This window comes from Flavobacterium resistens, assembly GCF_900182645.1.
GTDB lineage: Bacteria > Bacteroidota > Bacteroidia > Flavobacteriales > Flavobacteriaceae > Flavobacterium > Flavobacterium resistens.
This window is the reverse complement of sequence record NZ_FXTA01000001.1, coordinates 1,095,761-1,153,431: the sequence shown is the minus strand read 5'-3', so window position 1 is coordinate 1,153,431 and position 57,671 is coordinate 1,095,761. Positions and strand designations below refer to the sequence as shown.

The 57,671-nt window shown below is 33.3% G+C and carries 54 protein-coding genes (2 of these 54 running past the window's edge); 25 read left to right on the top strand and 29 right to left on the bottom strand.

Annotation, left to right across the window (positions count from 1 at the left end):
* The 4 genes from FN795_RS04985 to FN795_RS04970 all read left to right on the top strand — a co-directional run.
* Positions 1-3,176, top strand: partial view of a methylmalonyl-CoA mutase family protein gene (locus FN795_RS04985; protein ID WP_142449639.1) — the 3' portion only. 265 nt of this gene lie to the left of the window's left edge; the window shows 3,176 of its 3,441 coding nt (coding positions 266-3,441); its start codon lies off the left edge, out of view; the stop codon is at positions 3,174-3,176.
* A gap of 181 nt (positions 3,177-3,357) precedes the next feature.
* A complete protein-coding gene (locus tag FN795_RS04980) occupies positions 3,358-3,738 on the top strand; it encodes a hypothetical protein (protein WP_142449638.1) in 381 nt (126 codons plus the stop codon).
* A gap of 66 nt (positions 3,739-3,804) precedes the next feature.
* The gene (locus tag FN795_RS04975; protein ID WP_142449637.1) at positions 3,805-4,299 is read left to right on the top strand and encodes a carboxypeptidase-like regulatory domain-containing protein; all 495 of its coding nucleotides are present in this window, start codon (positions 3,805-3,807) and stop codon (positions 4,297-4,299) included.
* A gap of 145 nt (positions 4,300-4,444) precedes the next feature.
* Positions 4,445-5,647, top strand: a complete 1,203-nt coding sequence (locus FN795_RS04970) for a hypothetical protein (RefSeq protein WP_142449636.1) — start codon at positions 4,445-4,447, stop codon at positions 5,645-5,647.
* Between the two features lie 59 nt (positions 5,648-5,706).
* Here FN795_RS04970 and FN795_RS04965 read toward each other — a convergent pair whose 3' ends face one another.
* A complete protein-coding gene (locus tag FN795_RS04965) occupies positions 5,707-6,090 on the bottom strand; it encodes a flagellar motor protein MotB (RefSeq protein WP_142449635.1) in 384 nt (127 codons plus the stop codon).
* Positions 6,091-6,095: 5 nt separating this feature from the next.
* Entirely contained in the window at positions 6,096-6,224 is a 129-nt protein-coding gene (locus FN795_RS21605; RefSeq protein WP_262711381.1) for a hypothetical protein, read from the bottom strand.
* 139 nt (positions 6,225-6,363) lie between these two features.
* Here FN795_RS21605 and FN795_RS04960 point away from each other — a divergent pair, with 139 nt between their 5' ends.
* On the top strand, positions 6,364-6,813 hold the full coding sequence (locus FN795_RS04960) for a hypothetical protein (protein ID WP_142449634.1): 450 nt from the start codon (positions 6,364-6,366) through the stop codon (positions 6,811-6,813).
* Positions 6,814-6,867: 54 nt separating this feature from the next.
* Here the strand turns inward: FN795_RS04960 and FN795_RS04955 are convergent, their stop codons facing one another.
* The 4 genes from FN795_RS04955 to FN795_RS04940 all read right to left on the bottom strand — a co-directional run bounded on the left by FN795_RS04955 (position 6,868) and on the right by FN795_RS04940 (position 9,669).
* Positions 6,868-7,254, bottom strand: a complete 387-nt coding sequence (locus tag FN795_RS04955) for a secretion protein (RefSeq protein WP_142449633.1) — start codon at positions 7,252-7,254, stop codon at positions 6,868-6,870.
* A gap of 374 nt (positions 7,255-7,628) precedes the next feature.
* Complete coding sequence (locus FN795_RS04950; RefSeq protein WP_142449632.1) at positions 7,629-8,036, bottom strand: DUF3244 domain-containing protein; 408 nt, start codon at positions 8,034-8,036, stop codon at positions 7,629-7,631.
* 368 nt (positions 8,037-8,404) lie between these two features.
* Entirely contained in the window at positions 8,405-8,806 is a 402-nt protein-coding gene (locus FN795_RS04945; protein ID WP_035648955.1) for a T9SS type A sorting domain-containing protein, read from the bottom strand.
* Positions 8,807-9,267: 461 nt separating this feature from the next.
* Positions 9,268-9,669 carry a T9SS type A sorting domain-containing protein gene (locus tag FN795_RS04940; RefSeq protein WP_142449631.1) on the bottom strand — a complete coding sequence of 134 codons (402 nt, stop codon included), beginning with the start codon at positions 9,667-9,669 and terminating at the stop codon, positions 9,268-9,270.
* 450 nt (positions 9,670-10,119) lie between these two features.
* Between FN795_RS04940 and FN795_RS04935 the strand changes: the two genes are divergently transcribed.
* From FN795_RS04935 to FN795_RS04925, 3 genes are all read left to right on the top strand, one after another.
* The gene (locus FN795_RS04935) at positions 10,120-10,992 is read left to right on the top strand and encodes an AraC family transcriptional regulator (RefSeq protein WP_142449630.1); all 873 of its coding nucleotides are present in this window, start codon (positions 10,120-10,122) and stop codon (positions 10,990-10,992) included.
* 184 nt (positions 10,993-11,176) lie between these two features.
* Positions 11,177-12,046, top strand: coding sequence for an alpha/beta hydrolase (locus tag FN795_RS04930; protein ID WP_142449629.1), 870 nt, complete (start codon positions 11,177-11,179; stop codon positions 12,044-12,046).
* A gap of 85 nt (positions 12,047-12,131) precedes the next feature.
* Positions 12,132-12,644, top strand: coding sequence for a hypothetical protein (locus FN795_RS04925; RefSeq protein ID WP_142449628.1), 513 nt, complete (start codon positions 12,132-12,134; stop codon positions 12,642-12,644).
* Between the two features lie 70 nt (positions 12,645-12,714).
* Here FN795_RS04925 and FN795_RS04920 read toward each other — a convergent pair whose 3' ends face one another.
* Both FN795_RS04920 and FN795_RS04915 read right to left on the bottom strand, forming a co-directional pair.
* Positions 12,715-13,689, bottom strand: a complete 975-nt coding sequence (locus tag FN795_RS04920; protein ID WP_142449627.1) for a TerC family protein — start codon at positions 13,687-13,689, stop codon at positions 12,715-12,717.
* A gap of 285 nt (positions 13,690-13,974) precedes the next feature.
* Entirely contained in the window at positions 13,975-14,991 is a 1,017-nt protein-coding gene (locus tag FN795_RS04915) for a glutamine synthetase beta-grasp domain-containing protein (RefSeq protein ID WP_035648945.1), read from the bottom strand.
* Positions 14,992-15,417: 426 nt separating this feature from the next.
* On the opposite strand from FN795_RS04915, the gene FN795_RS04910 reads away from it, so the two are divergent.
* From FN795_RS04910 to FN795_RS04855, 12 genes are all read left to right on the top strand, one after another.
* The gene (locus tag FN795_RS04910) at positions 15,418-17,607 is read left to right on the top strand and encodes a glutamine synthetase III family protein (protein WP_035648943.1); all 2,190 of its coding nucleotides are present in this window, start codon (positions 15,418-15,420) and stop codon (positions 17,605-17,607) included.
* A gap of 392 nt (positions 17,608-17,999) precedes the next feature.
* A complete protein-coding gene (locus FN795_RS04905) occupies positions 18,000-18,617 on the top strand; it encodes a hypothetical protein (RefSeq protein ID WP_142449626.1) in 618 nt (205 codons plus the stop codon).
* A gap of 63 nt (positions 18,618-18,680) precedes the next feature.
* Positions 18,681-19,169: a hypothetical protein gene (locus FN795_RS04900; RefSeq protein WP_142449625.1), complete on the top strand. Its 489-nt coding sequence runs from the start codon at positions 18,681-18,683 to the stop codon at positions 19,167-19,169.
* A 4-nt stretch (positions 19,170-19,173) separates the two neighbouring features.
* A complete protein-coding gene (locus FN795_RS04895) occupies positions 19,174-19,911 on the top strand; it encodes a CsgE family curli-type amyloid fiber assembly protein (RefSeq protein WP_142449624.1) in 738 nt (245 codons plus the stop codon).
* 68 nt (positions 19,912-19,979) lie between these two features.
* Positions 19,980-20,441, top strand: coding sequence for a curli assembly protein CsgF (locus FN795_RS04890; protein ID WP_142449623.1), 462 nt, complete (start codon positions 19,980-19,982; stop codon positions 20,439-20,441).
* Positions 20,442-20,496: 55 nt separating this feature from the next.
* On the top strand, positions 20,497-21,873 hold the full coding sequence (locus FN795_RS04885) for a CsgG/HfaB family protein (RefSeq protein WP_142449622.1): 1,377 nt from the start codon (positions 20,497-20,499) through the stop codon (positions 21,871-21,873).
* Between the two features lie 74 nt (positions 21,874-21,947).
* Positions 21,948-23,426: a carboxypeptidase regulatory-like domain-containing protein gene (locus tag FN795_RS04880; RefSeq protein WP_142449621.1), complete on the top strand. Its 1,479-nt coding sequence runs from the start codon at positions 21,948-21,950 to the stop codon at positions 23,424-23,426.
* A 191-nt stretch (positions 23,427-23,617) separates the two neighbouring features.
* Positions 23,618-24,796, top strand: coding sequence for an AIR synthase related protein (locus FN795_RS04875; protein WP_142449620.1), 1,179 nt, complete (start codon positions 23,618-23,620; stop codon positions 24,794-24,796).
* A 99-nt stretch (positions 24,797-24,895) separates the two neighbouring features.
* Entirely contained in the window at positions 24,896-25,252 is a 357-nt protein-coding gene (locus FN795_RS04870; protein ID WP_142449619.1) for a hypothetical protein, read from the top strand.
* Positions 25,253-25,408: 156 nt separating this feature from the next.
* A complete protein-coding gene (locus FN795_RS04865) occupies positions 25,409-26,017 on the top strand; it encodes a GNAT family N-acetyltransferase (RefSeq protein ID WP_142449618.1) in 609 nt (202 codons plus the stop codon).
* 264 nt (positions 26,018-26,281) lie between these two features.
* On the top strand, positions 26,282-28,615 hold the full coding sequence (locus FN795_RS04860) for a GH92 family glycosyl hydrolase (RefSeq protein ID WP_142449617.1): 2,334 nt from the start codon (positions 26,282-26,284) through the stop codon (positions 28,613-28,615).
* 193 nt (positions 28,616-28,808) lie between these two features.
* Positions 28,809-29,252, top strand: a complete 444-nt coding sequence (locus FN795_RS04855; RefSeq protein WP_142449616.1) for a hypothetical protein — start codon at positions 28,809-28,811, stop codon at positions 29,250-29,252.
* Between the two features lie 57 nt (positions 29,253-29,309).
* On the opposite strand, the gene FN795_RS04850 is transcribed toward FN795_RS04855, so the two are convergent.
* The 15 genes from FN795_RS04850 to FN795_RS04780 form a co-directional block, all read right to left on the bottom strand.
* Positions 29,310-31,169 carry a M61 family metallopeptidase gene (locus FN795_RS04850; protein WP_142449615.1) on the bottom strand — a complete coding sequence of 620 codons (1,860 nt, stop codon included), beginning with the start codon at positions 31,167-31,169 and terminating at the stop codon, positions 29,310-29,312.
* Between the two features lie 100 nt (positions 31,170-31,269).
* Positions 31,270-31,548, bottom strand: coding sequence for a DUF2805 domain-containing protein (locus FN795_RS04845; protein WP_035648923.1), 279 nt, complete (start codon positions 31,546-31,548; stop codon positions 31,270-31,272).
* 119 nt (positions 31,549-31,667) lie between these two features.
* On the bottom strand, positions 31,668-32,495 hold the full coding sequence (locus FN795_RS04840) for a sterol desaturase family protein (protein WP_142449614.1): 828 nt from the start codon (positions 32,493-32,495) through the stop codon (positions 31,668-31,670).
* A gap of 191 nt (positions 32,496-32,686) precedes the next feature.
* On the bottom strand, positions 32,687-32,929 hold the full coding sequence (locus tag FN795_RS04835; RefSeq protein WP_142449613.1) for a GlsB/YeaQ/YmgE family stress response membrane protein: 243 nt from the start codon (positions 32,927-32,929) through the stop codon (positions 32,687-32,689).
* Positions 32,930-32,969: 40 nt separating this feature from the next.
* The gene (gene aqpZ / locus FN795_RS04830) at positions 32,970-33,677 is read right to left on the bottom strand and encodes an aquaporin Z (protein WP_142449612.1); all 708 of its coding nucleotides are present in this window, start codon (positions 33,675-33,677) and stop codon (positions 32,970-32,972) included.
* 34 nt (positions 33,678-33,711) lie between these two features.
* Complete coding sequence (locus tag FN795_RS04825) at positions 33,712-34,068, bottom strand: DoxX family protein (RefSeq protein WP_142449611.1); 357 nt, start codon at positions 34,066-34,068, stop codon at positions 33,712-33,714.
* 87 nt (positions 34,069-34,155) lie between these two features.
* Positions 34,156-35,052 (bottom strand): EamA family transporter, encoded by an 897-nt coding sequence (locus FN795_RS04820; RefSeq protein WP_142449610.1) that lies wholly within the window; start codon positions 35,050-35,052, stop codon positions 34,156-34,158.
* A 220-nt stretch (positions 35,053-35,272) separates the two neighbouring features.
* Complete coding sequence (locus FN795_RS04815) at positions 35,273-36,463, bottom strand: peptidylprolyl isomerase (protein WP_142449609.1); 1,191 nt, start codon at positions 36,461-36,463, stop codon at positions 35,273-35,275.
* A gap of 33 nt (positions 36,464-36,496) precedes the next feature.
* A complete protein-coding gene (locus FN795_RS04810; RefSeq protein ID WP_142449608.1) occupies positions 36,497-37,573 on the bottom strand; it encodes a peptidylprolyl isomerase in 1,077 nt (358 codons plus the stop codon).
* Positions 37,574-37,590: 17 nt separating this feature from the next.
* A complete protein-coding gene (gene gldI / locus FN795_RS04805; RefSeq protein ID WP_142449607.1) occupies positions 37,591-38,280 on the bottom strand; it encodes a gliding motility-associated peptidyl-prolyl isomerase GldI in 690 nt (229 codons plus the stop codon).
* Between the two features lie 6 nt (positions 38,281-38,286).
* The gene (locus FN795_RS04800; protein ID WP_142449606.1) at positions 38,287-39,291 is read right to left on the bottom strand and encodes a DHH family phosphoesterase; all 1,005 of its coding nucleotides are present in this window, start codon (positions 39,289-39,291) and stop codon (positions 38,287-38,289) included.
* Between the two features lie 128 nt (positions 39,292-39,419).
* The gene (locus FN795_RS04795) at positions 39,420-40,676 is read right to left on the bottom strand and encodes a voltage-gated chloride channel family protein (RefSeq protein ID WP_142449605.1); all 1,257 of its coding nucleotides are present in this window, start codon (positions 40,674-40,676) and stop codon (positions 39,420-39,422) included.
* 96 nt (positions 40,677-40,772) lie between these two features.
* A complete protein-coding gene (locus FN795_RS04790) occupies positions 40,773-41,156 on the bottom strand; it encodes a RidA family protein (RefSeq protein ID WP_035648901.1) in 384 nt (127 codons plus the stop codon).
* Between the two features lie 160 nt (positions 41,157-41,316).
* Entirely contained in the window at positions 41,317-41,625 is a 309-nt protein-coding gene (locus FN795_RS04785) for a chaperone modulator CbpM (protein ID WP_051951509.1), read from the bottom strand.
* Entirely contained in the window at positions 41,615-42,535 is a 921-nt protein-coding gene (locus FN795_RS04780) for a DnaJ C-terminal domain-containing protein (RefSeq protein ID WP_142449604.1), read from the bottom strand. The genes FN795_RS04785 and FN795_RS04780 overlap by 11 nt, the downstream gene beginning before the upstream one ends.
* 303 nt (positions 42,536-42,838) lie before the next feature.
* Between FN795_RS04780 and FN795_RS04775 the strand changes: the two genes are divergently transcribed.
* Positions 42,839-43,588: a hypothetical protein gene (locus tag FN795_RS04775; protein ID WP_142449603.1), complete on the top strand. Its 750-nt coding sequence runs from the start codon at positions 42,839-42,841 to the stop codon at positions 43,586-43,588.
* A gap of 130 nt (positions 43,589-43,718) precedes the next feature.
* Here FN795_RS04775 and FN795_RS04770 read toward each other — a convergent pair whose 3' ends face one another.
* Positions 43,719-44,246: a hypothetical protein gene (locus tag FN795_RS04770; RefSeq protein ID WP_142449602.1), complete on the bottom strand. Its 528-nt coding sequence runs from the start codon at positions 44,244-44,246 to the stop codon at positions 43,719-43,721.
* Between the two features lie 233 nt (positions 44,247-44,479).
* Here FN795_RS04770 and guaA point away from each other — a divergent pair, with 233 nt between their 5' ends.
* From guaA to FN795_RS04750, 4 genes are all read left to right on the top strand, one after another.
* Positions 44,480-46,009 (top strand): glutamine-hydrolyzing GMP synthase, encoded by a 1,530-nt coding sequence (guaA, locus tag FN795_RS04765; RefSeq protein ID WP_142449601.1) that lies wholly within the window; start codon positions 44,480-44,482, stop codon positions 46,007-46,009.
* 61 nt (positions 46,010-46,070) lie between these two features.
* Complete coding sequence (locus FN795_RS04760; RefSeq protein WP_142449600.1) at positions 46,071-47,987, top strand: LysM peptidoglycan-binding domain-containing protein; 1,917 nt, start codon at positions 46,071-46,073, stop codon at positions 47,985-47,987.
* Positions 47,988-48,082: 95 nt separating this feature from the next.
* The gene (locus FN795_RS04755; RefSeq protein ID WP_142449599.1) at positions 48,083-50,179 is read left to right on the top strand and encodes a PBP1 and LysM peptidoglycan-binding domain-containing protein; all 2,097 of its coding nucleotides are present in this window, start codon (positions 48,083-48,085) and stop codon (positions 50,177-50,179) included.
* Positions 50,179-50,580, top strand: coding sequence for an OsmC family protein (locus FN795_RS04750; RefSeq protein WP_142449598.1), 402 nt, complete (start codon positions 50,179-50,181; stop codon positions 50,578-50,580). The genes FN795_RS04755 and FN795_RS04750 overlap by 1 nt, the downstream gene beginning before the upstream one ends.
* 53 nt (positions 50,581-50,633) lie before the next feature.
* On the opposite strand, the gene FN795_RS04745 is transcribed toward FN795_RS04750, so the two are convergent.
* The 5 genes from FN795_RS04745 to FN795_RS04725 form a co-directional block, all read right to left on the bottom strand.
* Complete coding sequence (locus tag FN795_RS04745) at positions 50,634-52,490, bottom strand: glycoside hydrolase family 35 protein (RefSeq protein ID WP_142449597.1); 1,857 nt, start codon at positions 52,488-52,490, stop codon at positions 50,634-50,636.
* Between the two features lie 92 nt (positions 52,491-52,582).
* Positions 52,583-53,962, bottom strand: coding sequence for a Gfo/Idh/MocA family protein (locus FN795_RS04740; RefSeq protein ID WP_142449596.1), 1,380 nt, complete (start codon positions 53,960-53,962; stop codon positions 52,583-52,585).
* A gap of 41 nt (positions 53,963-54,003) precedes the next feature.
* Positions 54,004-55,293, bottom strand: coding sequence for a DUF3472 domain-containing protein (locus tag FN795_RS04735; RefSeq protein ID WP_142449595.1), 1,290 nt, complete (start codon positions 55,291-55,293; stop codon positions 54,004-54,006).
* A 97-nt stretch (positions 55,294-55,390) separates the two neighbouring features.
* Positions 55,391-57,574 (bottom strand): M1 family metallopeptidase, encoded by a 2,184-nt coding sequence (locus FN795_RS04730; RefSeq protein WP_142449594.1) that lies wholly within the window; start codon positions 57,572-57,574, stop codon positions 55,391-55,393.
* A 71-nt stretch (positions 57,575-57,645) separates the two neighbouring features.
* Positions 57,646-57,671, bottom strand: the end of a protein-coding gene (locus tag FN795_RS04725; RefSeq protein WP_142449593.1) for a DUF5107 domain-containing protein. The gene runs 3,070 nt beyond the window's last position; only the last 26 of its 3,096 coding nucleotides appear in the window; its start codon lies off the right edge, out of view — the gene reads right to left on this strand; the stop codon is at positions 57,646-57,648.

The window sequence follows — 57,671 nt, the reverse complement described above, 5'->3', positions numbered from 1 at the left end:
AAAAAGGAGCAGGACATATCAAGATTTTTGGAGGCGGAGGCGGAGTAATTCTTCCAAGCGAAATCTCAGAATTGCACGAATATGGTATCACAAGAATTTATTCTCCAGACGACGGTCGTTCTTTAGGCCTTCAAGGAATGATTAATGATTTAGTACAACGTGCTGATTTTCCTATTGGAGATAAATTAAATGGAGAAATCGATCATATCGAAAATAAAGTTCCAACCGCAATTGCACGTTTAATTTCGGCTGCAGAAAATTTCCCTGAAATTGCAAAACCAGTTTTCGATAAAATTCACGAAAGCAATACTAGTTCTAAAATTCCGGTTTTAGGAATTACAGGAACGGGTGGAGCAGGAAAATCTTCTTTGGTAGATGAATTAGTTCGCCGATTTTTAATTGATTTCCCAGAAAAAACAATCGGATTGATTTCTGTCGATCCTTCTAAGAGAAAAACCGGAGGAGCACTTTTAGGAGACAGAATTCGTATGAATGCTATTAATAATCCTCGCGTATATATGCGTTCGCTGGCGACACGTCAGTCGAATTTGGCTTTATCTAAATATGTAGCCGAAGCGATTCAGGTTTTAAAAGCAGCAAAATACGATTTGATTATTTTAGAAACTTCTGGAATTGGACAGTCTGATACAGAAATTATGGATCATTCTGATGTATCCTTATATGTAATGACACCAGAATTTGGAGCGGCAACACAATTGGAAAAAATCGACATGCTTGATTTTGCTGATTTAGTAGCTTTAAATAAATTTGATAAAAGAGGCGCGCTTGATGCTTTGCGCGATGTGAAAAAACAATATCAAAGAAACCATAATCTTTGGGATAAAAATCCTGATGAAATGCCAGTTTTCGGAACAATTGCTTCGCAGTTTAACGATCCGGGAATGAACACGCTTTACAAAGCGATTATGGATAAAGTGGTTGAAAAAAGGGCTTCAGATTTGAAATCGACTTTTGAAATCACAAAAGAAATGAGCGAGAAAATCTTCGTGATTCCGCCACACAGAACACGTTATTTATCTGAAATTGCAGAGAATAACAGAAGTTATGATGAAACAGCGCTTTCACAACAAAAAGTAGCGCAGAAATTATACGGAATTTTCAAAACCATTGAATCGGTTTCTGGAAAAGTTCCTCAAATTAATAAAGCAGGAATCGATGATGCTACAGTTTTGCCAAGTGGAATTGAAGAACACGACGAAAACAGAATCTTTTTAAATCTTTTACTAAATCAATTTGATAAAGTAAAAATGGATTTAGATCCGTACAATTGGGAAATTATCCTGAATTGGGATGAAAAAGTAGCCAAATACAAAAATCCAGTTTACTCGTTTAAAGTTCGTGATAAAGAAATCAAGATTGCAACGCATTCTGAAAGTTTATCACATTTACAAATCCCAAAAATTGCTTTGCCTAAATATGAAGGTTGGGGTGATATTTTGCGTTGGAATTTACAGGAAAACGTTCCTGGAGAATTTCCTTTTGCTTCAGGATTATATCCGTTTAAACGTGAAGGTGAAGATCCGTCAAGAATGTTTGCGGGCGAGGGCGGACCAGAAAGAACCAACAAACGTTTTCATTATGTAAGCGCGGGAATGCCTGCAAAACGTCTTTCGACTGCTTTTGACAGTGTAACTTTATACGGAAACGATCCAGATTTGCGTCCGGACATTTATGGAAAAATCGGAAATGCGGGAGTTTCAATTTGCTGTTTAGATGATGCTAAAAAACTGTATTCAGGTTTTGATTTGGTTCATGCATTGACTTCGGTAAGTATGACGATTAATGGACCTGCGCCGATGCTTTTAGGTTTCTTTATGAATGCGGCAATCGATCAGCAATGTGAGATTTACATTAAAGCAAATGATTTAGAAAAAGAAGTTGAAGCAAAAATCAATAAACTATACAAAGAAAAAGGAATCGAAAGACCGAAATACCAAGGCGATTTGCCAGCAGGAAACAACGGTTTAGGATTAATGCTTTTAGGCGTTACGGGCGATGAAGTTTTGCCTTTAGAATTTTATAATGAAATAAAAATCAAAACATTATCACAAGTTCGTGGAACGGTTCAGGCTGATATTTTAAAAGAAGATCAGGCACAAAATACTTGTATTTTCTCAACGGAATTTGCTTTGCGATTAATGGGTGACGTTCAGGAATATTTTATTACTAAAAACGTTCGTAATTTCTATTCGGTTTCGATTTCAGGATATCATATTGCTGAGGCGGGAGCGAACCCAATTACGCAATTGGCATTTACGCTTTCAAATGGTTTCACTTACGTGGAATATTATTTGAGCCGAGGCATGAACATTAACGACTTTGGACCAAATTTATCGTTTTTCTTCTCGAACGGAGTAGACCCAGAATATTCAGTAATTGGTCGTGTGGCGCGTAAAATTTGGGCAAAAGCCATGAAAAACAAATATGGAGCCAACGAAAGAGCACAAATGTTGAAATATCATATTCAAACTTCGGGACGTTCATTACACGCGCAAGAAATTGATTTCAACGATATCAGAACGACTTTACAAGCATTGTATGCTATTTATGATAACTGTAATTCATTGCACACAAATGCTTACGATGAAGCGATTACAACGCCAACAGAAGAATCTGTACGTCGTGCAATGGCAATTCAGCTGATTATTAATAAAGAATTAGGTTTAGCGAAAAACGAAAACCCAATTCAAGGTTCATTCATCATCGAAGAATTAACCGATTTAGTTGAAGCTGCAGTTCTTCAAGAATTCGATAGAATTACAGAAAGAGGAGGAGTTCTTGGTGCAATGGAAACAATGTACCAACGTTCTAAAATTCAGGAAGAAAGTTTGTATTACGAAACTTTAAAACATAATGGCGATTTCCCAATTGTGGGTGTAAATACTTTCTTGAGTTCAAAAGGTTCGCCAACTGTAATTCCGGCTGAGGTTATACGTGCAACAGAAGAAGAAAAACAATATCAAATTACGATGTTGGATAATCTTCATAATTTCCACGAAGCAAAAGTAAACGAACATTTAAATACGTTACAACAAGCCGCTATTAAAAACGAAAACTTATTCGACCATTTAATGGAAGCTACAAAGGTTTGTTCTTTAGGGCAGATTACTTCGGCGTTGTTTGAGGTTGGTGGACAGTATAGAAGGAATATGTAGTTTTTTTTATTTTTATAGATTTAAGGAAACCTCTCAGATTTTGGGAGGTTTTTTTTGTCTAATTTTCTGAAAGATGCTTTTATACTACTTTTAAATTATAAATAATTTACTATTAAAAAATATCTTATTTTGATATTTTTTAGCCTTACAATGTTAAGGATTTGATTTTTAGAGTCAAAATTTGGTTTTTGAAGCTATACACGCTTATTTAATAACTTTTTATATTCGTAATGAACCAGGTTTTCAAGCTGAAGATCCGGTGTTATTTGATAAGTATCTAGATGCAAAATTATGGAATTCGACTCATCATGATGAAATTGCACAAAGTCTTAGGCAATCAATTGCTAATGCTTTAGAAAGTTATGGGATAAGTAAAGGATATAATTTAAATAAACAATTCTATGAAGATATGGCTTGGGGTGGTCTTGAAAATACAGAGGCGTTTAAAAAGTTATCTTTAACAGATCAAAGAAGAATATCAAGCACATTAGGTATCGAATTAAGTGGTGAAGATTTCTTAGGGAATAAAAAGCCTCAAAAAGGAAAAAAAACAGGTTGTTAATTATCTTCATTAAAGAATAATGAATATTTATAATTTATTATTAAATTACTGATAAATATTATCGTTATGAAAAAATATAAATTAATAATACTTACTTGCTTGTTTATTTTAGAAGGATGTTCCTCCTTTAAAAAAAAATTACCAACTAATAACAAAGGGAGATATACAGTAACGTTAGGTAAGTATAAATCAAAAAGTGAAAACCAGACTCTTACTCTTGGAGGACAAGTTTTTGATGTAGTGACTATTCGCGGGCATGTTTTTGATGTAAAAACAGGGAAACCATTAAGTAATGCAACAGTGATCGAAGGTTGTTTTAAATTTCAAACGACATCCGAAGGAGAATACTCATTTAAAACCAGAGACCTGAAAGATAACTCTTTTTATATGGAAGCTATTATTTATCCTTATCGGCCGGTTGATACGGATATTATCAATATCTATAATAGGAAAGAAATAATAATTGATTTTTACTTAGCTATGGATGACAGACCAATGTTTGATTGTGCTACTGGCTGGTCACATGATCAAATGCAGAAAGAACTCAATAACTTAAAATAGTTTTTTTAAAGAAAAAGCCCCTGCTAGCGCGAGCTTCTCGCTCATGAACGCAAAGTAATACACGAGCGAGACGCTCGCGTCAGCAAATGAATTTTAGTATTAAGAAAACCTTTCAGAAACGAAAGGTTTTTTTAATTTTAGTCTCATGAAAAACACTATCTATTATATTCTTTTTCTTTTTGTTACGATTTTTGGATATAGCCAAAACAAGCAATTATTAAAAACAGGAGTTATTATCGATTCGGTGAAAATCGCAACAGCTCCAACAGAATCGTATGCCATATATTTCCCTAAAAAATATGATTGTAAAACGCCAATGGCATTGGTTTTTATTTTTGATCCGGCTGCAAGAGGCAAAAAAGGAATAGAACCCTTTATTCTGGCTGCAGAAACGTATAATTATATTTTGGTTTGTTCAAATACCTTGAAAAATGGATTAGTCCAAAATAATATTACCATTGCCAATAGATTATTTGACGATGTTTTGCAAACATATGCTATTGATGCTTCACAACTTTATATATCAGGTTTTTCGGGAGGCGCAAGATTAGCTAGTCTTTTTGGGATTTCTACAGGTGCTTTTCAGGGCGTTATTGCTTGTGGCGCTTCTTTTAATGGCATGGATAAGTTTATAACTCCGTCAAATAATTTCTCCTATGTTGGTATGGTTGGAGATCGTGATATGAATTATCAGGAAATGATTGAAAATAGAGAATGGCTCGATAAAACAAAGATTGTAAATACACTTTTTGTTGCTCATGTGGGGCACGCTTGGCCTAAACCATCTGAAATGCTTCGCGCATTTGACTGGTTGGAAATTCAGGCGTATAGAAAAAATATAAGACCGAAGAACGATTCGATTATTAAAAGAATTTATGATGCCAATTTACGAATAGCCGATAGTCTAAAGACGAATAAAGAAATGGTACTTTCTGTAAATGCCTATGAAAAAGGGATCACTTCTTTTAATACCAATGAAGATAATTTTCTAAGAGCCGAGATTGCCGAAATCAAAAAATCCAAAGAGTATAAAGATGAAATAACCAAAATGAAAGAGATAAAAGTTTTGGAAAATAAAATAATGGATAAACTTTCGCTTCGCTTTGATCAGGAATTAAAATGGGCAAAAAGTACTTCTAATTTAAAGTTTTGGAAATCTGAAATTGAGGATTTGAGTATTATGAAATCAGATGACAAAAATCTTTTAGCGAAGAATATGGCGTTTAGAATATTAAATTGGTTTCAGATTATGGTTTATGAAACGGGACAGGAATATAAAAGAAACCAAGAAAATGACAAGTTTGCCTATTGTCAGGAATTGTATAAAATTATTAAGGAAACAAATTAAATAAAAAACCTCTCATTGCTGAGAGGCTTTTTTATGTTTTCTGAAAATTAGGATAATGCCTAAACTTTCTTTTTGATAACTTTAGATTTTCGCTTCAGCTTTTCAATAATAGCATCGGCTTTTTCGTTTTGGCAAATAAATCTTAGCGATTCTGCGTAGCGATAATAATAAACAGGTTCTAAGTCAGAGGTCATGGCAAATAATTTATCATACCAATCGGCGGCCTTTTCTAGTTTATCATGTTGATAGGAGGAATCTCCCAATTTCTGGAATAAGTCTACAGATTTGTAGCCCTTTGCAGCGATTTTTTCGTAGGTTTTTATGACATCAACATAAGCATATTTGTCGCTTACTTTGTCGGTTATATATACGGCTTCATTTTGAGCAGCGGCACGAAATGAAAAAACAATCAATACTACTAAAACAATAAGTTTCTGTTGCATAAGTATTAGTTTAAAAGATTGGTTTTGGTAGTCATTTTCATCAGCAATATTTTCATTTGTGTATTCTCAATTCGTTTTGCAAATATATCTAAATCAGCAATATAGCTTGTAATTGAGCCGATTTTTTTTCCCATTTGTCGATTTTTTATGACGGAAGTAAGAAATAATTTATGTTTTTGACTATAGAATTTTTTTGCGCTATAAACGTTTATACTTAATTTTAAGTGTATCTAAAATATATCGACTAACTTTATGATTATCAAATTGATAATTATGATGACAATTCAGCATTATTTGGATACAATACATAATCGGAATCTGGAAAATGATTCAATAAAAGATTTTGATTCTGTTCATTTGGAATATCTCATTTCAAAAATTTCTTTGGACGGAAAGAGTCATTTTACGCTTAAAACTCTTTTTCAGAAAGCATCGGATAATGAAATAGTGATCAATACCGAAACGGTCATGACAATTTCAAAATCTTTAAACTTGCTTTTTTCAGATGAAATAGAAAACGGAAATGTTTGTTATGCAGAAAGTAATGAATTGCGATTAGAATACAAGTTAAGTTTCAAACTAATCGATTTGTTAGATTATATAAATGCCTTTGAACGTTCTTCTATTTATAAAGAAACTCAAAAAATCATAATGCCATCAGATCCAGATTTATTTTGGAATTTGGTAAAAATAGGCAAGAGCATTAGAGAAATAGAAAAATAAAAAAAGCAGCTCCTGGAACGAGCTGCTTTTGATTTTGTTGGGGACAAAAAGGGGTTAGCGACGGAAAGAAGGACTTTGATTCACTGTTTCGTCTAACTTTACGGCCTTCACTTTTTTGGCTACAACTTTAATTTCGTGTTTTGCAATTTTGCCATTTTCAGTTACTTCTAGCACATAAGTTCCGGCTGGATGAGCTTCTAAACTTATTGTTTTTGAAACCTCTAATTTGTTTGCAGCAGATTCACCTGTGTAAACTAAATTATGGTTTTCATCATAAATAGAAAAAGAAGAATTTTCAACGGTGTCTAAAGTAAAGCTTACTACTTTTCCGTTTCCGGTAACTATATTCAAAATATAGTCTCCTTTTCCATTAAATGCGTAGGTAAAAATCGAGGTAAATAAAAAGGCGGCGATTAAGCCCATTCTGGTAAATTTTGTCATGTTTTTTTAAATTACTTTTTTAAAGATTAATACTAAATAGTGGCGTAGCAAAACTACAAAAGAAATTTAATTTTATGCAAAAAATAGCCGTTTTCAAACGGTTAAGTTGCTGAATTAAAGATGTTTCTATAATTTTCCTACAGTATATACGAAAAAATGCCTTTTTTGGATTTTTTTTGATGATTTTTTTTAAAAGTGTAGAAATCAGACTTTTAAAATTATTAGGAATTACTTTCCTAAATCGGAAAAATTATAAAATTAAGTTCAGTTTAAAGCAAAAAAAAACAGCTCAATAACCACAAAGAGCTGTTTGTAAAACAATCACGTTTTTACTAACTATCTAACCTTATACTCTTATGAGAAGTATAATTTTTTTAGCGTACTGCTACGCTAGTATTTTTAGCAGTATAACCTGCTTTATAAACTGACGAAACTGCTTTTGTAGATAAAACCGAAGCTTCATCAGTAATTGTAATTTCGTGTCTTACTTTTTTTGTACTGTCTTCAACTTCTAAATAATAAGTTCCTTCTGGAAACTCTTCTAAGCTAAACGTTCTCAAGATTCCGTCTTTGCCCGAAGCATTTTCAGAATAAATCAATTCTCCATTTTTGTCGTAAATAGCCAGATTAGCTTTTTTTACCTGATTTAGAGCAAACGTGATCAGTTTTCCATTTCCTTTTAAAACGTGAACATTCAAATTGTCATTCCCGTCAATTGCAAAAGCATTACTTGTTGCGAAAAGCACTGCACATACTAAACTTAATTTTAAAATCTTTTTCATAATCTTAGTTATTAAATTAATAGTTCTAATTCTCTGATGTAAAATTACTTTCTCAATAGTTAATTCAGCACAACTCTATTTGCCAATTTCTATGCTATATTCTCATTTACGAAACCGTTATAGGTTAAAATTTGAATTATATTTACTGTTTTTGCCAAATAGCCTACTATTTTTCAATGTTTTTCTTAATCCTAAAATAACGATTTCTTAATTAAAAGAGATAATTTTAATAAAAACAGAATTGCTTGGTTCAGAATATAATAGCATAAAAAAAGCAGCCCAATTATATGTAGAGCCGCTTTCATTTAGCTAAATTTTAGCCTGATATTATTCCCAATTTTTTTTTATACCTATATATAAGTATAGGCTTAGCGTACCGCTACGCTAGAATCTTTAGCAAATCCTGCTTTGTAAACAGATGAAACCGCTTTTCTTGATAAAACTGATGCGTCGTCAGTAATAATGATTTCGTGTCTCACTTTTTTCACATTGTCTTCCACTTCTAAATAGTAAGTTCCTTCTGGGAATTCTTCTAAATTAAAAGTTCTTAAAATTCCTTCTTTACCTGAAGCATATTCAGAATAAATAAGTGATCCATCCTTGTCATAAATTGAAACATTTGCTTTTTTAACTTGATTAAGTGCAAACGTGATCAATTTACCATTTGTTTTTAATACATGAAGATTAAAATCTTCATTCCCGCCAATTGCAAAAGCGCTAAATCCTGTGAAAAGCACTGCACCTACTAAACTTAATTTTAAATTTTTCATAGCATTAGTTTTTTAAATTAATAGATCTAATTCTCTGATGCTAAATTACTTACGTTATAATGATTTGTACACAACTCTATTTGCTGATTTATGTGTTATATTCTCATTTACGAAACCGTTATAGGTTAAATTTTGAATTTAATTTAATGATTTTGTTAATTGGGTAATTATTTTTTAAAGTTTTGGTGATTTTGGCTTTACGATTTATTTACAAAAAGGATGTTCAATTTAACCGCAAAGAGCGCAAAGAAAAAACGCAAAGTTCGCGAAGCTTTAAAATAAAACCTTGCGAACTTTGCGTAAAACCTTTGCGAACTTTGCGGTTAAGAAAATCTGCAATTAAATAAAAAGCAAAAAAAAACAGCTCAATAACCACAAAGAGCTGTTTCTAAAACCTGACGGTTTTTAAACTTTACTAACTATCTAACCTCATTTTTATACTGTATTCGAGTATAACTTTTTTAGCGTACTGCTACGCTAGTATTTTTTGCAGCATCTTTGTAAACAGATGAAATTGCTTTTGATGATAAAACTGTAGCATCATCAGTAATTGTAATTTCGTGTCTTACTTTTTTAGTGCTGTCTTCAACTTCTAAATAATAAGTTCCAGCTGGAAATTCTTCTAAACTGAAAGTTCTTAAGATACCATCTTTTCCAGATGCGTTTTCAGAATATAATAAAGAACCTTCTTTATCATATATTGACAAGTTTGCTTTTTTAGTTTGGTTTAAAGCAAACGTGATAAGCTTTCCATTTCCTTTTAATACGTGAAGACCAAATTCTCCATCACCATCAATTGCATATGTATTGAATCCTGATAATAATACTGCAACTACTAAACTTAATTTTAAAATCGTTTTCATATTTCTGTATGTTTAAATTTTTAGTTCATTTTTCTGATGTAAAATTAGTTCAGTAGTTGCTTTTTTAGTACAACTCTATTTTCCGATTTATATGCTATATTCTCATTTACGAAACCGATATAGGTTAAAATTTGAATTATTTTAAGTGTTTTTGTTAATTCGGCTATTATTTTTTAATGTTTTGTAAAAAACGGGGTTTGTTAAAAAGTTCTGGTTTTCTTACAGAAATAACATATTTGTATAAAAAGATGGTTTTAAATATGATATCTAAAAAAAATCTGCAATAAAAAAACGAGACTCTAAAAAAATGGCTATTTTGATATAAAATCAATAGCGTAGTTTAGTGATTTTTTATGAAAAATTCTCAGTTACGAAACCGTTATAGGTTAAAATTTAAATTATTTTAGGTGTTTTTGTTAAATTTGCTATTATTTTTTAAAGATATATATCATGAAAACAGTCGCCCCAGCTCTTGAAGTGATATCAAACTCATACGGAAGTTCTTTTACCTACACCAAACATGCCGAAAAGACCAACAGTAAAGCCCATTTGTGGCATTATCATCCAGAAATTGAGTTGGTTTATATTAATGGAGGTGCGGGAAAAAGACAAATAGGAAGCCATGTTTCCTATTACACAAATGGAGATTTGATATTAATTGGTGCCAATTTGCCACATTGTGGTTTTACAAATGAACAAACGGGAAACAAAAAAGAAACCGTTATTCATATTAAACCGGAATTTTTAGCGAATGATTTTTTTGTTGCTCCCGAAATGAGAAGAGTGCAAAATATTATCAATCAGTCAAAAACAGGAATTGCCTTTAATGGTGAAACCAAAAAACAAATAGGCAAAAAAATCGAAATGATGGAGCACCAGCTTCCTTTTGAGCGCTTGCTGACACTTTTAAGTATTTTAGATGAGTTAGAGTCATCAGATGAATATACGGTTTTAAATGCTGACGGATTTTCGTTGGAATTGCAAAATCAAGACAATGACCGAATGAATTTGATTTTTAATTTCGTAAAAGATCATTTTCAGGAATCAATTGCTATTGACGAGGTTTCGAATCTGGTTAGTATGACGACGCCTTCATTTTGTCGTTATTTCAAGAAGATTTCGAACAAAACATTTACTGAATTTGTAAATGAATATCGTTTAGTACATGCTTCTAAACTTTTGGCCGAAAAGCAAATCAGTATTAATGAAGTTTGTTATGAAAGCGGTTTTAATAATTTCAGTCATTTCAGCAAATCGTTCAAACAATACACAGGAAAAAGTGCCTCGCAATATCGTTTGGAACACAAAATTATAATTAGTTAATGCTTTTTTGCCACTGATTTTGCAGATTGAAATGATTAATCTTAAAAATCATTTAATCTTTGGTTGAAAAAATGCAATTACAATATTTCTCAAATCCGATTGGCAAAAGCTGGTCGGATTTTTCATATAATTTATTTTGAAAAAGGTATATTTACATTCCCTAATCAGAAAAAAATATATCAGAATGAAGAAATTTAAAATGCTGCTGTCTTTGTTTTTGCTTTGCTTGACTACAATGACATATGCGGCAAAAGTAGACACTTTGCAAGTTGCCAGTGCCGCTATGGGAAAAACCTATAAAGCTGCGGTAGTTTTGCCAAACTCTTATGCTAAAAGCAAATCGACTTTCCCGGTTATGTACCTTTTACATGGTGCTTACGGACATTTTAGCGACTGGCTGAAAAATACACCAAACAAAAAATTAGTTCAGACTTTATCGGATCAATATAATATGATTATTGTGATGCCTGAAGGCGAGGTTTTTAGTTTTTATCTGGACAGCCCAGTAAACAAAGAAAGCCAGTTTGAAACCTTTATAACTCAGGAAGTCATTCAGAAAGTAGATAAAACCTACCGAACCATCAGCAATAAAAGTGGAAGAGTAATTACGGGTCTTTCAATGGGGGGGCACGGCGCTTTGTATCTTTCGGCAAAACATCCCGATTTGTTTTGCGCGGCAGGAAGTATGAGCGGAGCTGTTGATATGAGTACGATGCTTAATAGAGATTCGGCTGCTCAGGTTGTCAAATTAATGCAGCCTGTTTTTGGAGATAAAAGCGGAAGTACCGAAATGTATGAACAATACGCCGTTATGAATATGTTGGATAAAATAAAAGCAAACAAACTGCCGTTGATTATAGATTGTGGTGTTGACGATTTCTTAATTGAACCAAACAGAGAATTACACAGAAGATTAGTTTATAACAAAGTAGATCACGATTACACCGAGCGTCCTGGCGCACATACTTGGGATTATTGGGAAAATTCACTGCCATATCATGCATTGTTTTTCAATAAAATATTCCTTAAAAATCAAACTGTTGCAAAAAAATAATTAGAAATTTTATTCCGAAACCCGTTTAACAAAATTTTTGGTTTGGTTTTTGGAATACCTTTATAAACTTTAAAAAACAAATATTATGAAAAAGATACTTACCTTATTTGCCATTGTTGGATTAATTGCATTTTCAAGCTGTGAAGGACCAGAAGGGCCTCCGGGAAAAGACGCTCTAATGCCGCAAGCTTTTGAAATCCAGACTAGTTTTTCTTTTAATTCTACTACCGGTTATATAATTTCTGATTCTTTTGCTAAGTATTTAGGTGGACCTTTGTATCAGGATGAATCTGTATTAGTTTATAGATTAGAAGGAACTAATAGTTCAGGTTCGGATATTTGGCAATTGATCCCTACAGATGTTTACTTTTCTAATGGTGCATCTATCACTTATGATTATAACTTTAGTAAAGAAGGATTTACAATCTTTGTAGGTGGAGATAATATAGCAAACAGGCCAACTTATTTAAATAATCAAGTTTTTAGATTTGTTATTATTCCTGCAGATTTTGGTGCATCATTAAATAAAAGTAGTTATTTAGATGTAATGAAAACTTTAAACTTAAAAGAAAGTCAAATTAAGAATGCTAGTTTTTAATCTTAATCTTAATGATAAAAAAAGGAAATCGTAAGATTTCCTTTTTTTTATGATTATATGTTTTATAAAATTATTTCTCAGTTAAATCTGAATCAGTCAATAATTTTTCTTTTCCAAATTTAAGAGAAACTAAAATTCCCACTAAAAGTGATAAGGCGATAAATCCTAAAGAAGCCCATTCTGGAACGTGAATCCAATCGTGAAGAAGCATTTTTAATCCTACGAAAGCTAAAATGGCAACCAAACTATATTCCAAATAACTGAATTTTGCCAGCATATTTGCTAAGAAGAAATACATAGAACGCAATCCAAGAATAGCAAAAATATTAGAACTGAATACTAAAAACGGATCTGATGTAATCGCTAAAATCGCCGGAACACTATCAACGGCAAACAAAACATCCATCACTTCAATTACAATCAAAGCAACAAATAATGGAGTAGCAGCTTTTTTTCCTTTTTCAGTTAAAATGAAAAATTTCTCATGATCCATGTGAGAAGTTATCGGAATAACTTTTCCTAATAACTTATATATAAAGGAGTCTTTTGGGTGAAAATCTTCGTCTTCGCCAGAAAACAACATTTTTAGAGCAGTAAAAATCAAGAAAGCACCAAACAAATAAGTTGTCCAGGTAAATTGGTTAATCAGCATAACGCCAAAGAAAATCATTAATCCTCGGAAAACAATTGCACCTAGAATCCCCCAAAATAAAACACGATGCTGGTATTTTTGCGGAATTTTGAATGAAGCAAAAATTATCGCAATCACAAAAATATTATCGACACTTAAGGAAAGTTCAATCAAATAACCTGTAATGAATTTCATTGAAGCTACTGCAGGCTGTAATTTGTCAGGATTTGCAATATAATCGGTTGTGTAAAGCCAATAGATTACTCCTGAAAACAAAAAAGAAAGTGTTACCCAAATCAAAGTCCATTTGCTGGCTTCTTTGGTACTGATAATATGAGGAGTTTTGTTGAAGACACCAAGGTCTAAAGCAAGAATAAAAACTACAGCAAGTAAAAAGAGAGACCAGACTATCATAACAATTCTTTTAAATGATTTACAAAGATAAGTTATGAAGTTTAAATTAAAAATTAATTATAAGAAAGGTATTCTTAAAAGTTATGAATTTTAAGTTATGAGTTATGAGTTGACTCGTTAATGATTTTGGAACTTTGTCAAAGTTTAAAACTTTGACAAGAGATTAACACAATCTTGTCATTCCTCGGAATGACAAACTGCATTTTACATCAGAAATGACAAATAAAATAAAAAAAGTGCCAACAATTATGATGGCACTTTTTAGAATTTATTTTAAGCTTTGAATTATAGCGCTGATTTAACAGTTTTGATAATTCTAGCAGCAATTTTGTATGGATCTCCGTTTGAAGCTGGTCTTCTGTCTTCCAACCATCCTTTCCATCCTTTTTGAACAGTCATCAAAGGAATTCTGATAGAACATCCTCTGTCTGAAACTCCATAAGAGAAATCGTGGATAGAAGCAGTTTCGTGTTTACCAGTTAAACGTTGGTCATTGTAAGCTCCGTAAACTGCGATGTGCTCAGCAGTAACAGGACGGAAAGCCTCACAAATTCTTTCGTAAGTTGCCTGATCTCCGCAAGTTCTCAATACATTGTTAGAGAAGTTAGCGTGCATTCCAGAACCATTCCAGTCAGTATCTCCTAGAGGTTTTGGGTGATATTCAATATAGTAACCATATTTCTCAGTCAAACGATCTAATAAGTAACGAGCAACCCAGATTTCATCTCCAGCTTTTTTAGCTCCTTTAGCGAATAATTGGAATTCCCATTGTCCGCAAGCAACCTCTTGGTTGATTCCTTCAAAGTTGATTCCAGCAGCGATACATAAATCAGCATGCTCTTCAACTAATTTTCTTCCGTGTGTGTTTTTTCCACCTACTGAACAGTAGTACATCCCTTGTGGAGCAGGGTATCCTCCAACTGGGAAACCAAGTGGAAGTTGAGTTTTAGTATCCATGATGAAATACTCTTGTTCGAATCCAAACCAAAAATCATCATCTTCATCATCAATTGTAGCTCTTCCGTTAGATGGGTGTGGAGTTCCGTCTGCATACATAACTTCAGACATTACTAACCATCCATTGATACGAGTTGGATCTGGATAAATTGCAACTGGAACTAAAAGACAGTCAGAAGAACCACCTTCAGCTTGTTTAGTTGATGAACCATCAAATGACCAATTTCCAAGTTCTTCTAATGTTCCTTTGAAATTTTCATGCTCTTCAACTTTAGTTTTACTTCTAAGATTTTGAGTTGGCTCGTATCCATCTAACCAAATGTACTCTAACTTAATTTTAGCCATAATAATATAAATTTATTTTTTTTGTTTTTTCGCTGGGTCAAATATAGATTTATTTTTTTACTCCTAAAAATTAGGGGGCTATTTTGTTTTGCGGAGTATAATTTTTTAGAGAAGCGTAATTTTCGTAGGGGTATATTTTTAAAAAAGCAATTTTTAACCACTATAAAAAATAAATTCGTAATAATTAAGGACTATTTTTGATTTTTTGGGTTAAGAAATTATGAAAAAATGTTTATTTAATGGGGATTCTTGCTGTTTTTTGTTACATTTCTTGATTGTCTTTGTTTATTCTCTGAAAAAAGCACGATCTGTTGAGAAATTGTAGTTCAAAAATCTAAACTTTATATTCTAAACAGGGACTTTTATTGTTTATATTTGTTCCTCATTTTTTTAATGAAAATTAGTACGAATTAAAACTTACATACCATGTCAACATTACGTTTCCAAGCTTTACAAGAAGCTTCCAACAGAAAGCCGGTGCACTTTGAAGAAATTGATCGAAAATCAAATCTTTTCGGATCGAATGTGTTTAATGAAAAAGCGATGAAGCAATATTTGACTTCGGATGCTTTTAAAGGAGTAAGAGATGCCATTCAGCATGGAACTAAAATAGAAAGAAAATTGGCCGATTATATCGCCATGGGAATGAAAGAATGGGCATTGGCAAAAGGGGTTACACATTATACACACTGGTTTCAGCCATTAACTGGGACAACTGCCGAAAAACATGATGCATTTTTTGAAACTTCATACGACGGAAGCGATCCTGTAGAAAAATTTGGCGGAGCCCAATTGGTACAACAAGAGCCAGACGCGTCAAGTTTCCCAAATGGCGGAATCAGAAATACTTTTGAAGCAAGAGGCTACACAGCCTGGGATCCAACTTCTCCGGCATTTATATATGGTACTACTTTATGTATTCCAACAGTTTTTATTGCATACACAGGTGAGGCTTTAGATAATAAGATACCTTTGTTAAGAGCATTATCTGCAATTGATGAAGCGGCGACTGAAGTTTGTAAATATTTTGACAAAAACGTAAAAAAGGTAACAGCAACTTTAGGCTGGGAACAAGAATATTTCTTGATTGACAAATCTTTGGCAAATTCTCGTCCTGATTTGGTGATGACAGGAAGAACATTATTAGGACATACTTCTGCAAAAGGTCAGCAGTTAGACGATCATTATTTTGGATCTATCCCAACGCGTGCTCTTACATATATGAGAGATTTGGAGCAGGAATGTATGTTATTGGGAATTCCGGTAAAAACGCGTCATAATGAGGTTGCGCCAAATCAGTTTGAATTGGCTCCAATTTTTGAAGAAACAAATCTTGCCGTAGACCACAACTCTTTATTAATGGATGTAATGCAAAGAGTTGCTGAACGTCATGATTTTAAAGTATTATTTCACGAAAAACCATTTAAAGGTGTAAACGGTTCTGGAAAACACAATAACTGGTCTTTGGCTACAGATACCGGAGTTAATTTATTGAGTCCGAGCAAAACGCCAATGAGTAATTTGCAATTCCTGACATTTTTTATCAATACTATTAAAGCTGTAAACGATTATGAAACTTTATTAAGAGCTTCAATTGCAACAGCAAGTAATGATCACAGGCTAGGAGCTAATGAAGCACCACCGGCTATTATTTCGGTTTTTATCGGAGCACAATTGTCAAAAGTTTTATTAGAATTAGAAAGTGTAACAACCGGAAAACTTTCGCCTGAAGAAAAAACAGATTTAAAATTAAATGTTGTTGGTAAAATTCCAGACGTATTATTAGATAATACAGATAGAAACAGAACTTCACCATTTGCCTTTACAGGAAATAAATTTGAGTTTAGAGCTGTTGGTTCAAATTCAAATTGTTCAAATGCAATGACAACTTTAAATGCAATTGTTGCGAAACAGTTAATTGACTTTAAAAATGAAGTTGAAAACCTGATTGAAAATAAAGACATGAAAAAGGATGATGCGATCTTTAATGTCTTAAGAGAGTACATCAAACAATCTAAAAAAATTCTTTTTGAAGGTGACGGTTATAGCGACGCCTGGGAAAAAGAAGCGGCAAAAAGAGGTTTGAGCAATTTCAAAACTACACCGGAAGCCATTAAAGCTAAAGTTTCGAAACAAGCTTTGGACTTATTTGAAGAACTAGGAATCTTTAATCATGTTGAGGCTGAAGCGCGTTATGAAATTGAATTAGAAGAATACACTAAGAAAATTCAGATTGAAGGAAGGGTTTTAGGCGATATTTCAAGAAATCACGTAATTCCAACTGCAATTCGTTATCAGAATACATTAATTGAAAATGTAAAAGGCTTAAAAGAAATCTTTGGAAAAGAATTTGAGACGATTGCAAAAGAACAAATTACTTTAATAAAAGAAATTTCGGGTCATATCGAAGGAATCAATTCTAAAGTATTGGCTATGACTAATGAAAGAAAGAAAGCTAATCAATTAACGGATGCCCAAAAAATGGCAGAAGCATATTGCAATAAAGTAAAACCTTATTTTGAAGATATTCGTAATCACTGTGATAAATTAGAATTATTAGTAGATGATGAGAGCTGGACATTGACCAAGTACAGAGAATTGCTGTTTACTAAGTAACGTTTTCTAAACATTTAGTTAAAGCCCGTCTTAAAAAAGACGGGCTTTTTTTGTGAATATGTTAAAATAAGTGGTTTTATAACTTTTTTTTAACGACTGTTTAGGGATAAATGTAAAGAAATTATAAGAAATAAGTTTTTTCTTACTAAGTAAAAAAACAAATATGGCAGTTCGTCGAGATAGTTTCACAGTTCATCGAAAACAAGTTAAGTTCTTGTAAAATACGTATTTATACCTGATTTGATTATCGAGAAGTTTTCTAATTTTGAAAAAGAAATCGAGAAATAACCCCAAATTTTCGCCTGAGATTTCATCAAAATTGCCCAAATTTTTTCCCCCAAATTACAACCTGCATAATAATTTGTATTAATAACCAATTAAATATATTTATTATGAAAAAAGTAATTTTAAGCATCTCCGCGATGCTGTTTGTAGGTGTTGCCGTGGCACAAAACACTAGTAATGTTGACCAAACTGGTTTATTAAATGGAGCATTAGTTGTTCAAGTTGGATCAAATGATTCAGATGTTCAACAAGATGGTATTTTTAATTCTGCAACTGTTCTTCAAATAGGTGTTGATAACTCATCAACTATTGATCAATTAGGTATTGCAAACTCTGCTTCAGTTACACAAATTGGATGGGGAAATACTTCAGATATTGACCAAGGTCCACTATTAGGAAATAGTGCTACAGTTTTCCAATTTGGAATTGACAACAATGCTGATCTAACACAAATCGGATTCTTTAATAGTTCTAGTGCAGTTCAAGTAGGTTGGGGCAACGATGCTAATGCTTATCAATTTGGTTTCGGTAACGAATCTGAAACTTATCAAGAAGGATTATTCAATTCAGCTTCAACAATTCAACTTGGAATTGGAAACTATTCTAGTATTGACCAATATGGAGTTGCTAACTATGCTTTGACAGCACAATTAGGATGGGGAAATGTTAGTACTGTTACTCAAGCTGGGTTCTTAAATGGCAGCGTAGTGCTACAGGCAAACTAAAAAACCAAGAAAAGGAAGGACTTGATATAATCAGTTCTTCCTTTTTTTATTATTTCAAAAATTATGAAAGCTATTGTAATCTTATTTTTTCTTTTTACAGGAATTATATTCTCACAATCAATTGATGGGAATATAAGTGATTATGTTATAGCCATGAATGAATCAAACAATCGCAATCAAAATCAGAATACAAATCAATATGTTATAAATCATAACATAGTCAAAATTGCACAAATTGGCAACTACAATCAGGCCAATTTAACTATTATCAGCAACAATGCTTATGTAACTGCACAGCAAACTGGTAATAACAACTGCATGAATGTCTACAAAAAAGCAGACGAAATAAATCAATCCTATATACAGTCAGGTAATAATAATTATATAAGTGATATTTCATCATCATCATACTCCCGAGGAGTCGAATCGATGAAAGTCAATCAGGAAGGCAATAATTTAACGATTTTCAGTACAGGATCAAATTCGATATCCAAGGATATGATCATTAATCAGTCTGGAAATTCAGGTACAATTTACGTATTTAATCGCTAGGATCATGAAAAGGTATCTACACATAATTGTGGCATCTTTTTTTATTTTTTTTTCTGAAAACGGATTTTCGCAAACCGAGTATAACAAAGAGGTAAAGGCGAAAATTGAAGTTAAGGAAATTGAGAATTTATTATTTATAACCGGAACTGCAGAAAATTTAAAATCAGAGTTCAAGAATATTTCATATAAACTAAGTGTATTCAAGAAAAACAAATCGAATTCAAATAAATCAACTAATGCACAAGATGGAAGAGTCACACTCGAACCTATTCAAAAAGTTGAATTGTCTAAAACACAAGTCAATTTCACCAAACAGGACGAAGTGATTGTAATGTTGCTGATTTATGATGAAAAAAATGCAATAATTGGCAAAGATCGAATTGTTTTTAATGAAGAAACAGAATCAGATGCTGGGAAATCTGTCCCTGTTGACGGTATCGAAATGGTGGGAATTGTAGCCAATGATACTAAAACAAAATTGGGAAATGATTACTATGATATGTTTTATGCACAATATTCGAAACTGAAAGTTCATACTACTAAAATCGTAACGGTTCAGGAAGAACTGACATTTGGGCGCACAACCAAGATTACAATATTAGTAGATAGTGATATTATAGAGGAGTTTATTTCACGTCCTGATGAAGATTTTTTAAAATATATGGCTGATTCAGCGGCTCAAAAGCTATTCAAGTATTTTAAAGATCTGGAAAAGCAAAACAAAATGATTACTCAATATTAAAATTCAGCATTGAGTACATTTTTCGATAAAGCGTTTACTATTTAATGTTTAAACTAAAAAGTATCTATATGAAAACTATAGCATTACTCGTTTGCTTGTTCGGTTTTAGTACAATATCAATTGCACAAAACCTTCAATATAAAGCGGCAAATCCAAATTTTGGAGGAGAGACTTTCAATTATCCGTGGTTGCTTAGTTCTGCCCAGGCTCAGAATGATTATAAAGAAGATACCAATTCGCAGTTTAAGCAGCAAACAGATCTGGAACGTTTTAAAAGCAATTTGAATAATCAATTGCTAAACAGACTTTCAAATTCATTATTTGATAATCAATTTGGAAGCAGTACAAGTACAGGAAATGGGACTGGAACGGGAACAGGTACTGGCACAGGAACTGGTACACTTTCTCCAGGAACATATGTTTTTGGAACGCTTTCGATTGATATTTACCATTCTAATTTAGGATTGGTGGTTGATGTTTTGGATACAGATACGGGTGAGCAGACACAAGTAATTCTTCCGGGGCAATAAATTTAATTGTCCGAGTAAAAATAAGGTTCATGTATTATTGTAAATAATTGAGATTATGAATAAAAGTCCCCTTTTTCTATTTTTATTAATTTGCCTATTCTCAGGATGTGGAGCATATTTTAATCAGCCTGTTGGGGTGCAAAAAGCGGTATATGGAGAAAATACTCCAGCCACTGCCAAATTGGTAGAAATGCCAAAACCAAAAGAGCAGATAGTTGTAGGTGTATATAAATTTAAAGACCAAACAGGGCAGTATAAACCTACTGAACTGGGAAGTACCTTTAGTACTGCTGTTACACAAGGAGCAACATCAATTTTAATAAAAGCCTTACAGGACTCAAAATGGTTTGTACCTATCGAGCGCGAAAATCTGGGAAATCTTTTAAACGAAAGAAATATTATTCGTTCTACGCGTCAGGAATACGCATCAAAAACAGAACCGAATGAAGCCGTTTTAACGCCGCTTTTATTTGCAGGAGTATTGCTTGAAGGAGGGATTATTTCGTATGATACCAATATTATTACAGGTGGTTTTGGGGCGAGATATTTTGGAGCTGGAGGTTCGACTCAATACAGACAAGACCGAGTAACTGTCTATTTGAGATTGGTATCGACTTCAAACGGAAAAATCCTAAATACGGTTTATGTTTCAAAAACTATTTTATCACAAAGTATTGATGCAAGTTTATTCAGATATGTCAATTTAAACAGACTTCTGGAAGTTGAAACTGGTTTTACCCGAAATGAACCAATTCAGATGGCGGTAACAGAAGCTATTGAAAAAGCAGTAGAAGGACTTATTGTTGACGGAATTAAAGATAAACTTTGGGAAGTAAATGCACCACAAAAACAAATTGACGATTTTGTAGCGGCTTATGATAAAGAGAAAAGCGATGCCGATTTAGCTCAATTATATAACAGAAATTTAAGCGAAAATAGAAGAGCAAGATTTGGTATAGAAGCAGTGGGAGGAACCGCAATAATGCAGGGCGATTATCCAAATCCAAAACCAATGCCGATGATAAGAGGGGCAATGAAATTCTTTTTCTCTCCAACTTTTAACTTAAGTGCTTCTTCAAATGCTTTTCAAGTGGCAAATCGGAATTATATGGATTATGGCTATTTGTCTTTAGATCTAAATCTGGAATGCATCATATTGCCCCGCGACGTTTTTTCTCCTTTTGTTTTTGCCGGAACCGGATTCGAATTCGATCATCATCGGGAAAATTTTCATAGCAAAGTACAGGCAGGAGCAGGTGTCGAATATTTGGTTTCGCCCCACGTTGGACTCAAATTGTATGGAGAATTTAATGCAGCATTTAGCGATAATGTAGATCATCTGGTCGCTGGAGTGCGGGATGATTACTTCTATAGGATAGGTTTCGGAATGACATATTATTTCCCCAAAAAACTTAATTATAAGAAAAAATAGGCAGCCTTTTGATCTTTAGTAATTAATGATTAAAGGATTAAATTCAATATAAGTTTAATAAAATTCAGTCTCAAATGAAAATAGGATTAAAAATTTTGGCGTGCTTTTTTCTTTTAATTTCTTGCAGCGAAGAGCAGTTTGATAACACAGGAACTGGTTCAATTAAAGGAAGAGTTGTTGATGTTCGAACATACACAGGAATCGAAAATGCCCGTGTATCTTCTAGCCCAACAACCAGTACAGTTTATACTGATAAAGATGGATACTTTAAAATAGACAAAGTACCCGTGGGAAAATATGCTTTTCAGGCTCAAAAAGATGGTTTCATCGCCAGATTTGTACCGGGCACAATAGAAAAAGATATTGAAATCGAAGTTATTTTCGAATTAGAAGTCTCAACTGCAACTAATAAACCGCCAGAAATACCTGTGCTTACTGCGCCAACAGATAATGCTACTGGTCAGGCTTTAAGTCTTAATTTGACTTGGACTGCCAAAGATCCGGAAGGAGATCCGCTTACGTACACTGTTACCGTGAAAAACGGAACTACAGACGAAGTGAAAACCTATTCTGATCTTAAAACAACAACTTTAGCTATTAAAGATTTAAGTTTTAGTACCAAATATTACTGGCAAGTAAGTGTTGATGACGGAATAAACAAGCCTATAAATAGTGTGACAAATTCGTTTAGAACATTGGCTTTCCCGAATCCGAGATACATGTATGTGAAAAAGATAAAAAACAACAATGTCATTTTTACTGCAGATGATGCCGGAAACGAACTTCAATTGTCTTCAGCAGAGGTGAATAGTTTCAGACCGAGAAAAAATTTAAGCATTAACAGAATTGCTTATATAAGTACTGACGGATCTCTGAATCAAATTTTCAGCATGAATCCTGATGGTACCGATGTGCGAAAAATTACAAATTTTGTTCCGATAGCAGGTTTCAATATGGATAATGTGAGTTATTCCTGGAGTACAAATGGTAGTCAGCTAATTTATCCGAATTTTGACAAACTCTACCGTATAAATGCTGATGGATCTGGATTGACGCAGTTGTTTAAAACACCAAACGGCAAGTTTATTTCTGAATGTGAATGGAGTCGCGACGGAAGCCAAATTGTTTTAAAAGTAAATGATGTTTCAGGCTACAGTGTCGAAATTTATGCAATAGATATGAGTGGAACTGTTTTATATACTGTGCTTTCTGGAGTAACCGGAGGTGCAAGCGGAATTGATATTTCGATTGATAATAAAAGAGTGGTTTACACGAGAGATGTTTCCGGATTTGAAAACGCAGATTACAGACGTTTAGATTCCAGAATATTCATTTACACCGTTGCAACAAATACATCGGCAGAATTGTCATCAGGTAAAGAAAATGGTTTCAACGACCTAGATGTAAAATTTTCGCCAAATGAAGCAAAAGTCATTTTTGTAAATACCTCAAATGACGGGCTTTCAGCTAAAAATATACAAACCGTCAGTACAACCGACGACAGTACAAGGACAACTTTGTTCCAAAATGCGTCGATGCCTGACTGGAAATAAAAATATCATAATCTTCGAATAATTCTGATGCCTAAAAATCGGCAGTGTTCTCGCTGTCGATTTTTTTTTATGAAAAACATAATTTCATTTTAAGAGATTAAGTGACAATAAAAACTAATTTTAAATTGGTATAAACCCAAGAATTAAAAAAACTAGTTATCTTTGCACCACATCAACACAAACTAAGTTTCATGAGTTCAGATTCTAGCAAAAGGTACGCACAAAGAGGTGTTTCGGCATCAAAAGAAGACGTACACAACGCCATAAAAAATATTGATAAAGGTTTATTTCCGCAGGCATTTTGTAAAATTGTCCCTGATTATCTTACCCAAGATTCAGAACATTGCTTAATTATGCACGCTGACGGAGCTGGTACAAAATCGTCTTTGGCGTATATGTACTGGAAAGAAACTGGAGATCTTTCTGTTTGGAAAGGAATTGCTCAAGATGCTCTGATCATGAATATTGATGATTTATTATGTGTTGGCGCAACAGATAATATTTTACTTTCTTCAACTATTGGAAGAAATAAAAATTTAATTCCGGCTGAGGTTATCTCTGCAATCATTAACGGAACAGAAGAATTAATCAATGAATTAAAATCTTTTGGAGTAACCATTCATTCAACAGGAGGAGAAACTGCCGATGTTGGTGACGTTGTTCGTACAATTATTGTTGACTCGACTGTTACAGCTCGTATGAAACGCAGCGATGTTGTAGATAACGCAAATATAAAAGCAGGCGATGTAATTGTTGGTCTGGCTTCTTTTGGTCAGGCAACTTACGAAAAAGGCTATAATGGCGGAATGGGAAGCAACGGACTTACTTCTGCACGTCACGATGTTTTCGGAAAATATTTGGCTAAAAAATACCCAGAAAGTTACGATGCAGCAGTTCCAGAAGAATTGATTTATTCTGGACAGGTTAATTTGACTGATGAAGTTGAAAACAGCCCAATCAATGCAGGTCAGTTAGTACTTTCTCCAACAAGAACTTACGCGCCAATCATCAAGAAAATTTTAGATAAATATACTCCGGCAGATATTCACGGAATGGTGCATTGCAGTGGAGGGGCGCAGACTAAAATTCTTCATTTCGTTCAAAATTTACACATTATAAAAGATAATTTATTTCCGGTTCCGCCATTGTTCAAGTTAATTCAGGAACAATCAAAAACTGATTGGAAAGAAATGTATCAGGTTTTCAATTGCGGTCACCGTATGGAAATCTATGTTCCGGAAAACATTGCACAAGATATTATTGAGATTTCAAAATCATTCAATGTCGATGCCCAAATTGTTGGTCGAGTAGAAGCTTCAGATGATAAAAAACTTACCATCACAAGCGAATACGGAACATTCAATTATTAAAATAAATTAACCATATAAGTGATATAAGTTCATTTTAGTATTTTTTCAGTACTTTTAATAGGAACTAATATCACTTATATAGTTTAAAAATACTTTACTATGTACGAACTACTTTTTTGGAGATATCTCGATGAAATTTACCTGAACAATCAAGAGGTTTATGAAGCTCTTGTAGAGAAACAAGAAGTAGAAGGTCTGGCTACGCTTCAAGTAGAAGTTATCGTAAATAGAATCAATTCTGTTTTCTCAGAATGGGAAAGAGTAGATGAAAATAGTTGGAAAAACCCAAAAGGGAAAGGTGCTTTTCAAGTCATTGCAACTCCTCAAAGCATAAAAATTGATTGTTACGGAACTGAAGGAAAAACCATGAACCAATTGGTTTCTGTGATGGAAGAATTCAAATGTCCGCTGTACGATCCCCAAGTTCCCGAACGTTATGACGAAATGAGTGAATAATTTTTTTAGAGAAATTATGGACTTCAAATAATAAGAACAGAAAAGTAAAGTCCCTTAGGGGCTTTTTTTATTTAAAGAGTTTTTTTAATATTATTATTTTACTCCGATCGAACTATATTTAAAATCAAAAAATAATTTAATAACCAAAAATGAATTATGACTAAAATATCAAATTTCAATTTCACAGATACTATTATTTTAGAAGACGATTTTGTTTTGTTGCGTCCGCTTCAAGAATCAGATGTAGAAAACTTATTGGATATTTCAATCAATGAACCGGAAACTTGGAAATATTCATTGGTTGGAGCAGAAGGAAAAGAAAATTTGATTAATTATATTCAATTGGCAATTAAAGCAAGAGAAAACGAAAAGGAATTTCCTTTTATCGTTTTTGATAAAAAATCTAAAAAATACGCAGGCTCAACACGTTTCTACGATATGAATCTTGAATTTAAAACCTTGCAGTTAGGATATACATGGTACGGATCGGAGTTTAGAGGAACAGGTTTAAACAAACACTGCAAATTTTTACTGCTTCAGTTTGCTTTCGAAACTTTAGGCTTAGAAAGAGTTGAATTCCGCGCAGATAATAATAATGAAAGAAGTATTGCCGCGATGAAAAGCATTGGCTGTAAAGTTGAAGGTGTTTTAAGAAGCAATATGCCAACAAGAGACAGCAATCTTCGACGTGATTCTATAGTTTTAAGTATTCTTAAAAACGAATGGTTTGATGAGGTAAAAGAAAACCTAAAAAATAAACTATAAAAAAAAGCAAAGCTAAAAAAAAAGCCAGCGGCTCGAACAATATTGTAGGCCTGTACTTCAGTCCAGTTCAAACAGATGCAAGAACAATATTGTAAAGCTTTGATTTCATTCGAGCAAAGATTAGTTTATTAATATCCCCATAAAATTTATATTTTTTAAAAGCATATTTTGTTGTATTTTTCTAAACTAAAAAGATAGGTAAATCGTTTTAGTAAATACCTGATTTGTTTTAGATAAAAAATATAATGTTTTAAAAAATAACTAATGAATAGATTAAACTGCAAAAGCATTCTTTTTGGATTTTCATTTTTGATGCTTGGAACCATTTCAAATGCACAAAAAAAAGAATCTGAAAAGCGAAATTTAATTCAGTACGTTGATCCAATGATTGGAACAGCAAGAATGGGACATACTTATCCAGGAGCTACAGTGCCTTTTGGTAGCGTGCAACTTAGTCCGGAAACAGATACTATTGCTTACGGTTTAAATGGAAAATATAATGGAGAAGTTTATAAGTATTGTGCTGGATATCAATATGAGGACAAGACAATTGTAGGTTTCAGTCACACACATTTCAGCGGGACAGGTCATTCAGATTTAGGTGATTTTTTGATTATGCCCACAACAGGAAAACTGCAATTGAATCCTGGAGTTGCGTCAAAACCTTTGTCGGGTTATCGATCTGCATTTTCACATTCAACAGAAAAAGCAGAACCAGCTTATTACAGCGTTTTTCTGGAAGATCATAAAATTAAAGCCGAATTAACAGCAACAACTAGAGTTGGAATGCATCAATATACATTTCCAAAATCAGATGAAGCACATATTATTTTGGATTTAACTTCTGGGATTTATAATTACGACAAGAAAAACGTTTGGACATTTGTTCGTATTGAAAACGATACTTTAATTACTGGATACCGCCAAACCAATGGTTGGGCAAGAACCAGAACCGTTTATTTTGCAATGTCTTTCAGTAAACCTATTAAAAGCTACGGACAAGCGGCACAAGAAAAAAGCGTTTACAGAGGTTTCTGGGGAAGATTTGACCAAACGAAAAATTTCCCTGAAATGGCAGGACAAAATCTAAAACTATTTTTTGATTTTAATACCGAAGAAGGCGAAAAAATCAAAATTAAAATGGCTCTATCTCCGGTAAGTTCGGCCGGAGCATTAGAAAACATGAAAAAAGAAGTTCCGGGTTGGGATTTCGAAAAAGTAAAAAAACAAAGCCAGGAAGTTTGGAATAGTGAACTGAATAAAATTCAAATTGAAGCCATTCAAAAGGAAGATTATGTAAACTTTTATACTGCGATGTATCACGCCTTTTTAGGTCCAACAGAATATATGGATCTTGATGGAAATTACAAAGGACTTGATATGAATGTTCATAAAGCCGAAAAATTTAAAAATTATACAAGTTATTCATTATGGGATACTTATCGCGCTTTGCATCCTTTCTTTAATATTGTTCAGCCAACTCGCAACGCTGATATGGTAAGTTCAATGTTGGCACATTCGGATCAAAGTGTGCATAAAATGCTCCCAATCTGGTCACATTATGCGAATGAAAATTGGTGTATGATTGGTTATCATTCAGTTTCTGTAGTGGCCGATGCAATTGTAAAAGGAAACATTAATTTTGATGCAGAAAAAGCGCTTCAGGCATGTGTCAATACTGCAAAAGTTCCTTATTATGACGGATTAGAATATTACATGAAAATGGGTTATGTACCTGAAGATAAAAATGGAGCATCGGTTTCTAAGACTTTAGAATACGCTTATGATGACTGGGCAATTGCACAAGCAGCTAAAAAACTTGGGAAAACAGAAATTTATAATGAATTCATCAACAGATCGAAAAATTATAAAAATGTTTACGATGAAAAAACAGGTTTTATGCGCCCAAAATTAATCGACGGAACTTTCAAAAAAGAATTCGATCCGCTAGATACGCATGGGCAAGGTTTTATTGAAGGAAATTCATGGAATTACAGCTTATACGTTCCGCAAGATCCTGCTGATATGATTAAATTAATGGGCGGAAATGAGAAATTTAAAGTTCGTTTAGATTCTTTGTTCAATATGCATCTTCCAGATAAATATTTCGAAAATACAGAAGATATTACCAGAGATGGAATTATTGGAAATTACGTTCATGGAAATGAACCTTCGCATCATGTAGTTTATTTATACAACTGGACAGATTCTCCGTGGAAATCACAAGATAAAATCCGAATGATTTTGAAAAAAATGTACCGTAACGGAGCAGATGGTCTTGGAGGAAATGATGATTTTGGACAGATGAGTGCCTGGTATATTTTTAGTAGTTTAGGCTTTTATCCTGTTGCGCCAGGCTCTGATGAATATGCTTTAGGAAGTCCGCTCGTGAAAAATGCAGTTTTTAATCTGGAAAACGGAAAGAAATTTGAAGTAGAAACCGTAAATCAATCCGATAAAAATGTATTTGTTAGTAAAGTACTTTTGAATGGAAAAGAACTTTCAAAACCTTTCCTGAAACATTCTGATGTGATGAATGGAGGAAAAATTACTTTTTATATGAGTAGTAAACCGAATAAGAATCAATTTAAAAATTAAGATGATCTGTTGATTATCACCCTGAGCGAAGTCGAAGGGCGGATGAAATGAAAAGGGCTTCGACTTCGCTCAGCCTGACATAAAAATTAATTTAGTTCAGACACAGTAATATCAAAATTTGAGAAATTCGTGAATTCGTGGCAAATAACAAAAAAACTTCACGAAATTTGCACTTCAAATAAAGACAATCAATATGAAAATAAATCTAAAATCAGGAATTGACAAATTGCTTTTCGGAATGAAACAGAATGACGTAACAGCTGTTTTAGGAAAACCTGATAAAAACTATAAAGACGAAGATGACAATGTGATTTTTGTATACAATGCGCATAAAATCAGATTAACATTTTATGAAGAAGAAGATTTGAAATTTGGTTATGCAGTTGCGTCAAGCAATGATTTAGAAGTTTTGGGATTCAAAATAATCGGAAGAAAAATTGCTGATGTAAAGAAAGATTTTGCCGCAAAAGGAATTACAAAATACAATCAGGAAACTTTTGATACTTTCGAAAATTATTTTAATGAAGACAATTGGTTTATTCTTCAAACCGAATTTGATGAAGTTGTAAAATTTGAGATTGGCGCAATCATTAATAATAAAGATGAATTTGACTGGAAGTTTCCGGTGAAGAAATAAAGACAAATAAAAAAACCGACAATCACTTGTCGGTTTTTTTATTTGTCTTAAAAGAAATTATCCTTTTAACCATGCATTTTTAAGTTTGTCTTTTGAAGCATCAGTAGCTTTAAAAGTTTCAGATTCTTCATAAGGTAACTTTACAGTTCCTTTGATAGTTTCTTCTTTTCCTGCACGTTTGATTTTTACAGTAATTGGATCGTTTTCTTTCCAGTTTTCACTTTCTCCAATTAAATCATAAATATTCGCAAGAGAGTAAGGTTTGTCGTTTATAGAAACCAAAATATCGCCACCTTTTAAATTAAGGTTTTTGAAAAACGCATTTGGTTCAATATCAGAACGAACGGCAATTTCTTTTGTTTGTTTGTCAACAGAAATATAAGGAGTTTGTCCTTTTAAGAATACTGGACTCGCTTTTTTCTCAGTTGATTTAGTTACTCCAACTTTTGCTAAATAAACATCATAAGGAATTGGAGTTGTTCCGGCTACATATTTATTTAAGAATTCACCAACTTCAGGATAAGTCAATTGTGTGATTTTAGCAAAAAGTTCATCATCATTAAATGGTTTTTCAATACCATATTCGTTTGATAATTTATGCATCAAATCAAGAATTCCTCTCTCGCCATTGCTTTTTTCTCTAATAATAATATCGATACACATACCAATCAAAGCACCTTTTTGATAAACATTCAAATATTGGTCTTTATATGGCTGCTCTAAAACATTTTTACTCATTACGGTAAACGACATCGTATCATTTAAGCCTTTTGCCTGTTCAATTTTATCAGCGATTCTAGTGTAAAATTCAGCTTCATCAATTAAACCTTGATTGATTTGGAAAAGATTTGCAAAATATTCAGTAACACCTTCATACATCCATAAATGCTCTGACATTTTTGGTGCATTGTAATCAAAATACTGAATTTCTTTTGAGTGAATTGTCAATGGAGTTACAATATGGAAAAACTCATGAGAAACTACATCTTTCATTGATTCAACCAATTTCTCTTTTGGCATTGATTCTGGTAAAACAACAGTTGTTACTGTTGGATGCTCTAAAGCTCCAAAACCGTGCGCATCATCTTTTGCCAAGCTTGATAAATACAATATAACAGTGTATTTTTTAGTCGAGTTGATTTTTCCTAAAAAGTTTTTCTGCGCGGTCATCATCGTTTTCATTTCCGGCGTAATGCTTTCTGCAGTAAATTTTCCAGTTGGAGAATAAACAGCAATCAAAATATCCATTCCGTTAACGTTGAATGTCGTGTAATCAGGTTTAGAATACATAATCGGATTTTCAACCAAAATTGCATAACGAGAAGTTGTAAAAACGTCGCTTGTTTTACTTGCATCTTCGTCAGTCATTGAAGTTGCTCCCCAAAGCGTTTCAGGATGCGTAATCGTAACTTTGTACGGCACATCTAATTTGTCCTGAAAATAACCAACAAAACCGTGTGTATTAACCATAAAATTTACTCCGGCGTTAATGTTAGTTCCAGCTGGAGAAAATACATCATCATTTCCAAAACCAGTTCCTTTTTCAGTATCGAAAGTATCTCCAACTAAATAAGTGATTTTTTTAAGCGTTTTTGCATTAGAAATTGACCATGAATTATCATCAATTCTTTTTACAGTTAACTCATTTCCTTTAGTATCAAAAGCTTTAAAACCATCTGAATATTTACCGTAATTATCTGTAGAATAAGTTCCAGGAACTGTTTTTGGAATACTGTAAATTACTTCATCCGTTTTAATTGCCGGAGGTGTAACAGTCACAAGGACTTTATCATCTTTAACATCTACAAGATTGATGTTAACATCTACAGTTTTGCTTTTTGCATCTCCCGATGTGCTTCCTGTTTTACAGCTCCAAAATGTTACAGCAAGAGCTAAAGTGTAAATTATTTTTCTCATTTGTTCGCGTTTAGTTATGTGTATTTGACTTCTAAATTATCAAATTGTTACACTTTTATATAAATATAAAAAAAAACTCCTGAAATTCAGGAGTTTTATCTTAATCTAGTTTGTTCTTTATGTAATATTTTCCATCCAAATCCTCATCGAAGTCGTCAATTTTGACTGGCTTTGGTTTTGGCTTATTTGCAATTGCCTTTTTTTTCCACATTTCAAATTTTTCTACAGGCATCTTCTTTTTCATGATTTCCAGAACTTCCTTTTCTGCTAATCCAAATTCTTTTTTTATGATTTCAAATGGATTTTTTTCTTCTAAAGCTAACGAAACAAGTCTTTCTGTTTGTTCCCAATTCAATTCTTTGCGGCTACTCTTTTTCATCTCGTGAAAATTAATTCAAAATAGAGGTTAATGATTAATAGATTGATTTTCATTTTATATATCAATATTAATAAAAAAAATAATTAGTTGGTACGCTGAACTATTTTTTTTTATTGATTTTAACTGTTTTTTGCTGATCTTGATTTTTGAAACGGAATTTGCAACAAATTTGCTAATTTGTTATGTTCTTCGGGCTTCATATGCGTGTCAACTCCATAAATTAATTCTTCTTTTGGTAAGGTCGTAAATGTTCCAAAAAGACGGTCCCAAACTGAAAATATATTCCCGTAATTACTGTCTGTGTAAGGAAGCATATAATGATGATGAACTTTATGCATATTTGGAGAAACAATTAGGTAACTTAAAAAAACATCCAGCTTTTTTGGTAGCGAAATATTGGCATGATTGAATTGTGAACCAATAACGGATAATGATTGGTATAGAAAAACCATCCACATTGGACTTCCAACAATTAATACCCCTAAAGTTGTAAAGATAAAACGAATGACACTTTCGCCAGGATGATGCCTGTTAGCCGTAGTTGTATCAATCCAGGTATCTGTATGATGAATAAGATGAAAACGCCATAAAAATTTTATTTTATGCTGCACGAAATGTGCTAGATAAGCACCAATCAGATCCAGTAAAAGCAAGCCTATGATAGTATAAAGCCAAATTGGGATTTCAGGAAGCCATTCCAGGATTCCAAAATGATTTTCAGTAGTCCAGGCTGCAGTTTTGATTAAGATAAAAGCCAAAACGAAGTTGACAATTATTGTTGTAAGTGTAAAGAATATGTTGATTCCTGCATGATGCCATTTTTTGTACTGCATCTGAAAGAGCGGAAAAGTATTTTCGATTAGCCAAAAAAGAGTTATTCCTCCAACCAAAATTAAACTTCTGTGTGAAGAAGGAATTGTACTGAAGTAGGTAATAATGTCATTCATAATTCAATAGTGTATGTGCTCAAATGTAATAAAATTGATGGAATGACAATATAAATTATGAGAAATATGTATTTTAACTTCTAATCTGTTGAATTATTTAAAATAAAAAAAAAGAGAAAAAAGATTATTGAAACTTCTTTTTTCTCTTTAATATATTTATTAGGTAACTAATTTATTTTGATGTATTTGGTTTAAGCTTTTTTAATCAGGCTGATAATAAAAAGTAAAACCCACGCACCTCCAACAGAAATAAGAATCTGCCAAAGAAGATCGCCGCCTCCAATTCCGAATTTTCCAGCAATCCATCCGCCAATAAAACCGCCAATGATTCCGACGATAATATTACCAATTAAACCAAATCCTGCACCTTTCCATATTTGACCAGCTAGCCATCCAGAAATTGCTCCTATAAGTAAGAAATATAAAAATTCCATAATTGAATGTTTTTAGTTTATGTTTGATTTATTTTGGGGATTAAGCTTCATCATGATTTTGCAGCAAAGTTTTATAGATAAACCCAGCTACAACTGCACCTAATATTGGTGCCACCCAAAATAGCCAAACTTGAGATAAAGGTTCACCTCCAACAAAAATGGCCTGAGATAAAGATCTTGCAGGGTTAACTGAAGTATTGGTGATTGGAATACTGATTAAATGAATTAAAGTTAAAGCCAACCCAATTGCGATTCCGGCAAATCTTCCGTTTGCGAATTTGTCTGTTGCTCCTAAAATCACTAAAAGGAAAAATAAAGTCAATACAAATTCGGCAATAAAAGCGGCCTGAAAAGAATATCCATCAGGAGAAAATGCTCCAAAACCGTTTGATGCAAATGCACCAGCTTTTGTATTGTCAATCACAAAACCGGCTTTTCCAGAAGCGATTGTGTATAAAGTTCCTGCTGCAGCAATTGCTCCAATACACTGTGCGATAATGTAAGGAATAAGATCTTTTGCTGAAAATCTTCCGCCAGCCCATAATCCGAATGAAACTGCTGGATTAAAATGTCCACCGGAAATATGACCAACAGCATATGCCATTGTTAAAACCGTTAAACCAAAAGCTAAAGCTACGCCAGCAAATCCAATTCCTAAATCTGGAATTCCTGCAGCAAAAATAGCGCTTCCGCAACCTCCAAAAACTAACCAAAAAGTTCCAAAAAACTCTGCAAATAATTTTTTCATAATTAAGTAATTTTAAATTAATAGATTGTGATTGTTAAAGGGTATATTGGTATGCCCAAAAAATCAAAACAATTTGTAAGGGCAAACGTACAAATAAAATCCATCTTGGTAAATTAAAACTTGCTTTTTTATTTTGATACATGTACAAATTAGCAGGAAATATAGCAATTAACAATGCAATAATTCCCCATGCGGCAAAAGTTCTTGTAATAGGAAAAAATAGGAGTGTGCCTAAAATGATTTCGGCAGCTCCACTTAAATAATTTATAAATTTGGGGTTTTTAAAAAAAGGAGGAATAATCCTGATATACATTTTAGGATTTCTAAAATGATTGATACCAGCAAGTATATATAAAAAAGCCATTAAATATAAATGCCAAGGTTGTTTCATGATATAGTGTTGTATATCACGAATTTATAAAAAAATTAACAATTATTGCATTACAAGTCCCTTTTTTTTAAAGAGCAGCAAAATTGTTTATTTTTTAGCCTTGAAATTTACATTCATAATAATAATGGCCAAAATGATTAAAACAATTCCAACCCATTGTAAAAAAATAACTTTTTCATTCAAAAGAACAAAAGCCATTGTAACAGAAACAGGAAGTTCAAGAGCAGAAACAATACTTCCTAATCCAATTCCGGTTAAAGGGAAACCAGCATTCATTAACATAGGAGGGATGATAGTTCCAAACAAAGACAAAACAATTCCCCATTTCATAAAAATAGCGAGATTAAAAGCTCCTGTCTGAGTTGCGAAAGCGAAAGAAAACACAATTACAGCTCCTCCCAAAAGCATATATAAACTGCGTTGTGCAGACGAAATTTCGGTTGCAACACGATTTGCGGTAAACATAGTTGTAGTGAAAGAAGCGGCTGCTAAAATCCCCCAAACGATTCCTCTCCAGTCCAATTGAAAATCAGCATGAATTAGATTTGTAGCCAAAGCTGTTCCAATAAGAACAATAAAAACAGCGATTACTTTTTGTTTTGAAGGCAGTTTTTTTTCTAAAATCATTTCTAGTAAAACGCCCATCCAAACGGTTTGCATCAATAAAACAATCCCAATTGAAACCGGAATATATTTTACAGCCAGATAATAAAACAAACTTGTCATTCCTAATGAAGTTCCGGCAAGCATCAGGCTGAAAATGTTTTTTGAAGAAGCTTTTACCGCAGTTCCTTTATTTTTTATTTTCTGAAATGCATTGATTATCAAAATTCCAATTATTCCCAAAACGAATTGAGAAGTTGTTACTTCGGCTGTTGTATATCCTTCAGAATAAGCCATTTTTACAAAAGTGGCTAGCATTCCGTAAGTTGTAGCTCCTAAAGCAACTAAAAAAACTCCTTTTAATACATTGTTTTGTGACATTTGAAATTCCTGTTTTAAAATTAAGGCCGGCAAAGGTAAGCTATTTTGTTTGTGATTTAGCAAAAATTATCCTTAAACGTTAGTTTTATTATTGTTTGGAAGAAGTTTTGTATTTGTAAATTACAGATTTAGCAGAAAAATTAAAAACCGATTTAAATAAAAAAAAACCATCAAAACATATGCTTTGATGGTTTCTATTTTAATAAATCTTTCAGTTCAATTATTTGACCGGCTGATTTTTATAAGTTTCAATTTCGAAAATTAAAGTTGCATTTGGAGGAATCACACCACCAGCACCTTTTTCTCCATAAGCTAAATTTGAAGGAAGGAAGAAAATTGCTTTTTCTCCGTCTGTCATCATATCTAAAGCTTCAATAAATCCCGGAATCATGCCGTCTTTTTTGCCAACTGTAAAAGGAAAAGCTTTGTATCCTCCTGCTGCATCTCTGTTTGCATCATATTTTCCATACGCTTTTGCAACCGTTGCCATACTGCTATCAAAAAGATTTCCGTCTTCAAAATAACCCGCATAGTGAAAATAAATTGTTGACCCTTCAGCGCCTTTTACGCCAGTTCCTTTTTGTGTAATCACATATTTTAAGCCAGATGCAGTTGTAGTTGCTTTAGCTTTAGTTGCTGCAAAATAAGCTGCTTTTTGTGCAACTACTTTTTGTGCTTCAAGTTTTTTTGCCTCTTCTTTTTTAACATCATCAGCCAAAATTTTCACAGCATCAAACTTTTTAGCAGCGTCGCCTTTGCGTGTAATTGTAATTTTTGTCATGATATCATTCTGAACAATTTTATTTACATTGTCCATTCCTGAAACGACATGACCAAAAATAGTGTGTTTTCCATTTAACCAAGGAGTATCTTTATGTGTAATGAAAAATTGGCTTCCGTTAGTTGCCGGCCCAGAATTTGCCATTGCTAAAATACCACCTTTGTCAAATTTTAATTCTTCAGTAAATTCATCTTTAAAGGAATAGCCCGGACCTCCAGAACCATTTCCGTCTGGATCTCCACCCTGAATCATGAAATCATTAATAACTCTGTGAAATTTCAAGCCATCATAAAATGGTTTTCCTTTTAGTTTTTCTACTTTAACATTTGGATTATTTCCTTCTGCCAAAGAAATAAAATTAGCAACTGTAACAGGAGCTTTTACATATTCTAATACAACAACAATATCACCTTTTGAAGTTGAGATCGTTGCAAAAATACCCTCATTAGGATTTGCAGGTGTAACCGTTTTTGTAGCTGCTGTTTTGGCCGGAGCCGCTTTTGTCGCAGCTGCTTTTGCCGGAGTTGTTTTTGTTGTTGCGGCCTTTGGTTTTGCAGCTGGTTTTTTTGTTGTTTGTGCTTGTAAACTTACTACTGCCAAACAGAATAATAATAGAAATTTAAATTTCATTTTGTTTCGAATTTAAGTCTATGAAATAATTTATTATTGTGGTTTTTCTAGCAATTGAATCTCGAAAATAATGTTAGCATTTGGTGGAATAACTCCTCCAGCGCCAGTTGCTCCATAAGCCAAATGAGAAGGGATAAAAAGAACCGCTTTATCTCCAAATGACAACTGCTCAATTCCTTCAATAAATCCAGGAATCAAACCATCTTTTTTGCCTGCCTGAAATGGAATTGGCTGATAACCGTTTTGTTCTGCTCTTGTAGCATCATATTTTCCAAAAGCTTTATTAACATCAACGATGCTTGAATCGAATAAAGTCCCATCTTCAAGGAAACCTGCGTAATGAATATAAATCTGGGTTCCAATCGCTGGTTTTTTACCAGTTCCTTTTTCAGTAATAACAAACTCTAAACCTGAGTTAGTTTTAGTTGCTTTTGGTTTTATTGAAGCATAATAAGCCACTTTTTCTTTTTGAACTCCGGCATATTTGCTTTTCTCTTTTGCAACTTCTGAAAAATAGTCATGGAATACTTTTACAGCATCAAATTTCTTTGCCGCTTCTCCATTTCTGATAATCGTAACTTTTACAATCGTGTCATCTTGTTTTACTTGGTTTACAACTTCTTGTCCTTTTTCAACTACGTGACCAAAAATAGTGTGTTTTCCTTCTAACCAAGGCGTTTCAACATGCGTAATAAAAAATTGGCTGCTGTTTGTTCCAGGACCGTTGTTTGCCATTGCTAAAACTCCCGGTTTGTCAAATTTCAAATCGGTAATTTCGTCTTTAAATTTATATCCAGTATCACCTGAACCAGTTCCTTCAGGATCTCCAGACTGAATCATGAAATTTTCAATAACTCTGTGAAATTTTAAACCATCAAAAAAAGACTTATTTTTTTTGTACTCTTTGGTTACAAATTCGTTTTTGCCTTCTGCTAAAGTCACAAAGTTTGCTACAGTAACAGGTGCTTTTGTATAGTCTAATTCAACAATGATATGTCCTTTGTTTGTTTCAATATCGGCGTATAAACCATCAGGTAAATTGCTGTGTTCATCTTTACAAGAATAAAGTGAGGTTACGGCTAATAGTAATAATAAGATATTCTTTTTCATTTCTAAAATGTTTTTATTTAAGGGTTTACTGTATCTTTTTTAGTTGGTGCGGCAGGTTTTGAAGCAACCGGTTTTGGAGTAGCAGGTTTCGGTGTTTGTCCTGCCGAAGCTTGTGCATCTGTAGATTGTCCAGCCGGAACAGCTGTTTTTGGAGCTGTAGGATCTGGAACAAAATTACGAAGTGTTACGGTGCACATTAAAGATTCATTTGGTCCAATTTTATTATTGTCTCCATGATATCCGTAAGCAATGTGTGAAGGAAACAAAAAGGTGACAGTTTCGCCTTTGTGCATATATTTGATACCATCACGCAATCCCATCATAATGTCTTGTTTATCTACATAATAGGTTTGCGGACCAAGATCAGCTTCAGAATAAATAATTTTACCTTGAATATCTTTTACTTCTAAATTGAAATAAGCAATATCCCCTCGACGAGGTGCTTGAGTTTCGTTTGGATTTTTTTCATCATAAGAAAACCAATAGCCTTTTTTTGTGGCATAATATTTTACTTTCGGATTGCTCTTTATGATTTTTTTGATGACATCCTCTTCATTAGCCACTAGCTTTTTATTTCGGTCAGCTGATTTTTTCATGAAAGTACCCGATGCTCTTGAAAGCGGTCTTCTGGCTTCTTCATGTTGCTTGCAGCTGGCAAATAAAACAGTAAAAAGAAGTGTGTAAATACTGATTTTTAAATATTTCATATTCGGTTATATTGCAAGTTTAGTAACTAAATCTTCAAATTTCACTAAGGTTTCTTCCATTGATAATTCAGATTTTCCGCCGGCTGCATTGCTGTGCCCTCCGCCGTTAAAATGATCTCTGGCAAATTGATTTACATCAAATCCTCCTTGCGAACGGAAAGATATTTTAATGATTTTCTCATCCTTATTTTCGATAAAAATAGCGGTAAAAATAATACCTTTTATACTCAGTCCGTAATTTACGATTCCTTCAGTATCGCCTTTTACATAATCGAATGAATCTAATTCATCCTGAGTAAGCGAAGTATAGGAAGTTTTATGCTCTTCAAAAACTTTCATATTTTGTAAAGCACGACCTAATAATTGTAAACGGCTGTATGAGCTATTATCGAATAATAAAACAGGAATTTGCGTGTTTTCAACACCTAAATCAATTAATTCAGCAATAATTCGATGCGTGTTTCCTGTTGTTCCTGGAAAACGAAACGAGCCAGAATCAGTCAAAATTCCGCTGTAAATGCAGGTTGCAATAGTTTTATCAATATCTTCTTTTTTATTTAGAAAAGAAATAAAGTTGTAAACCATCTCACAGGTTGAACCAAATTCAGTGTCAGAATACATGTAGGTTGCATAATCATCAGGTTTTTGATGATGATCGATCATGATAAACGGAACTGTCAATTTTGCTAAAGTATGTTCCATTTCGCCTGTACGATGAAATGCATTAAAATCAAGTGTGAAAATTAACTCGGCTGCTTCTAATATTTGAGTGCAGTTTTCGGTATCTTTTTCAAATATTTTTACGTTTTCAGAACCCGGAAGCCAAGCTAAAAAATCAGGAAAATCATTCGGCGCTATTACCGTTGCCTGATGATTATTTTTTATTAAAAAATGGTATAATGCTAAAGTTGAACCCATAGCATCGCCATCTGGTCCTCTGTGCGGGATTATTACAATTTTCTTTGGGGCAGAAAGCAACAATTGTATTGCCTGAATATCTTGTATTTTCATAGTGTGCGAATTTACATTTTTTTAATGTAATGTTGCAATCATTTTATAGATTAACACACTTTTAAGTTATGAGTTATAAGTTATGAGTTTTGGAATTTTATAAAGAAACTTCGGGATTGGAATTTAAATCAAAGATGTTCCAATTCTTCTTTCTTAAATCTTTGATACAATTTGTATTTAGCGCCTTTAACGATTTGAGATTTATAAATTCCGACAGAACCTGAAGAAAAGTAAGCGATTGTACAGCCAATTGCAATGAATATTCCAGGCTGAATTCCAAATAATTCCATCCCCATAATGGTGCAGGCGATAGGCGTGTGGGTTGCGCCAGAAAAAACAGCTACAAATCCAATTCCTGCCAGAAGTGCAATTGGCATTGGAATTACGATTGACAAAGCGCTTCCTAAAGTTGCACCGACAAAAAATAACGGGGTTACTTCACCGCCTTTAAAACCAGCGCCTAAAGTAAATCCGGTAAAGAGAATCTTTAATAGAAAATCGTACCAGTTATTTGGATTTGAAAATGAATCCACAATTACAGGAACGCCAAGTCCAGAGAATTTTGTAAATCCTAAACCTGCAATTACAATTGCCAGAATAACGCCGCCAATAAAAGGGCGAAGTGGTGGATATTTTACATTTTTTGAAAAAAGAGAACTCCAAAAGTGCGTGCTTCTTGCAAACAATAAAGCGGCCAAGCCCGATAATAATCCTAAAACGATAGTGTAAAATAAGTTACTAGAGTTTAATTCCGGTACAATTGGAATACTATAATGTGTATGTTTGATTTCCCAAAATTCAACTGTGAAATAAGCTGCATAAGCTACTAAAAAAGAAAGCAAAATACTTTTGAAATTGATTTTGCTAAAATATAAAACCTCTAAAGCAAAAATGGCACCGGCCAAAGGTGTTCCGAAAACGGATGCAAAACCTGCGCTGATTCCGAGAATAATTAAAATTTTGCGTTCAGAATTGTCGAGTTTGAAAAATCTGGTGAATTGATCAGCAATCGCGCCTCCCATTTGAACCGCTGTGCCTTCGCGTCCGGCAGAACCTCCAAATAAATGTGTAAGCAAAGTTCCCAAAAGAACTAAAGGCGCCATTTTGAACGGAATTGTCTTCTGCGGATTTTCGTATTCTTCCAACAATAAATTGTTCCCTTTTACAACAGATTCTCCGAAGTAATAATAGCTTAAACCAACTAATAATCCGCCAATTGGCAAAAGCCAAATAATCCAATCGTGTGCAATTCTAAATTGGGTAACCCATTCTAAAGAAACTAGAAAAAATGCTGAAGCAGAACCTGAAAATATACCAATTAATGCACAAATAATTATCCATTTTGAAATAGAAATCAATAATTTTTTTAGGTTTTGGGAAGTCATTTTTTTAAGAGAAGCGTTTTTTTCGCCACGAATCACAAATGTAAAGAATTGAATACTTTAATAATAAATAATTCGTGAATTCGTGGCGGAAAAATATTATTGTACTACAGCTGTAAATTCGATTTCAACCAAATATTCAGGAGCAACTAATTTGCTGATTTCATAAAATCCGGTTGTAGGTTTTACATCTTTAAAGAAAGCCGAATGTGCTCTGGCAACTTCTTCAAAAGTAGAAACATCTGTGGTAAAAATTCTTGTTCTGATAACATCTTTAATTCCAACGTTTAAATCTTCAAGAACTTTTTCAACACGTTCAATAATGTTATATGTCTGTGCGTACGCGTCATCGGCTTTAACTTTGTCGCCATCTACAATTGCTACAGTTCCTGAAACTTCGATGATATTACCAATTCTTACAGCACGGCAGTATCCCATTTTGTCTTCCCACGGTGATCCTGTTAAGATGTTTTCTCTTTTCATTTTATGATTTTTTTTGAATTGTTTTTGGTGGTTTTTAAAAACAAATCCAGGTTAATTAATGCGTTGCAATTTATAAAATAAGGTGGTGAAAAAGGATAATTTTGGTTTGAAATCTTATTATAAATCTTTCTTTTTTGTGATATTTTAAAAATAAATTTGGTTATTCTCTTACTTCCTGTTCTTCGTAAATTCTAAGTTTGTTTTGGGTATTTGTTAAATGTTGCTGTAAAGTTTCAATTTTATTTAGCAGATGATAAATTGCGTCAATTCCTTCTAAATTGATATTTAAATCATAGTGCATGCGCATCATTTTTTCGATTGAGGGTAATTGCTCAGGCTCTAAGTATTCATCATTTTCTTCAAAAATAATTTTGATCAAACCATAACTATTTAGCTCTTTTATAAAAGTATTTTCAATTTCGTGATACAGACAAAACTGTTTTATTTGAATCAAATTTTTACTGCCCATGATTTCTAAGTTTAGATAATTCTGTAAATAATTCTTTTTCTTTTTCTGATAATTTGGTTGGAATTTTTAGGTTGTATGTCACATACAAATCGCCAAATTGATTGTCTTTCTTATAAATAGGAAATCCTTTTCCTTTTAATTTGACTTTTGTTCCGGTTTGAGTTTCGGCAGGAACTTTTATTTTTACTTTTCCATCAAAAGTCTTAATGCTGATTTCTCCACCAAGAATGGCAGTATATAAATCCAAATCGACATTTGAATATAAATTGTTGCCATCTCTTTTAAAATCAGAATTATTAGAAATTAAAAAGGTAATATACAAATCGCCATTTGGCCCGCCATTTACACCGGGGCCACCATGTCCTGGGATTTTTATAACCTGACCGTTTTCAACTCCGGCCGGAATAGTAATTCTGATATTTTTGCCATTAACGGTCAAACTTTGTTTGTGTGTGGTATATGCCGATGCTAAATCCAATTGTAATTCGGCATTGAAATCTTGGCCACGATATTTAGATTGAGTTCGGCTGCTTCGTCCAGATCCGTACATTGAATTGAAAAAATCGGAGAAATCACTTCCCGAAAAATCGTTTCCAAAATCAGAAAAATCCTGTGCACTTTGTTGTCTTGAATATTGCTGTTGTTGCTGATTTGGATCATAACCTGCTTTTTCAAATTCATCGGCATGTTTCCAGTCTTTTCCGTATTTATCGTATTTTTTGCGGTTTTCAGGATTGCTCAAAACCTCATTTGCTTCGTTTATTTCCTTGAATTTTTTCTCCGCTTCCTTATCATTCGGGTTTAAATCAGGATGATATTTTCGGGCTAATTTTCTGTAAGCTTTCTTGATTTCAGCTTCGGTCGCGGTTTTCGTAATTTCTAATGTTTTATAGTAGTCTATATAATCCATTTTCCTGTTTTTTTAATGAAGAAAAATTTAAACCTTGAATTTAGGAATAAGTTGCTTACTGTCAAAGGAAAAGAATATTTTATAACAAAATTTTTACAAAAGAAATTAATTAGAATATCTTATAGATGATATTTAATTTTCATAATTTGAATTAAACCTTGGCAGGTTTTTTGATTCTAAAAATTAGCCCAAATAATTGTTATAAAAACCTTAAAGTGAAAGTTCAGAAACAAATTATGTTATTTTTGCTTTGCTATAGATATTTTATAAAATTATAAAAGCCGATTCGATAAAACTTTTTCAATGAAGCATATTTTATTTTTCATATTATTTTTTGCTGTTGCATCGGTATCAGCCCAAACGGAATTTAGTACTAAATTCAAGAGTATTCCAGCTCCAAAGTTTGGCGCAAAACCAAAAAAAATGCCTGCTCCAGATATGCCAAGTTTAGATGATCCGGCTGCGCCAAATGGTGAAATTCCAAGTATAAAAACACCAAATGTTTACGATAATACCAAACTAACGACAAAATCTCAATTTCAGGTTGGAGAAGAAAAAAGCAAATTTTCAATGTCAACTGAAAAACAGTTTGCCAATCCAGGGGATCGTTATGTGGACAAAATGGAAAAAGATTTGGATAAGGCTTTAAAAGATGCGGGATTAAAAGAAGGAAGAGGGCCGTTGGTTAGAAAAGATATAGAATTTGGTGATATTTATACCAGTTCTGCTTATTTTATTATTAAATGTCGTGATGCGGGTGCAATTGACGGAGATTTGATTAAGGCAGTTTTTAATGATAATGTTGTGGTAGAAAGGATGTTATTGAAGTCTGAATACCAGAGTTTTAAAATTACTTTTAACGAAGGTTTTAATACTTTTTCATTAGAAGCGCTTAACGTTGGGACACTCGGTGGAAATACCGGAGGATTTGAAATTACAGATGCGGAAGGAAATCATGTTTTATCTGATTATTGGGATAATTTAGATACAGGATTTAAAGCAAAATTTGTTATTGTAAAACAGAAAGAATTGCTTAAAAAAGCAAATAAATAATTCTTGAAAGATACTAAGAAACTAAGGTTCTAAGATGCTAAGAAAAATGCAGCATTTTAGAACCTTAGTAGTTTATAATTTAAATCAAATATTCTAAGAGAAAAATTTAGAATCTTAGTGTCTTAACATCTTAGAAAGGATCTGCTGTAACTTTAAATTTCATATCGGCTTTAACCGTCACATCTTTTGTTAAAGTTTCTTTCAATGTTACTTGAGTTCTAATTTTGTAACTATCGGCTTTTATGTATTGATCCAGTTTTTTATCGGTACAAATCAAATCGATTGTGTTGCTGGTTGACATGATATTGTCCTGATAAGCCAATTCGATTTCGTCAGAGTTCGTAGTCGAAATATACAAATGAACCGATTTTAAAAACGTAAATGTTTTATCTGACGGATCAGAAATCGATAATTTTAATGATCTCAGTTTTATATCTTTTACCAGACTAGCTTTTGTTTTGTTGTTTTCAAATTCGGCAGATGAATTTGTCGTTACTTCCGGCGTGATTATTTCCGAAGGCAGATTAATAGGCGAAGTGCTCTTTATTTTTATTGAAGTTTCATTCGAAATACTGAATGTCAATAAATCATCAACAGCATCACAAGAAGTTAAAAAGATTGACAGCAAAATTGTCAAGGCAATAAATTTTGATTTCATAGTTAATTTTAAATTGGGTTTTTCGTTACATACGAAATATTTTGAGGTTTGGATTTTTTTTTCTAAGATGCTAAGTTGCTAAAGTTCTAAGTAACTAAGTTTTTACCTTTTTATTACGTTGAAAAAAACTCAGAACCTTAGAACCTTAGCATCTTAGAACCTAAAATGAAAAAAAAATATTTTTTTTCATTGCTCCGATTTTTCATTTTGGAATATAAAAAGTATTTTTGCGCATGCAACACAACGTACTTATTTTAGATTTCGGATCGCAATATACTCAGCTTATTGCGCGTAGAGTTCGCGAATTAAATATATTCTGCGAAATTTTCCCTTACAATCACATTCCGAGTGATTTATCAAGTTATAAAGCCGTAATTTTAGGAGGAAGCCCTTTCTCTGTTAGAGGAGAAGATGCACCGCATCCTGATTTATCGCAAATTAGAGGTAAAATGCCTTTGCTTGCCGTTTGTTATGGAGCGCAATATTTAGCGCATTTCAGCGGTGGTGAAGTAGCAGCTTCTAATACAAGAGAATACGGAAGAGCAAACTTGTCTTATATTAAAGAAGGCGAAACTTTCTTCGAAGGAGTTTCAGAAAATAGCCAGGTTTGGATGAGCCATAGCGATAGTATCAAAGCGCTTCCAACAAATGCTGTAAAATTAGCAAGCACGCATGATGTAGAATACGTAGCTTATAAAATTGAAGGCGAAACTACTTATGCAATTCAATACCATCCAGAAGTTTACCATTCAACAGATGGTAAAAAGATGTTAGAAAACTTCTTGGTTAAAATTGCTGAAGTTCCTCAAAACTTTACTCCAAATGCCTTCGTTGACGAAATGGTAGCAGAATTAAAAGAAAAACTAGGAAACGATAAAGTTGTTCTTGGTTTATCTGGAGGAGTAGATTCTACTGTAGCAGCAGTTTTATTAAACAAAGCAATCGGACAAAATCTATATTGCATCTTCGTTAATAACGGACTTTTACGTAAAAACGAATTCCAAAGTGTATTAGATCAATACAAAGGAATGGGATTAAACGTAAAAGGTGTAGATGCCGGAGATCGTTTCCTTGGCGAATTAGCCGGAATCAGTGATCCAGAGACGAAACGTAAAACAATTGGTCGTGTATTTATCGAAGTTTTTGATGATGAATCACACTTATTAGAAGACGTAAAATGGTTAGCGCAAGGAACAATTTACCCAGACGTTATTGAATCTGTTTCTGTAAAAGGACCATCTGCAACTATTAAATCGCACCACAACGTTGGTGGATTGCCAGATTATATGAAATTAAAAATTGTAGAACCGCTTAGAATGCTTTTCAAAGATGAAGTGAGAAGAGTTGGAGCTACATTAGGAATCGATCCTGAATTATTAGGAAGACACCCTTTCCCAGGACCAGGATTATCAATCAGAATTTTAGGAGATATTACACCTGAGAAAGTACAAATTTTACAAGATGTTGATTCGGTATTTATTGAAGGATTGAAATCTTGGGGATTATACGATAAAGTTTGGCAGGCTGGAGCAATTTTGCTTCCTGTAAACAGTGTTGGAGTAATGGGCGATGAGCGTACTTATGAAAAAGTAGTGGCGCTTAGAGCTGTTGAATCTACTGACGGTATGACGGCTGACTGGGTTCATTTGCCTTATGATTTCTTGATGAAAGTATCAAATGATATTATAAATAAAGTAAAAGGCGTGAATCGCGTTGTTTACGATATTAGTTCAAAACCACCTGCAACAATTGAGTGGGAATAGTAAGATTTTTCAAATTAAGGCGTTACATTTGTAATGCCTTAATTTTTTAAACCTACTATTTATGAGAGAATTTTTAACGTTTTTTCTTGTCTTTATTTTGTCTTTTAACAGAATAATTGCGCAAGAATCATTTATTGAGCACAAAATTCAAAAGGGAGAAACCGCTTATTTTATAGCCCAAAAATATAAGGTTTCGGTTGATGAAATCTACAAGTTCAACCCCGAATCTCAAAATGGAATCAAAGACAATCAGATTATTAAGATTCCGGTTCATTCTTCTGAAAAAATAAAATCAGACCAACAAATTACTCATATTGTTGAGGAAAAGGAAACACTTTACGGTTTATCAAAAAAATATAAAGTTTCTCAAGAAGCACTTCAGGAAGCCAATAAAGAAATTCTCGCCGGCGGACTTCAGGTTGGCCAGGAATTAATTATTCCGCAAAATGCTTCAAATCTTTCGAAAACTGAAAATACAAATACTTCAAAAGCTTCGCATCTTGTTGTTGCTAAAGAATCTTTATTCAGCATTGCCAGACAATATAATGTCTCGGTTCAGGATTTAGAAAATGAAAATAAAGAATTGCTGCAAAACGGATTGCAGATCGGGCAAACTATTTTAATTCCGAATAAAAGAAAAACTTTAGACGGAAGAGTTCGTGTGATTAATAAAGAAACTATTTTTCATGTTGTTGAACCAAAAGAAACGAAATTTTCGATTGCAAAAAAATACGGAATTTCTATCGATCAATTAGAATCACAAAATCCCGAAATTGTAAACGGATTGATTATTGGAAATAAATTAGCCATCAACACAAAAGAAATAAAACCCGCAAATGAAAGCGAGGAATTGATGCTTGCTCTTGCAGAAAAACAAGTTGTGGTTGAAAAAACAAAAGCCAAAACTGTAGAATTAGAAGATTTGAAAGACAGATTGGTTATTCAGAAAGAAATGAATCAGAAGATTATAAAAATCAATGATTTGAAAGTAAATCTGAATGATATGAATGGTTCTAAAGAAAATTCGGTTGAAAAATTACGTTTGGTTTTAGAAGCCAATAAAAATGTTCAGGATATTTTGATGGCCAAATTAGATTCGTTAGTAAATACAATGAATAATGATTTAGTTGAATTGAAACGAATGGATATTATGAATGTTGATGAGTCAAAACGTCTGGAAAAACAATCGTATGAAAGCATTGGAAAAACGAGTGAATTATCTTCTCAACTGAAAAAAGAATTGGGAGAAAATCGAAAAGCATATGCCGGTTTGATGAACAAAGTAGAAAAAATAGCTGTTGAAGAAAATCAGGAATATAAAAAGAAAATCCGCGAAAGCGAGAAAAATAATAATGTAACTTCAATTCAACAAAGACTTTCTTTAGAAGAAATCAAGCGTTATAAAATCGAGCAGGAGCAAGGTGATGCGCAAAATCAGCTTTTAATAGCGAAAATCGATTCATTAGACATTCAAAAACAAATTGAAGTAAAAAGACACATCAGCAAAGCTTCTTATTATAGTATGGAAGCTCGAAAATTTGACGATAAACTGGCTTTGGTAAAGTTGAAAAAGTATCAGGATGAGGCGATTAAAAAACAAAATAAATCGGGGATTTCTGAAACTTCAAAAGTAGTTTCATTAGAAGAGATGAAACGCGAATTGGAAGAAAATCCGCTTAAAAAAGACAAAACAGTAAAAGTTGAAGTTTTTGATAATCTTAAAGAAGTTTCAAACGGCTATTACTTAGTTTTAGGTATATTTACAGACGCAACACTACGCGATAAGCTTATCATGAAACTTATTGATTCTGGTGATTTTAACGCAAGTTTCTTTTTCAATATAAACAGTCTTTCGTATTATGTTTACTCGGATAAGTTCGAAAACATGGAAGAAGTTTTGTATAAATGCAAGAAAAAGGAAGAAGATGAGTTATATAAAGAGATAATTATTGCTAAGGTCGAGATTGATCTGAGATAATATTTGGGACGGAATTAACACTGGCTCGAATCTTGCTCTGACAAGAATTTAGTAACTTGTTTTTGAATTAAAAATTAAATTGTTTTAAGTCTATTATGAAATATTATTCAACATTATTGTTTCTTGTTTTTTTTGTAACCTGTTCTGCTTTTTCGCAGGGAAAGACAGTAAAATATACCGTTTCAGGAAGTGAAACTGTAAATGAGATTGCATTAAAATTTAAAGTTACGCCTTATGATATTTATGTATTAAATCCTGATGCAAGAAATGGCGTAAAGCCAAATACGGTTTTGCTGATTCCTGCAAGCGGTTCAAAAACAGCGATAAAATCTGAACCAGCTGTGGCGAAAACGACGGCGAATTCTAAAGAAATTATTCACGAAGTACAGCCAAAAGAAACTTTTTGGAGTATTGAACATAAATATGATATTTCAGATGAAGCGTTGAAAGCTGCAAATCCATTTTTAGAGAAAGATGGAGTTGTAGTTGGACAGAAATTGGTAATTCCGGCAAAAGGTTCAGCTGCAAAAACAGCTGCTAATGCTAAACCGTCTAAAAATAGTTCACAGGAAAAATATGTGTATCATGATGTTGCGCCAAAGGAAACAAAATTTGGCATTGCAAAGCAATACAATATGACAGTTGAAGAATTGGAAAAAAGAAATCCTGAAATTGTTTCAAACCTTCCAGTTGGATACCGATTGACTATAAAAGGAACTGCTCCAAAAACGGAAGCAGCACCAATTGCAAATACAGCAAAACCTACTGAAACTAAAAAAGCGGAAACTTCTAAAAAGGCAACAACTTACATGGATTATCAAGTGAAGCCAAAAGAGACTTTTTATAGTCTAGGAAGAACTTTTCATTTGAGTCAAGAGGAACTGACAGCATTAAATCCAGCACTTTCTGAAGGTGTAAAAGAAGGAATGGTTTTGAAAGTTCCGACAGGATATTTAGCACCTCAGCCGATTATTGCTCAGGCACAGCCAGTAGAAAAAGCTGTTGAAAAACCAATGGAAAAAGCTATAGAAACTTCAGCTCCAAGCGGCATTAAAATTGTTGATAAAGTTAAATCTGAAACTGTTTCTGCAGATCCTGAAATAGTGGAACTGACAAAGAAAAGAGGTCAGACTGATCGTCAGAAAGTAGTTTTATTATTGCCGTTTAATTTGGCTAAAATGCAAAGCGATACTACAAGTGCTGCAAACCGAATTAAAAACGATAAATTTTTAAATATGACGCTGGATTTTTATTCGGGAGCAATGATGGCAATTGATTCAGCTAAAACTTTGAAATTACCAATTGATGTTGCCATTTACGATTCAGGAGAAACTAAAACTTCATCGAATATTTCTAGTTTGATTGCTCAGAATAAACTGCAGAATGCCAACGCGATTATTGGACCATTTTATCAAAGTAACGCTGAAGCAACTGCAAATGCACTTCGTTCAAATAACGTTCCGGTAATTTCTCCGTTATCAAAAGATACTGCAAACCCAATTGATAATTTATATCAGGCGATTCCGTCTAATGATGTAATCCGTAATTCGGTTTTTGATTATATGCGTGCAAAAAATGGAAATATAGTAGCCGTTGTTGACAAGAAAAAAGAATCGGTTATAAATTATATTAAACAGAATCAAAAAGGAGTAGTGTTTGCTTCTTTAACAGAAACTGGCGGATTAGATGTTGCTAATCTAAAAGGTTTGCTTCTTCCAGGAAGAATGAACTATGTTGTTATGGAAACAGGAAATACAGCAATGGTAAAAACAACGATAAAAGCATTGCTTGATTCGCAAAAAACATGTCAGGTACAATTGGTTATTTTAGAACCAAACAGTACATTAGATACAGATGAAATCAGTTTTGATAATTTGGTGAAATTGAAATTGATGTATCCTTCTATTACCCGCGAAAGCGACGAAGCAGGAGCATTGATTTTCAAAAAAGAATACCGATTGAAAAATAAAGTGAATCCAAATACTTATGCAACAAAAGGATTTGATGTTACTTTTGACACTATGATGCGTTTGGTTCAAGGAAAAACATATCAGGAAACAGCAGATTTAATGACCACAGAACAAGTGGATAATAAATTTCAATATTACAAAAAAGAAGATGGCGGACACGCAAACAAAGGTGTTTACATTTTATATTACGACACCGATTTAACTTTAAAAGCAGCAAATTAATGACATCAAAAGTAACCTATTTAGGCGATTTAAGAACAAGTTCAATTCACGTGCAATCTGGAAGCGAAATTATCTCAGATGCGCCATTAGATAATAACGGAAAAGGCGAGGCTTTTTCTCCAACAGATACAGTTGCCAATGCTTTAGCAAGTTGTATGATGACAATTATGGGAATTAAAGCCCGTGATTTAGAAGTTGATTTCGTAGGTTCTACAGCGGAAGTAACTAAAATCATGAATGCAGAACCAAGAAGAATTGGAGCAATTGAAATTGTATTTCAAATGAAAAGTAATGCTGATGAAAAAAGCAAAACTATTTTGGAACGTGCTGCAATGACTTGCCCAGTATTTTTGAGTTTAAGTAGTGAAATAGAAAAGAAAATTACTTTCAACTGGAGTTAATTTTTAAACGAATATAAAAAAAGCCATTCACCGCGGTGAATGGCTTTTTTGTTTTAACCTTTTTCAGGTTTTAAATCTTGTAAAATTGGCGTTGTAATTGTTTTGACTTCTTTTTGAATGGTTTCATTTTTCTGTTCAAAAATGGTAATTTGGTTTTTTCCTTTTTTAAGCCAGCATCCTGGAACATAAAGCGTTTGTTGTGGACCAACACTCCAATAACGGCCAATATTGATTCCGTTGATAAAGACAATTCCTTTCCCAAAATCTCTCATATCTAGAAATGTATCTCCTGTTTTTTTCAAATCAAAAGCTCCTTGGTACAAAACAGGACGATTTGCTTTTCCTGGGTTTTTGTAAGCCGTTAAGTCAGGTTCTCTATTCATTGGGAATTTATACATTTCCCAATTTCCGGTAATCGTTTCTCCATTAATAATTACCGGACTGATAATTCCTTTATTGTTAGAATTAATTTGAGAACCATAATTTATACGTCCCATATTTTCGACTAAAATATCTAAAGTCGCATTGAAAGGGACTTCAATTTCGCAGCTGTATTTTTTGTAATAACGGTTTAATTCGGCAACCTTTTTTCCGTTAAGATAAACTATTGCATAATCTCTTAATCCGTTTAATTCTAATTTACCGCTGATAGGCTGTGTAAATTTTTTGCTATACCAAACATAACCGTCACCTTGATTTAACTGCTCAAATGTTTGTGGCGTATCTTCGATTATAGGATCAATTTTCGATTTTAAATCTTCTAAGTCAACTACTTTCGAAAGAGAAATATTTGGAATCGTGATTACAGGAAATTGTTCAGGAATATTTGGTGTTTCTTTAGTTTTTAAAAGTTCTCTTAAAGCATTGTATTTTGGAGTTGCCCAACCAGCTTCGCTTATTGGCGCATCATAATCGTATGATGTCATATCGGGCTGAATATCGTGTTCTTTATCATAATTGGCACCAGAAGTAAATCCGAAATTGGTTCCGCCATGCACCATATAATAATTGAAGGAAACATTATTGTCTAAATACTTTTTAGTCTGGCGAACCGTTTGTTCTGACTTTTGAGTCGGAAATGGTTCTGCCCAATGATCTAACCAACCCGGATAGAATTCGGCAACCATATAAGGACCTTGATTATTATTAAATTGATCAACCACTTTTTTTAGTTTTGCAACATCGTCTTCACCATTTGCTGTCGGTAAAGCTCCAGGGAGTGCACCACCTTCAAAAAGCCAGCTTCCATCTGAAGTAAAAAACGGAACTTCAAAACCAACATCTTTTAATTGCTGAAAAACAGCTGCACTATATTTTTTATGTTCTTCTAACGGAATATCTTTTCGCTGTGACACATACGAACCAAATTCATTTTCGCCCTGAACCATAATAATTGGTCCGCCTTTCGTAATTTGTAAATTGGCAACCTGTTTGTATAATTCATTAAAATAAGCTTTAGTAGCAGCTAAATATTCCTTGTTATTGCCACGAATAACCATATTTGGAACATTCTGTAAAAACCAAGGATAACCTCCAAACTCCCATTCCGCACAAACGTAAGGTCCTGGACGTAAAATCACAAACAAACCTTCTTCCTGAGCGGTTTTAATATATTCGGCTAAATTTTTATTGCCTGTTTTAAAATCCCAAACTCCGGGAGCAATTTCATGATAATTCCAAAATACATAAGTAGCAACAGCATTTAAACCCATCGCTTTCATCATCTTTAAACGATGTCTCCAATACGGTTGAGGAATTCGGGAGTAATGCATTTCGCCAGAGTGAATTTGCACTGGATTTCCATTTAAAAGAAAATTTCCATCCTGAATGGCAAAGGTTTGTTTTTGCTGTGCAGTGGATGATAAATTTATGACAAGCAAAAACAAAAGAATATGTATGATTTTTTTCATTTTCGAAATAGTATAAATAACTGTAATAAACAAGAGAGCACTTTTTTAAAATAATGCCCTCTTGTTCCTTTTAACTAACCAATAAAAAATATTTACTCAGAAAATTCTAATTTTTTAAGTTTATTCCAGCCTCCACGGGTAAAATCTGGAATTTCAACAGGAGCCGAATTATTATCCAATGAAATTTCTGTTAATGGACCAAGACAAGACCACTCGGCTAAATCGTAAACGTCCATATCAAGAGGAAGTCCTTTTTGAAGGCAATGAATTAAACGATAATCCATAATAAAATCCATTCCGCCGTGACCGCCTACTTTTTTAGCTTGTTCTTCAATTCCTTTTGCAATTGGATGTTTGTATTTTTCCATTAATGCTTTTTTCACTTCTTCAGGAACAAAAGAGTGTGCGCTTAGTTTTTCATGATTTGGTTTTACATCATCACTTAATTCTTTTCCATCTAAAGCATAACCCTCTAATGGATATTTATTTGCGAAACCTTTTGTACCGCTTAATTGGTACATTCTGCTGTACGGACGAGGAGAAGTAACATCGTGCTGAATTTGGATTGTTTTTCCGTTTTCAGTACGAATCATAGTCATGGTATGGTCTCCGTTTCTAAAATCTTTAATTTCTTGCCCTGATTTTTCTTTAATGTAAGCAGGATTTCCAACCGCTTTTGTATCCATTGAAACCAAGAAATTCATTTTGTCACCACGGTGGATATTTAGTGCCTGACACGCAGGTCCCATTCCGTGTGTCGCATAAATATCGCCGCGGTGTTTGATATTGTAATCCATTCTCCAGTTGTTCCAGTATTCTCCCCAGAATGGCTGTAAACCATGAATGTAAGAACCTTCAGCATGAAGAATTTCTCCAAACAAACCTTGCTGAGCCATGTTAAGAGTCGTCAATTCGAAGAAATCGTAAACGCAGTTTTCCAATTGCATACAATGTTTTCTCGTCTTTTCGGAAGTATCAATCAGTTCCCAGATTTCTTTCATAGTCAAAGCTCCTGGAACTTCAATTGCAACGTGTTTTCCATCTTTCATGGCCTGAACTCCAATTACGGCATGATGAAGCCAATCTGTTGCCACATAAACTAAATCTACATTTGGCAATGCTGTTACTTTTCTCCATGCATTTTCATCACCATAAAATTCCTGTGCTTTTGGAAATCCAGCTTTAGTCAAAATTTCATTTGCTTTTGAAGTGTTTTCCTGAGTCATGTCGCAAAGAGCAACAATTTCAACGCCCGGAATATGTGTCATGCGTTCAACAGCTCCCGGACCGCGCATTCCAAGTCCGATGAAAGCAATACGAACAGTTGGGATTGGCTCTGCTGCCATTCTGAGTACATCTTGTTGACCTTTTGCACGTGCAGGTGTTTTTGTCTTGATCATTTGTGCCGATGCAATTGTCCATCCGAACAAAAGAAAAAGAACTATTGCAGATTTAAAAAATGTAGTTTTCATGAGTAAATTAATTTGTTTTTTGTTGCTTAATACTTCATCATTTATGGCAAAGTATTGAAATTTATTTCTGGTTTTTTGTTGTTTAAAGGTCTTGTAAATATTGTTTTTGGCGTTGTGAAATTGTTGAAAAATCCACCATCTTTTAAATAAAAAGAATCATTTTCGAGTCCACCTGCAAAATCCATTCGATACCCTTTTGCGCCAGTATTGTCTGTGGTAAAACGAGCCGAATTAATTTCAATCCAATTTCCTTTTTCATCACAAACCCATTGATTATTGAATAGAACTCTTCTAGATAAATCACCTTGTTCGGGAACGAAATTTTCTAAAAAGGAATGAAATCTTTTTAAATAAGTATGCGTTTGAGGCCGATTGAAACTTGCAATCAACAACCATTTTTTTAATTCTGGTGCATAGAAATAAGCGGTATAATTTGTAGAATTATCGTTTTGAGGATTTCCGTGCAATAAGAATTTATATGTTGTTCCAGCTTTCCACATGTATTTCAGATAGCTTTGACCTCCTGAACCCTCATTTCCAAATTCTCCTGTGTGAACATTTTCACCTTTCTTCAGCATTTTTATTTTCTGATTTTCAGGAATACTTTTTGGATCATCTGTCGTAAACGGACTCCAAACTGAAAACAGGATTCGTCTTTCTGTTGCCGAGTTTACTTGAATTCCGAAATAACCTTCGCCAAAACCATTTGCCATAAAATAAGAGCCAATTTTATCTTCATTTTTAGGAATTGTAATTTCGTTGTAATACCATTCTGCATTTACATTTTCAGGAACTTGATAATTTAAATGAACCGAAGGCCCACGACGTCCCCAATGATAAAAGTTTCCTTCATTATTTGGCACATAAGAAATTTTGCCATCAAAATCTTTGCTTGAAATTGTTAAACGGTTGATGGAAGGAAATTGAGTACCGCTTTTACTGACTCCTTTTATTTTTAGGGCAACATAACCTTCTTTTTTTATTGTCCAGGTTCCAATGGAAACCGCTTTTTTTGAAGTATTGAAAGTTGCTTTTTTTACTTCATTATTTATTGAAAATTCAACTTCCGATTTTCCAAAAACTTCTACTGATTCTTCAACAGAAATCTGAAAAGTTCCTGGTTTTGAAATTTTAAAATAAACAGTAAAAAATTCCTTTGCATTTGTCCAGTTTTCGATACCATTTTCAGTAATTGTATTGCTTCCGTCAATATGCTCAGAACTGAATGCATTTCCCGCAAGCGGAATAGAAACAGTTGTTTCGGACTCTTTTTTTTCATTCGAAAAAGAGACTAAAAGAAAAGCAAAAAACAGGTAAAATAAATTTTTCATTTGCTGTGATTTTGGTTTTTTATTTAAAAGTAACCTCTCTAATGAACCAGATTAGAGAGGTTTTCAAAAACAAAACAATTCAAATGGACCTTGCTAATTATTTTTGACTATTAAATCTTTTCATTAATGGCGTTACATGTTTTTTTGTATCGTCATCTAATGAAGCCAATGCTTTATCTGCTTCGGCTGGTGCATATTTTGTTAATCCTGCTAATCCAGCTGCAATTACGTTGTATGATTGTTCTTTAATGCTTTCTTCCATCAAACTTTTATAAGAAGCATCTTCTGTAGAAGCTAATTTTACAATAGCATTTGCTCTGGCAATTGTCTTTTTGTCATTTTTAGCAATATCAAGAAGCGTTTTTAAAACCTGATCTTTGGTTTGTTTTTCATTTAAATCAATTGCTTTGATGCTCAATACTCTTAAATCTTCTTGTTGATCTTTTAAACCTTCCAGTAAAATAAGTTGTGATTCCTGACTTCTGTCTTTTGAAGCAAATTTTATGGCTTCGATTCGGTTGTAATACGATGGCGCATTTTTATATTGGAATAGATAATCAGCAACCGTTTTTTTATCTACTTTAACTTCGCCAACTAAGATTTTATCTGGATCCAAATCTATAAACTCTGGTTTTGAAGGAAGGTCAAAACTGAAACTTTGTTGTCTTTTATTAATTAAAAGATCCTTTCTTATTTTAGTTCCGTTTACATAAAAATCAACTTTCAGAGGCAATGTAAAGGTTTGCACCGAACTATCCTGAGATTGACTTATCGTAATGATGATTTTTCCATTAGCATATTTGTAAGTCACATCGAGAATCGGACTTCCAGCATTATAATACCATTGATCAAAATAAGGTAGCCAATCTTTTCCAGTCACTTCTTCCATTGATAAACGCAATTGATGCGGTTCACCAGATTTATAAGCATTTGTTGTCAAATAATGATTTAGTCCTTTAAAAAATGCTTCATCACCCATTTGGTTTTTCATAGCATATAAAATAATAGAGCCTTTAGAATAGCTGATATTATCAAACATATCGTCTGCGTTTTTGTAATGAAAACGTGCTAGAATAGGACTGTCACCATTTTTTTGAGAACGCAAATAATTCTGCAATTTTTCATAACGCGATCTGTCTTCTGCATCTTGTCCAGCATCGTGACCGTGCCAAAGTACTTCTCCAAAAGTGGCAAACGATTCATTCATTGTTAAATTTGACCAAGATTCAGCCGTTACATAATCGCCAAACCATTGATGAAAAAGCTCATGAGCTATCGTACTTTCCTGATTGTCATCCAATAATTCTCTGGCTGTTTTCTGTACATACTCGCCATGCAAAGTTGCAGATGTATTTTCCATTGCACCAGAAACATAATCTCTGGCAACGATTTGCGCATATTTTGTCCATGGATATTCAACACCTAGCATTTTGCTGTAAAAGTTCATCATATCCGGAGTTTTTCCAAATATTTGTTTTGCGTATGGGGCATATTTTGGTTCCAGATAATAGCTTACTTCTTTGCCATTATAATTGTCTTTGGATATTTTAAAATCACCAACAGCCATCATAAACAAATAAGGAGAATGTGGTAATTCCATTTTCCAGGTATCCGTGCGGGTTCCGTTTGAATTGACTTTTTGTGACGCCAGTTTACCGTTAGATAAGGTTACATATTTTGCGTCAACCGTCATCGCAATTTCAGAAGTTGTTTTCTGATTTGGTTTGTCGATTGTAGGAAACCAGGCCGATGAAGATTCTGTTTCTCCTTGTGTCCAGATCTGGATTGGTTTATCATCTTTTCCATCAGGATTTATAAAATATAATCCTTTTGCATCTGTAATTGCGGTACCTCCTTTTGCTTTTAATTCATCTGGTTTTGCGGTGTAACTAATGTAAATAGTGAACTTTTCAGTGCTTTTGTATTTTCTGTTTAAAGCGATAAAAAGCTGCTCATTGTCATACGTATATTTTAAAGGTGTTTTTTTGTTTCCTTCAGTAATTGCAATTTCTTTAAAATCCATTCCTTTTGCGTCAAGTGTAAGTGAATCGGTTTCATAGAAATGTGGTTTTAAAGTAAGCCACTCTTTCCCATAAAGGTATCTTTTGCCATAATCAAAGGATACGTCAAGTTTAGTGTGAACTAAATCGTGAACTTTCTGAGCGGTAACTCGGTAAACAGACAATTCATCTTTGTTCTTATCTGCGTTTTGTGCTTCTGTATTTTGACCTGCCAATAAAGCAAGACCAAAAAGAGTACATTTTAAGAAAAGGTTATTCATTTTTTTGATTTTAAATGATTGTTTTATGATTTAAAAGTACAGCTAATTGTATTGTACTTTTAATACATTTTTTAAAGTTTTTCGATAATTCTGACTT

Coding starts and splice junctions, on each gene's coding strand:
- FN795_RS04770 (WP_142449602.1), bottom strand. CDS start 44,246: ATGAAATCAAAATTTATTGCCTTGACAATTTTGCTGTCAATCTTTTTA.
- FN795_RS04730 (WP_142449594.1), bottom strand. CDS start 57,574: ATGAATAACCTTTTCTTAAAATGTACTCTTTTTGGTCTTGCTTTATTG.
- FN795_RS04785 (WP_051951509.1), bottom strand. CDS start 41,625: ATGGGCAGTAAAAATTTGATTCAAATAAAACAGTTTTGTCTGTATCAC.
- FN795_RS04875 (WP_142449620.1), top strand. CDS start 23,618: ATGAGTTCAGATTCTAGCAAAAGGTACGCACAAAGAGGTGTTTCGGCA.
- FN795_RS04800 (WP_142449606.1), bottom strand. CDS start 39,291: ATGAAAATACAAGATATTCAGGCAATACAATTGTTGCTTTCTGCCCCA.
- FN795_RS04935 (WP_142449630.1), top strand. CDS start 10,120: ATGAAAACAGTCGCCCCAGCTCTTGAAGTGATATCAAACTCATACGGA.
- FN795_RS04890 (WP_142449623.1), top strand. CDS start 19,980: ATGAAAACTATAGCATTACTCGTTTGCTTGTTCGGTTTTAGTACAATA.
- FN795_RS04945 (WP_035648955.1), bottom strand. CDS start 8,806: ATGAAAAATTTAAAATTAAGTTTAGTAGGTGCAGTGCTTTTCACAGGA.
- FN795_RS04760 (WP_142449600.1), top strand. CDS start 46,071: ATGAGAGAATTTTTAACGTTTTTTCTTGTCTTTATTTTGTCTTTTAAC.
- FN795_RS04940 (WP_142449631.1), bottom strand. CDS start 9,669: ATGAAAACGATTTTAAAATTAAGTTTAGTAGTTGCAGTATTATTATCA.
- FN795_RS04845 (WP_035648923.1), bottom strand. CDS start 31,548: ATGAAAAAGAGTAGCCGCAAAGAATTGAATTGGGAACAAACAGAAAGA.
- FN795_RS04900 (WP_142449625.1), top strand. CDS start 18,681: ATGAAAGCTATTGTAATCTTATTTTTTCTTTTTACAGGAATTATATTC.
- guaA (WP_142449601.1), top strand. CDS start 44,480: ATGCAACACAACGTACTTATTTTAGATTTCGGATCGCAATATACTCAG.
- FN795_RS04795 (WP_142449605.1), bottom strand. CDS start 40,676: ATGACTTCCCAAAACCTAAAAAAATTATTGATTTCTATTTCAAAATGG.
- FN795_RS04815 (WP_142449609.1), bottom strand. CDS start 36,463: ATGAAATTTAAATTTCTATTATTATTCTGTTTGGCAGTAGTAAGTTTA.
- FN795_RS04915 (WP_035648945.1), bottom strand. CDS start 14,991: ATGGCTAAAATTAAGTTAGAGTACATTTGGTTAGATGGATACGAGCCA.
- FN795_RS04745 (WP_142449597.1), bottom strand. CDS start 52,490: ATGAAAAAAATCATACATATTCTTTTGTTTTTGCTTGTCATAAATTTA.
- FN795_RS04930 (WP_142449629.1), top strand. CDS start 11,177: ATGAAGAAATTTAAAATGCTGCTGTCTTTGTTTTTGCTTTGCTTGACT.
- FN795_RS04950 (WP_142449632.1), bottom strand. CDS start 8,036: ATGAAAAAGATTTTAAAATTAAGTTTAGTATGTGCAGTGCTTTTCGCA.
- FN795_RS21605 (WP_262711381.1), bottom strand. CDS start 6,224: ATGGGAAAAAAAATCGGCTCAATTACAAGCTATATTGCTGATTTAGAT.
- aqpZ (WP_142449612.1), bottom strand. CDS start 33,677: ATGAAAAAATTATTTGCAGAGTTTTTTGGAACTTTTTGGTTAGTTTTT.
- FN795_RS04955 (WP_142449633.1), bottom strand. CDS start 7,254: ATGACAAAATTTACCAGAATGGGCTTAATCGCCGCCTTTTTATTTACC.
- gldI (WP_142449607.1), bottom strand. CDS start 38,280: ATGAAATATTTAAAAATCAGTATTTACACACTTCTTTTTACTGTTTTA.
- FN795_RS04885 (WP_142449622.1), top strand. CDS start 20,497: ATGAATAAAAGTCCCCTTTTTCTATTTTTATTAATTTGCCTATTCTCA.
- FN795_RS04905 (WP_142449626.1), top strand. CDS start 18,000: ATGAAAAAAGTAATTTTAAGCATCTCCGCGATGCTGTTTGTAGGTGTT.
- FN795_RS04880 (WP_142449621.1), top strand. CDS start 21,948: ATGAAAATAGGATTAAAAATTTTGGCGTGCTTTTTTCTTTTAATTTCT.
- FN795_RS04825 (WP_142449611.1), bottom strand. CDS start 34,068: ATGAAACAACCTTGGCATTTATATTTAATGGCTTTTTTATATATACTT.
- FN795_RS04850 (WP_142449615.1), bottom strand. CDS start 31,169: ATGAGAAAAATAATTTACACTTTAGCTCTTGCTGTAACATTTTGGAGC.
- FN795_RS04895 (WP_142449624.1), top strand. CDS start 19,174: ATGAAAAGGTATCTACACATAATTGTGGCATCTTTTTTTATTTTTTTT.
- FN795_RS04865 (WP_142449618.1), top strand. CDS start 25,409: ATGACTAAAATATCAAATTTCAATTTCACAGATACTATTATTTTAGAA.
- FN795_RS04855 (WP_142449616.1), top strand. CDS start 28,809: ATGAAAATAAATCTAAAATCAGGAATTGACAAATTGCTTTTCGGAATG.
- FN795_RS04870 (WP_142449619.1), top strand. CDS start 24,896: ATGTACGAACTACTTTTTTGGAGATATCTCGATGAAATTTACCTGAAC.
- FN795_RS04910 (WP_035648943.1), top strand. CDS start 15,418: ATGTCAACATTACGTTTCCAAGCTTTACAAGAAGCTTCCAACAGAAAG.
- FN795_RS04780 (WP_142449604.1), bottom strand. CDS start 42,535: ATGGATTATATAGACTACTATAAAACATTAGAAATTACGAAAACCGCG.
- FN795_RS04960 (WP_142449634.1), top strand. CDS start 6,364: ATGATGACAATTCAGCATTATTTGGATACAATACATAATCGGAATCTG.
- FN795_RS04920 (WP_142449627.1), bottom strand. CDS start 13,689: ATGATAGTCTGGTCTCTCTTTTTACTTGCTGTAGTTTTTATTCTTGCT.
- FN795_RS04835 (WP_142449613.1), bottom strand. CDS start 32,929: ATGGAATTTTTATATTTCTTACTTATAGGAGCAATTTCTGGATGGCTA.
- FN795_RS04925 (WP_142449628.1), top strand. CDS start 12,132: ATGAAAAAGATACTTACCTTATTTGCCATTGTTGGATTAATTGCATTT.
- FN795_RS04810 (WP_142449608.1), bottom strand. CDS start 37,573: ATGAAAAAGAATATCTTATTATTACTATTAGCCGTAACCTCACTTTAT.
- FN795_RS04750 (WP_142449598.1), top strand. CDS start 50,179: ATGACATCAAAAGTAACCTATTTAGGCGATTTAAGAACAAGTTCAATT.
- FN795_RS04975 (WP_142449637.1), top strand. CDS start 3,805: ATGAAAAAATATAAATTAATAATACTTACTTGCTTGTTTATTTTAGAA.
- FN795_RS04840 (WP_142449614.1), bottom strand. CDS start 32,495: ATGAATGACATTATTACCTACTTCAGTACAATTCCTTCTTCACACAGA.
- FN795_RS04735 (WP_142449595.1), bottom strand. CDS start 55,293: ATGAAAAATTTATTTTACCTGTTTTTTGCTTTTCTTTTAGTCTCTTTT.
- FN795_RS04775 (WP_142449603.1), top strand. CDS start 42,839: ATGAAGCATATTTTATTTTTCATATTATTTTTTGCTGTTGCATCGGTA.
- FN795_RS04965 (WP_142449635.1), bottom strand. CDS start 6,090: ATGCAACAGAAACTTATTGTTTTAGTAGTATTGATTGTTTTTTCATTT.
- FN795_RS04970 (WP_142449636.1), top strand. CDS start 4,445: ATGAAAAACACTATCTATTATATTCTTTTTCTTTTTGTTACGATTTTT.
- FN795_RS04860 (WP_142449617.1), top strand. CDS start 26,282: ATGAATAGATTAAACTGCAAAAGCATTCTTTTTGGATTTTCATTTTTG.
- FN795_RS04790 (WP_035648901.1), bottom strand. CDS start 41,156: ATGAAAAGAGAAAACATCTTAACAGGATCACCGTGGGAAGACAAAATG.
- FN795_RS04820 (WP_142449610.1), bottom strand. CDS start 35,052: ATGTCACAAAACAATGTATTAAAAGGAGTTTTTTTAGTTGCTTTAGGA.
- FN795_RS04740 (WP_142449596.1), bottom strand. CDS start 53,962: ATGAAAACTACATTTTTTAAATCTGCAATAGTTCTTTTTCTTTTGTTC.
- FN795_RS04755 (WP_142449599.1), top strand. CDS start 48,083: ATGAAATATTATTCAACATTATTGTTTCTTGTTTTTTTTGTAACCTGT.